56 protein-coding genes and 1 pseudogene (2 of these 57 only partly in view) are annotated in these 55,209 nt (G+C 63.5%); 29 read left to right on the forward strand and 28 right to left on the reverse strand.

Translation table 11 applies throughout. The annotated features are described in order from the left end of the window. The 5 genes from GEV38_RS26650 to dadA all read right to left on the reverse strand — a co-directional run. Positions 1–377, reverse strand: the 5' end (the start) of a protein-coding gene (locus tag GEV38_RS26650; protein WP_054572021.1) for an acetyl-CoA hydrolase/transferase C-terminal domain-containing protein. 1,486 nt of this gene lie to the left of the window's left edge; 377 of the gene's 1,863 nt are visible here — the first part of the coding sequence; its start codon is at positions 375–377; the stop codon falls past the left edge of the window. 275 nt (positions 378–652) lie between these two features. After that, positions 653–1,057 carry a cytochrome c5 family protein gene (locus GEV38_RS26655; protein ID WP_038408395.1) on the reverse strand — a complete coding sequence of 135 codons (405 nt, stop codon included), beginning with the start codon at positions 1,055–1,057 and terminating at the stop codon, positions 653–655. 154 nt (positions 1,058–1,211) lie between these two features. Further along, positions 1,212–1,760: a cupin domain-containing protein gene (locus GEV38_RS26660; RefSeq protein WP_013974777.1), complete on the reverse strand. Its 549-nt coding sequence runs from the start codon at positions 1,758–1,760 to the stop codon at positions 1,212–1,214. A gap of 109 nt (positions 1,761–1,869) precedes the next feature. Next, positions 1,870–2,943: an alanine racemase gene (gene alr, locus GEV38_RS26665; RefSeq protein ID WP_015272322.1), complete on the reverse strand. Its 1,074-nt coding sequence runs from the start codon at positions 2,941–2,943 to the stop codon at positions 1,870–1,872. A 148-nt stretch (positions 2,944–3,091) separates the two neighbouring features. Continuing rightward, positions 3,092–4,396, reverse strand: coding sequence for a D-amino acid dehydrogenase (dadA, locus tag GEV38_RS26670; RefSeq protein ID WP_054572022.1), 1,305 nt, complete (start codon positions 4,394–4,396; stop codon positions 3,092–3,094). Positions 4,397–4,552: 156 nt separating this feature from the next. Here dadA and dadR point away from each other — a divergent pair, with 156 nt between their 5' ends. Next, positions 4,553–5,041, forward strand: a complete 489-nt coding sequence (dadR, locus tag GEV38_RS26675; protein WP_003258963.1) for a transcriptional regulator DadR — start codon at positions 4,553–4,555, stop codon at positions 5,039–5,041. 2 nt (positions 5,042–5,043) lie between these two features. Here the strand turns inward: dadR and GEV38_RS26680 are convergent, their stop codons facing one another. Further along, positions 5,044–5,397 (reverse strand): YkgJ family cysteine cluster protein, encoded by a 354-nt coding sequence (locus GEV38_RS26680; RefSeq protein ID WP_013974780.1) that lies wholly within the window; start codon positions 5,395–5,397, stop codon positions 5,044–5,046. A gap of 199 nt (positions 5,398–5,596) precedes the next feature. Between GEV38_RS26680 and GEV38_RS26685 the strand changes: the two genes are divergently transcribed. Next, positions 5,597–6,889, forward strand: a complete 1,293-nt coding sequence (locus GEV38_RS26685; RefSeq protein ID WP_015272323.1) for an FAD-binding oxidoreductase — start codon at positions 5,597–5,599, stop codon at positions 6,887–6,889. A 155-nt stretch (positions 6,890–7,044) separates the two neighbouring features. On the opposite strand, the gene GEV38_RS26690 is transcribed toward GEV38_RS26685, so the two are convergent. Next, entirely contained in the window at positions 7,045–7,275 is a 231-nt protein-coding gene (locus GEV38_RS26690) for a DUF1127 domain-containing protein (protein WP_015272324.1), read from the reverse strand. A gap of 178 nt (positions 7,276–7,453) precedes the next feature. Here GEV38_RS26690 and GEV38_RS26695 point away from each other — a divergent pair, with 178 nt between their 5' ends. Then, positions 7,454–8,884, forward strand: coding sequence for a PLP-dependent aminotransferase family protein (locus GEV38_RS26695; RefSeq protein ID WP_162491226.1), 1,431 nt, complete (start codon positions 7,454–7,456; stop codon positions 8,882–8,884). 60 nt (positions 8,885–8,944) lie between these two features. Further along, on the forward strand, positions 8,945–10,501 hold the full coding sequence (locus GEV38_RS26700) for a phospholipase D family protein (RefSeq protein ID WP_015272325.1): 1,557 nt from the start codon (positions 8,945–8,947) through the stop codon (positions 10,499–10,501). A 121-nt stretch (positions 10,502–10,622) separates the two neighbouring features. Here the strand turns inward: GEV38_RS26700 and GEV38_RS26705 are convergent, their stop codons facing one another. Beyond that, positions 10,623–11,762, reverse strand: a complete 1,140-nt coding sequence (locus GEV38_RS26705; protein ID WP_015272326.1) for an MFS transporter — start codon at positions 11,760–11,762, stop codon at positions 10,623–10,625. A gap of 130 nt (positions 11,763–11,892) precedes the next feature. Beyond that, entirely contained in the window at positions 11,893–13,386 is a 1,494-nt protein-coding gene (locus GEV38_RS26710) for an aldehyde dehydrogenase (RefSeq protein ID WP_013974786.1), read from the reverse strand. Positions 13,387–13,582: 196 nt separating this feature from the next. On the opposite strand from GEV38_RS26710, the gene GEV38_RS26715 reads away from it, so the two are divergent. Continuing rightward, on the forward strand, positions 13,583–13,942 hold the full coding sequence (locus GEV38_RS26715) for a cupin domain-containing protein (RefSeq protein ID WP_003258971.1): 360 nt from the start codon (positions 13,583–13,585) through the stop codon (positions 13,940–13,942). Between the two features lie 70 nt (positions 13,943–14,012). Here the strand turns inward: GEV38_RS26715 and rpmG are convergent, their stop codons facing one another. Beyond that, entirely contained in the window at positions 14,013–14,168 is a 156-nt protein-coding gene (gene rpmG / locus GEV38_RS26720) for a 50S ribosomal protein L33 (protein ID WP_003253507.1), read from the reverse strand. Positions 14,169–14,178: 10 nt separating this feature from the next. Further along, complete coding sequence (gene rpmB, locus GEV38_RS26725) at positions 14,179–14,415, reverse strand: 50S ribosomal protein L28 (RefSeq protein ID WP_003258972.1); 237 nt, start codon at positions 14,413–14,415, stop codon at positions 14,179–14,181. A gap of 384 nt (positions 14,416–14,799) precedes the next feature. On the opposite strand from rpmB, the gene GEV38_RS26730 reads away from it, so the two are divergent. Beyond that, positions 14,800–16,407 carry an ABC transporter substrate-binding protein gene (locus tag GEV38_RS26730; RefSeq protein WP_015272327.1) on the forward strand — a complete coding sequence of 536 codons (1,608 nt, stop codon included), beginning with the start codon at positions 14,800–14,802 and terminating at the stop codon, positions 16,405–16,407. 123 nt (positions 16,408–16,530) lie between these two features. On the opposite strand, the gene radC is transcribed toward GEV38_RS26730, so the two are convergent. Beyond that, entirely contained in the window at positions 16,531–17,211 is a 681-nt protein-coding gene (gene radC / locus GEV38_RS26735; protein WP_054572025.1) for a DNA repair protein RadC, read from the reverse strand. Between the two features lie 128 nt (positions 17,212–17,339). Between radC and coaBC the strand changes: the two genes are divergently transcribed. From coaBC to argB, 4 genes and pseudogenes are all read left to right on the forward strand, one after another. After that, positions 17,340–18,551, forward strand: coding sequence for a bifunctional phosphopantothenoylcysteine decarboxylase/phosphopantothenate--cysteine ligase CoaBC (coaBC, locus tag GEV38_RS26740; protein WP_003253409.1), 1,212 nt, complete (start codon positions 17,340–17,342; stop codon positions 18,549–18,551). 5 nt (positions 18,552–18,556) lie between these two features. Next, the gene (gene dut, locus GEV38_RS26745; RefSeq protein WP_015272329.1) at positions 18,557–19,012 is read left to right on the forward strand and encodes a dUTP diphosphatase; all 456 of its coding nucleotides are present in this window, start codon (positions 18,557–18,559) and stop codon (positions 19,010–19,012) included. A 144-nt stretch (positions 19,013–19,156) separates the two neighbouring features. Next, positions 19,157–20,524, forward strand: a pseudogene (locus tag GEV38_RS26750) (phosphomannomutase/phosphoglucomutase); the annotation flags it as partial. Between the two features lie 30 nt (positions 20,525–20,554). Beyond that, positions 20,555–21,460: an acetylglutamate kinase gene (gene argB, locus GEV38_RS26755; protein ID WP_003258198.1), complete on the forward strand. Its 906-nt coding sequence runs from the start codon at positions 20,555–20,557 to the stop codon at positions 21,458–21,460. Between the two features lie 180 nt (positions 21,461–21,640). On the opposite strand, the gene pyrE is transcribed toward argB, so the two are convergent. Beyond that, entirely contained in the window at positions 21,641–22,282 is a 642-nt protein-coding gene (gene pyrE, locus GEV38_RS26760; protein WP_003253405.1) for an orotate phosphoribosyltransferase, read from the reverse strand. Between the two features lie 80 nt (positions 22,283–22,362). On the opposite strand from pyrE, the gene GEV38_RS26765 reads away from it, so the two are divergent. Continuing rightward, entirely contained in the window at positions 22,363–23,142 is a 780-nt protein-coding gene (locus GEV38_RS26765; protein ID WP_003253401.1) for an exodeoxyribonuclease III, read from the forward strand. Between the two features lie 115 nt (positions 23,143–23,257). On the opposite strand, the gene GEV38_RS26770 is transcribed toward GEV38_RS26765, so the two are convergent. Together GEV38_RS26770 and rph are read right to left on the reverse strand one after the other, a co-directional pair. Next, positions 23,258–23,626 (reverse strand): DUF4870 domain-containing protein, encoded by a 369-nt coding sequence (locus GEV38_RS26770; RefSeq protein ID WP_003258195.1) that lies wholly within the window; start codon positions 23,624–23,626, stop codon positions 23,258–23,260. A gap of 23 nt (positions 23,627–23,649) precedes the next feature. Continuing rightward, positions 23,650–24,372 (reverse strand): ribonuclease PH, encoded by a 723-nt coding sequence (rph, locus tag GEV38_RS26775; RefSeq protein WP_013974792.1) that lies wholly within the window; start codon positions 24,370–24,372, stop codon positions 23,650–23,652. 228 nt (positions 24,373–24,600) lie between these two features. Between rph and GEV38_RS26780 the strand changes: the two genes are divergently transcribed. Beyond that, entirely contained in the window at positions 24,601–25,464 is an 864-nt protein-coding gene (locus GEV38_RS26780) for a YicC/YloC family endoribonuclease (RefSeq protein WP_015272331.1), read from the forward strand. Between the two features lie 13 nt (positions 25,465–25,477). After that, positions 25,478–26,098, forward strand: coding sequence for a guanylate kinase (gene gmk / locus GEV38_RS26785; protein WP_039612338.1), 621 nt, complete (start codon positions 25,478–25,480; stop codon positions 26,096–26,098). Between the two features lie 124 nt (positions 26,099–26,222). On the opposite strand, the gene GEV38_RS26790 is transcribed toward gmk, so the two are convergent. From GEV38_RS26790 to GEV38_RS26800, 3 genes are all read right to left on the reverse strand, one after another. Next, positions 26,223–27,764 (reverse strand): APC family permease, encoded by a 1,542-nt coding sequence (locus GEV38_RS26790; RefSeq protein ID WP_013974795.1) that lies wholly within the window; start codon positions 27,762–27,764, stop codon positions 26,223–26,225. 113 nt (positions 27,765–27,877) lie between these two features. Beyond that, positions 27,878–28,651: a gamma-glutamyl-gamma-aminobutyrate hydrolase family protein gene (locus GEV38_RS26795; RefSeq protein WP_015272333.1), complete on the reverse strand. Its 774-nt coding sequence runs from the start codon at positions 28,649–28,651 to the stop codon at positions 27,878–27,880. 4 nt (positions 28,652–28,655) lie between these two features. Beyond that, positions 28,656–30,038 (reverse strand): glutamine synthetase family protein, encoded by a 1,383-nt coding sequence (locus GEV38_RS26800; protein ID WP_015272334.1) that lies wholly within the window; start codon positions 30,036–30,038, stop codon positions 28,656–28,658. Between the two features lie 207 nt (positions 30,039–30,245). On the opposite strand from GEV38_RS26800, the gene GEV38_RS26805 reads away from it, so the two are divergent. From GEV38_RS26805 to GEV38_RS26825, 5 genes are all read left to right on the forward strand, one after another. Then, entirely contained in the window at positions 30,246–31,118 is an 873-nt protein-coding gene (locus GEV38_RS26805; protein ID WP_013974798.1) for a LysR family transcriptional regulator, read from the forward strand. A 261-nt stretch (positions 31,119–31,379) separates the two neighbouring features. Continuing rightward, complete coding sequence (gene rpoZ / locus GEV38_RS26810) at positions 31,380–31,643, forward strand: DNA-directed RNA polymerase subunit omega (RefSeq protein ID WP_003253383.1); 264 nt, start codon at positions 31,380–31,382, stop codon at positions 31,641–31,643. 59 nt (positions 31,644–31,702) lie between these two features. Beyond that, positions 31,703–33,811: a bifunctional GTP diphosphokinase/guanosine-3',5'-bis pyrophosphate 3'-pyrophosphohydrolase gene (gene spoT, locus GEV38_RS26815; protein WP_015272335.1), complete on the forward strand. Its 2,109-nt coding sequence runs from the start codon at positions 31,703–31,705 to the stop codon at positions 33,809–33,811. A 23-nt stretch (positions 33,812–33,834) separates the two neighbouring features. Beyond that, positions 33,835–34,215, forward strand: coding sequence for a RidA family protein (locus tag GEV38_RS26820; RefSeq protein ID WP_009684531.1), 381 nt, complete (start codon positions 33,835–33,837; stop codon positions 34,213–34,215). 59 nt (positions 34,216–34,274) lie between these two features. Next, on the forward strand, positions 34,275–35,006 hold the full coding sequence (locus tag GEV38_RS26825) for a hypothetical protein (protein WP_015272336.1): 732 nt from the start codon (positions 34,275–34,277) through the stop codon (positions 35,004–35,006). Between the two features lie 141 nt (positions 35,007–35,147). Here the strand turns inward: GEV38_RS26825 and GEV38_RS26830 are convergent, their stop codons facing one another. Beyond that, positions 35,148–36,017, reverse strand: a complete 870-nt coding sequence (locus GEV38_RS26830) for an NAD-dependent epimerase/dehydratase family protein (RefSeq protein ID WP_015272337.1) — start codon at positions 36,015–36,017, stop codon at positions 35,148–35,150. A 190-nt stretch (positions 36,018–36,207) separates the two neighbouring features. Between GEV38_RS26830 and exbB the strand changes: the two genes are divergently transcribed. From exbB to GEV38_RS26860, 6 genes are all read left to right on the forward strand, one after another. Next, on the forward strand, positions 36,208–37,182 hold the full coding sequence (exbB, locus tag GEV38_RS26835) for a tonB-system energizer ExbB (protein ID WP_015272338.1): 975 nt from the start codon (positions 36,208–36,210) through the stop codon (positions 37,180–37,182). Positions 37,183–37,185: 3 nt separating this feature from the next. Further along, on the forward strand, positions 37,186–37,614 hold the full coding sequence (gene exbD, locus GEV38_RS26840) for a TonB system transport protein ExbD (RefSeq protein ID WP_054572026.1): 429 nt from the start codon (positions 37,186–37,188) through the stop codon (positions 37,612–37,614). After that, positions 37,611–38,342, forward strand: a complete 732-nt coding sequence (locus tag GEV38_RS26845) for an energy transducer TonB (RefSeq protein ID WP_015272339.1) — start codon at positions 37,611–37,613, stop codon at positions 38,340–38,342. Before exbD ends, GEV38_RS26845 begins: the two co-directional genes overlap by 4 nt. Before the next feature lie 94 nt (positions 38,343–38,436). Continuing rightward, entirely contained in the window at positions 38,437–39,363 is a 927-nt protein-coding gene (locus GEV38_RS26850) for a hydrogen peroxide-inducible genes activator (RefSeq protein ID WP_013974805.1), read from the forward strand. 3 nt (positions 39,364–39,366) lie between these two features. Then, positions 39,367–41,445 (forward strand): ATP-dependent DNA helicase RecG, encoded by a 2,079-nt coding sequence (recG, locus tag GEV38_RS26855; protein WP_054572027.1) that lies wholly within the window; start codon positions 39,367–39,369, stop codon positions 41,443–41,445. Positions 41,446–41,523: 78 nt separating this feature from the next. Further along, positions 41,524–42,927: an aminoacyl-tRNA deacylase and HDOD domain-containing protein gene (locus GEV38_RS26860; RefSeq protein ID WP_015272341.1), complete on the forward strand. Its 1,404-nt coding sequence runs from the start codon at positions 41,524–41,526 to the stop codon at positions 42,925–42,927. A 134-nt stretch (positions 42,928–43,061) separates the two neighbouring features. Here GEV38_RS26860 and GEV38_RS26865 read toward each other — a convergent pair whose 3' ends face one another. From GEV38_RS26865 to GEV38_RS26880, 4 genes are all read right to left on the reverse strand, one after another. Continuing rightward, positions 43,062–43,436, reverse strand: coding sequence for a hypothetical protein (locus tag GEV38_RS26865; RefSeq protein ID WP_015272342.1), 375 nt, complete (start codon positions 43,434–43,436; stop codon positions 43,062–43,064). 148 nt (positions 43,437–43,584) lie between these two features. After that, positions 43,585–43,884 carry an HU family DNA-binding protein gene (locus tag GEV38_RS26870; RefSeq protein ID WP_013974808.1) on the reverse strand — a complete coding sequence of 100 codons (300 nt, stop codon included), beginning with the start codon at positions 43,882–43,884 and terminating at the stop codon, positions 43,585–43,587. 186 nt (positions 43,885–44,070) lie between these two features. Further along, positions 44,071–45,219, reverse strand: coding sequence for an NAD(P)/FAD-dependent oxidoreductase (locus GEV38_RS26875; RefSeq protein WP_054572028.1), 1,149 nt, complete (start codon positions 45,217–45,219; stop codon positions 44,071–44,073). A gap of 16 nt (positions 45,220–45,235) precedes the next feature. Next, positions 45,236–45,403, reverse strand: a complete 168-nt coding sequence (locus GEV38_RS26880) for a rubredoxin (protein ID WP_003253349.1) — start codon at positions 45,401–45,403, stop codon at positions 45,236–45,238. A gap of 227 nt (positions 45,404–45,630) precedes the next feature. Here GEV38_RS26880 and GEV38_RS26885 point away from each other — a divergent pair, with 227 nt between their 5' ends. Both GEV38_RS26885 and ubiA read left to right on the forward strand, forming a co-directional pair. Next, positions 45,631–46,188 carry a chorismate lyase gene (locus tag GEV38_RS26885; protein ID WP_015272344.1) on the forward strand — a complete coding sequence of 186 codons (558 nt, stop codon included), beginning with the start codon at positions 45,631–45,633 and terminating at the stop codon, positions 46,186–46,188. After that, complete coding sequence (gene ubiA, locus GEV38_RS26890; protein WP_015272345.1) at positions 46,188–47,078, forward strand: 4-hydroxybenzoate octaprenyltransferase; 891 nt, start codon at positions 46,188–46,190, stop codon at positions 47,076–47,078. The genes GEV38_RS26885 and ubiA overlap by 1 nt, the downstream gene beginning before the upstream one ends. Before the next feature lie 116 nt (positions 47,079–47,194). On the opposite strand, the gene GEV38_RS26895 is transcribed toward ubiA, so the two are convergent. After that, complete coding sequence (locus tag GEV38_RS26895) at positions 47,195–47,566, reverse strand: hypothetical protein (protein ID WP_024087921.1); 372 nt, start codon at positions 47,564–47,566, stop codon at positions 47,195–47,197. A 172-nt stretch (positions 47,567–47,738) separates the two neighbouring features. Here GEV38_RS26895 and phoB point away from each other — a divergent pair, with 172 nt between their 5' ends. From phoB to GEV38_RS26910, 3 genes are all read left to right on the forward strand, one after another. Further along, the gene (gene phoB, locus GEV38_RS26900) at positions 47,739–48,428 is read left to right on the forward strand and encodes a phosphate regulon transcriptional regulator PhoB (RefSeq protein WP_003253341.1); all 690 of its coding nucleotides are present in this window, start codon (positions 47,739–47,741) and stop codon (positions 48,426–48,428) included. A gap of 48 nt (positions 48,429–48,476) precedes the next feature. Continuing rightward, complete coding sequence (phoR, locus tag GEV38_RS26905) at positions 48,477–49,784, forward strand: phosphate regulon sensor histidine kinase PhoR (protein ID WP_015272347.1); 1,308 nt, start codon at positions 48,477–48,479, stop codon at positions 49,782–49,784. A 218-nt stretch (positions 49,785–50,002) separates the two neighbouring features. Continuing rightward, entirely contained in the window at positions 50,003–51,343 is a 1,341-nt protein-coding gene (locus GEV38_RS26910; protein WP_013974815.1) for a hemolysin family protein, read from the forward strand. 33 nt (positions 51,344–51,376) lie between these two features. Here GEV38_RS26910 and GEV38_RS26915 read toward each other — a convergent pair whose 3' ends face one another. From GEV38_RS26915 to pstB, 4 genes are all read right to left on the reverse strand, one after another. After that, a complete protein-coding gene (locus GEV38_RS26915; protein ID WP_013974816.1) occupies positions 51,377–52,273 on the reverse strand; it encodes a M23 family metallopeptidase in 897 nt (298 codons plus the stop codon). A gap of 239 nt (positions 52,274–52,512) precedes the next feature. Next, entirely contained in the window at positions 52,513–53,415 is a 903-nt protein-coding gene (locus GEV38_RS26920) for a response regulator (protein ID WP_054572029.1), read from the reverse strand. Between the two features lie 164 nt (positions 53,416–53,579). Beyond that, positions 53,580–54,350 carry a phosphate signaling complex protein PhoU gene (gene phoU, locus GEV38_RS26925; protein ID WP_013974818.1) on the reverse strand — a complete coding sequence of 257 codons (771 nt, stop codon included), beginning with the start codon at positions 54,348–54,350 and terminating at the stop codon, positions 53,580–53,582. A 63-nt stretch (positions 54,351–54,413) separates the two neighbouring features. Next, positions 54,414–55,209, reverse strand: the 3' portion of a protein-coding gene (gene pstB, locus GEV38_RS26930) for a phosphate ABC transporter ATP-binding protein PstB (RefSeq protein WP_003258171.1). It continues 38 nt past the right edge of the window; 796 of the gene's 834 nt are visible here — the last part of the coding sequence; the start codon falls outside the window, past its right edge; its stop codon occupies positions 54,414–54,416.

The following is a 55,209-nucleotide window of genomic DNA, read 5'->3' on the forward strand; positions in this document are numbered from 1 at the left end:
CTGATGTAGCTTTGCTGGGCCGAATCGCTGTGCAACAGGCTGCCGGGCTGCATGAAGAATTGTTCAACCTGGATGTTCGGCGGCAGGCTGTCATTGCGCAGGTCGGCGAGGTAGGTAAGTTCTTCATAGTCGGCGAAGACGCGCTCGACGAAGGGCTCGAGAAAGCGCCGCTGCAGGCCATCCCCCAGTGGCGGGCGGCCGAGGGACAGGGCCGTGTAGATGGTCAGCTGCCGTTCGGGCAGCTCGCGGATGCGGGCGTAAAGCGCATTGACGAAGGCATTGGGCTTGCCCAGGCCCAGCGGCAGGCCCATGTGGATATGGGCTGGCAGGCGCGACAGGACTTGCTCGACGGCCTGGTCGATGGAGCAGAGGTGCATCGGGGCCTCCTGAGACATCCATGGGTTCAGGGGTTGGACATGGGCTTTGGTGGGTTGGTTGCCTGTGCCGGCCCTTTCGCGGCTAAAGCCGCTCCTACAGAGACCTCACTGCCCTTGAGTCCTGTGCTGCACCTGTGAGTTCCCATAGGGACCCCACAATCCTTGAAGCCTGCACTGTACCTGTGGGAGCGGCTTTAGCCGCGAAAGGGCCGGTAAAGGCGCCACAAAAACAAAGCCCGCCATCAACGGCGGGCTTCATGCAATTCAGCTGTTTCTCACAGCCCGGACATCTTCTTGATCGCCCCTTTCAGGTCGTCATCCGAGCAGTCTGCGCAGGTGCCTTTCGGTGGCATGGCGTTGATGCCGGTAATGGCCTTGGCCAGGATGCCGTCCAGGCCGCCCTGGTGGTCGGCGCGTTCCTTCCACGCCGCGGTATCGCCAATTTTCGGTGCGCCGAGCAGGCCGGAGCCATGGCAGGCATTGCAGTGCTTGGCGATGATCTCGTCCGGCGTCTTGGCACCACCGCCACCTGCGGCGGCGGCCACTTCCATGCCCTTGCACTCCTGGCCCTGGACGCACACCTGGCCAACCGGCTCCAGGCGCTTGGCGATGTCATCATTGGTCGCAGCGGTTGCGCTCATTGCCCAGAGGGCGAATACGGCTGCTGGTACGGCCAGCATCTTCTTGATTTGGTTCACGCGAACACCCTCATGGTGGCTAATCACGCTCGCGGCCACGGATCGGCGAGCGTTGAAAAGTATAGCGGGAACCCAGAGGCCGTGAAACGACCCCACACGGGAAAGGGGTATTGCCGAATCAATGCACTGCGCTGGATCAAAAGTTTGAAGGCGTCGCCGCACTGATCAGCCGCGCCGGCCGGTCGAACGGGTTGCGAAAGCGGTGCGGGCGGGTGCTTTCGAAGTAGTAGCTGTCGCCCTCTTCAAGGATGAAGATCTCGTTGCCGACCACCAGCTCCAGGCGGCCTTCGAGCAGGATGCCGGTTTCTTCACCGTCATGGGTAAGCATTTCGGCGCCCGTGTCGGCACCCGGTGGGTACACCTCGGTGAGAAAGGCGATGGCACGGTTGGGGTGCGACTTGCCGACCAGCTTCATGGTCACCGCACCGTCGGAGATATCGATCAGCTCATGGGCCTTGTAGACGATCTGCGTGGGGCTTTCAGGTTCCAGTTCGACCGAAAAGAACTCGACCATGGACATGGGAATGCCGCTCAGCACCTTGCGCAGCGAGCTGATCGACGGGCTCACGCTGTTCTTCTCGATCATCGAGATGGTGCTGTTGGTCACGCCGGCACGCTTGGCGAGTTCACGCTGGGACAGGCCCTTGAGCTTGCGGATGGCTTGCAGTCGTTCGCCGACGTCCAAAGCTGGAGCCTCCTGAAACGGTGGAAAGGGGGGTGGATGTGAACGATATCATGGCAATGCCGTTCAGTATTTACAACACTCCGCCCTTCAACCTGTCCGCTTCAGCGTGTCATTCGCCGATGTAGTCCCGCGGTACTCGCTTCAGGTTGCAGAAAATCTGGTACGGAATGGTACCCGCGTGCGCAGCCACCTCACTGGCCAGCACATGCTTGCCCCATAGTTCGACCGGGCTGCCGACGGTGGCTTCCGGCACGTCGGTCAGGTCGATGCTGAGCATGTCCATCGACACCCGGCCGATCAGTTGGGTGCGCTTGCCGGCGACCAGCACTGGGGTACCGTTGGGCGCCTGGCGCGGGTAGCCATCGGCATAGCCCATGGCAACCACACCAACGCGGGTTGGCCGTGGGCTGACGAACTTGGCGCCATAGCCCACCGGCTCGCCGGCAGGCAGTTCGCGCACGCTGATCACCCGCGATTGCAGGGTCATCACCGGTTGCAGGCGCTCGGCCTCGGCCTGGGCCACTTCGAACGGTGTGGCACCGTACAGCATCAGGCCCGGGCGCACCCAGTCGCTGGGGGCCTGCGGCCAGCCCAGCACACCGGGGGAGTTGCGCAGGCTGCACTCGGCGGCCAGGCCCTGGCGGGCGGCCTCGAACACGGCGATCTGTTGGGCGGTAGCGTCGGCATCCAGTTCGTCGGCGCGAGCGAAGTGGCTCATCAGCACGATGCGCGCGACCTTGCCGCTGGCCAGCAGGCGCTGGTAGGCCTCGTGGTAGTCCTTGGGGTGCAGGCCGACGCGGTGCATGCCGCTGTCGAGCTTGAGCCAGACGCTGAGCGGCTTGTGCAGCTGGGTCTTTTCGATCGCTTCCAGTTGCCACAGCGAGTGCACAACGCACCATAGGTCGTGCTCGGCGATCAGGGCCAGTTCGCTGGCTTCGAAGAAACCTTCCAGCAGCAGCACCGGGGCCTTGATACCGGCGGCGCGCAGTTCCAGCGCTTCTTCGATGCAGGCCACGGCAAAGCCGTCGGCTTCGGCCTCCAGGGCCAGGGCACAGCGCACGGCGCCGTGGCCGTAGGCGTCGGCCTTGATCACGGCGAGGGCTTTGGCACCGGTCAGTTCACGGGCCAGACGGTAGTTGTGGCGCAGGGCCTGGAGGTCGATCAGGGCGCGGGCGGGACGCATGGCGGCTGCCTTATGGTGGTTCACAGGTTGAAAACGGTGTTGGGTTCTTCGCGGGCTCGCCCGCTCCCACAGGTACTGCACAGTTTTCAATATCTGTGGTTTTCCTGTGGGAGCGGGCGAGCCCGCGAAGAGGCCGGTACAGGCGAACTTACTGCTGGTGAGCCGGCGCAGTCTGCCCGTGCTTGGCCACTTCCGGGCTGTTGCCATAACGGGAAATGTCCAGGCCTTCGGCACTGATCTGCGGCTTCTTGCGCGCAATCAGGTCGGCCAGCAGGCGACCGGAACCGCACGCCATGGTCCAGCCCAAAGTACCGTGACCGGTGTTCAGGAACAGGTTGCGGAACGCCGTGGCACCAACGATCGGCGTGCCGTCCGGGGTCGCCGGGCGCAGGCCGGTCCAGAAGCTGGTCTGGCTCAGATCACCGCCGCGAGGATAAAGGTCGTTGACGATCATCTCCAGCGTTTCGCGCCGACGCGGGTTCAACGACAGGTCAAAACCGGCGATCTCAGCCATGCCGCCGACGCGGATACGGTTGTCGAAACGGGTAATGGCGACCTTGTAGGTCTCGTCGAGAATGGTCGAGGTCGGGGCCATGTCGGCGTTGGTGATCGGCACGGTCAGCGAGTAGCCCTTCAGCGGGTATACCGGGGCCTTGATGCCCAGCGGCTTGAGCATCTGCGGCGAGTAGCTGCCCAGCGCCAGCACGTAGCGGTCGGCGGTTTCCAGCTTGCCGTCGATCCACACGCCATTGATGCGGTCACCCGCGAAGTCCAGGCGCTGGATGTCCTGGCCGAAGCGGAACTCCACGCCCAGCTTCACGGCCATTTCGGCAAGCTTGGTGGTGAACAGCTGGCAGTCGCCAGTCTGGTCGTTTGGCAGGCGCAGGGCGCCGGCCAGGATGTCCTTGACGCCAGCCAGGGCCGGTTCGACGCGAGCAATGCCGTCGCGGTCAAGCAGCTCGTAAGGTACGCCGGACTGCTCCAGAACGGCAATGTCCTTGGCCGCGGCATCCACCTGGGCCTGGGTACGGAACAGCTGGGTGGTGCCCAGGCTGCGGTTTTCGTAGGCGATGCCGGTTTCGGCGCGCAGTTCGTCGAGGCAGTCACGGCTGTACTCGGACAGGCGCACCATGCGCTCCTTGTTCACCGCGTAACGGCTGGCGGTGCAGTTGCGCAGCATCTGTGCCATCCACAGGTACTGGTCGACGTCGCCGGTGAGCTTGATGGCCAGGGGCGCGTGGCGCTCCAGCAGCCATTTGATGGCCTTCAGCGGCACGCCTGGGGCGGCCCAGGGCGAGGCATAGCCGGGCGAGATCTGGCCGGCGTTGGCAAAGCTGGTTTCCATGGCCACCGCCGGCTGGCGATCGACCACCGTTACTTCGAAACCTTGCCGGGCCAGATAGTAGGCACTGGCGGTTCCGATCACACCGCTACCAAGTACCAGAACTCGCATCGTTTTATCCCTCGCACGCGGCGCGCCGCAGACTTTTATTGAAATGGCATGAATGCGCGCAGTATAGGAATTTGAAGGCAGTGCAATTCACTATATAAAAGCCTATTATTGGCGAGAATTCTCGGCAAAATCGCCTTTCACGGAGGGGCATCCCCTATGAGAACCCAGCACCAGAGCAAGCGTGAACTGGACAAGATCGACCGTAACATCCTGCGTATCCTGCAGAATGACGGGCGTATTTCCTTCACCGAACTGGGCGAGAAAGTTGGGCTTTCCACCACCCCTTGCACCGAGCGGGTCCGCCGCCTGGAGCGCGAGGGCATCATCATGGGCTACAACGCCCGCCTGAACCCGCAGCACCTCAAGGGCAGCCTGCTGGTGTTCGTGGAAATCAGCCTGGACTACAAATCGGGCGACACCTTCGAGGAGTTCCGCCGCGCGGTGCTGAAACTGCCCCACGTGCTGGAATGCCACCTGGTTTCAGGCGACTTCGACTACCTGGTGAAGGCGCGTATTTCCGAGATGGCCTCTTACCGCAAGCTGCTCGGCGACATCCTGCTGAAGCTGCCGCACGTGCGCGAATCGAAGAGCTACATCGTGATGGAAGAGGTGAAAGAGAGCCTTTGCCTGCCGATCCCGGACTGAAGTCAGACAAGCACCTGGCGGGTGGTGGCAATGAACTGGTGGACCAGCTGCTCGGCAGCGGGCTCGATCATCTGTTCAGGGCCACGGCCACGCGGGCAGGCCAGGCGCGGGGTGGTGCCGAACAGGCGGCAGATCATCGGGCGCTCTTCATACACCGTGCAGCCGTTGGGGCCCAGGTGCACACAGTCCAGGCGCTCCAGGGCGGCGTCCTGCTCGGCCTGGGACTTGCGCGGCAGGCGGGCCATTTCTTCCGCCGAAGTGGTGACCGGGCCGCAGCAATCGTGGCAGCCGGGCTCGCACTCGAAGGAAGGGATGAGTTCGCGCAGGAAGTGGATCTTGTGGCGGTTGCAGGACATGGCTGGGTACAAGTCTGAGAACTGAGGTTGAATTATAAGGCCAATCGCCGGCAAGCCGGCTCCCACAGGTACACCGTCGGTCTCAAGTGCCACGCGGACCCTGTGGGAGCTGGCTTGCCGGCGATGAGGCCGGTTGCCCCTCCCCGAAGCCCCGGCTTATCCTCCTCCCCCTCAGCCCACCAGCCTCAGGACCTGCCCAATGATCCACAGCGCGCAGCACGCCGCCTCCTACTACGCCGCCAGCAGCGCGCCACACCCCGACCACTCCTTCCTGCAAGGCGAGCACAGCGCCGACGTGTGTATCGTTGGCGGCGGCTACTCGGGCCTGAACACCGCCATCGAACTGGCCGAGCGCGGCTTTTCGGTCATCCTGCTGGAGGCGCGCAAGCTCGGTTGGGGCGCCAGCGGGCGCAATGGTGGGCAACTGATCCGTGGCGTCGGCCACGGCCTGGAGCAATTCCTCCCGGTCATCGGCGAGGAAGGCGTGCGCAGCCTGAAACTGATGGGCCTGGAAGCCGTGCAGATCGTCCGCGAGCGGATCGAAAAGCATGCCATCGCCTGCGACCTGACTTGGGGCTACTGCGACCTGGCCAACAAACCCGCCGAACTGCTGGGCTTTGCGGAGGATGCTGAAGAACTGCGCACCCTCGGCTACGCACATGAACTGCGCCTGGTCGGCAAGGACGATATCCACAGCGTGGTCGGTGCCGACTGTTATGTCGGCGGGCTGGTCGACATGGGTTCCGGGCACCTGCACCCGCTCAACCTGGCCCTGGGTGAGGCTGCCGTGGCCAGCCGCCTGGGTGTGAAGCTGTTCGAGCAGTCCGAGGTCACACGCATCGACTACGGCCCGGAAGTACAGGTACACACCGCCCAAGGCCGGGTACGCGCCAAGACTCTGGTGCTGTGCTGCAACGCCTACCACAACGACCTCAACCGCGAACTGGGCGGCAAGGTGCTGCCAGCCGGCAGCTACATCATCGCCACCGAGCCGCTGGGCGAGGAACGTGCCCGTTCGCTGCTGCCGCAGAACATGGCGGTGTGTGACCAGCGCGTGGCACTGGACTATTACCGCCTGTCCGCCGACCAGCGCCTGTTGTTCGGCGGTGCCTGCCACTATTCAGGCCGCGACCCGAAGGACATCGCCGCCTACATGCGGCCAAAGATGCTCAAGGTTTTCCCGCAACTGGCCGACGTGCGCATCGACTACCAGTGGGGTGGCATGATCGGCATCGGCGCCAACCGCCTGCCACAGGTTGGCCGCCTGGCCAGCCAGCCGAACGTGTATTACGCCCAGGCCTACTCCGGCCATGGGCTCAACGCCACCCACTTGGCTGCGCGCCTGCTCGGCGAAGCCATCAGCGGCCAGGAAAGCGGGCGGTTCGACCTGTTTGCCAAGGTGCCGCACATCACCTTCCCCGGCGGCAAGCACCTGCGCTCGCCGCTGCTGGCGTTGGGGATGCTGTGGCATCGCCTGAAAGAGCTGATCTGAAAGCTGCGCGGTCCCTGTAGGAGCGGCCTTGTGTCGCGAAAGGGGTGCGTAGCGCCCCCAGGTTTTCAGCTTCGCCGCAAATATCGCTGGGGCCGCTCTGCGGCCCTATCGCGACACAAGGCCGCTCCTACATCGACCGCGCAACATCTGTATGGTCAGTCTTTCCAGAAGGGCTTACGCCCTTCGGCCCGGGCCTGCTCCCAGCTCAGCCCGATATCGCGCAACTCGTCATCAGTCAACTGCAGCAGCGCCCTGCGGGTGTGCCAGCGATGCAGCATCAGCCCCCAACGCCCCAACCCTTCCGGCGCGTTGAACACCTTGGCTTGCTGCCCGGCTTCCAGTTCCTTGGCCAACAGTTGCAAGCGCACATCGCTCATGCCACCCATCACCGCATCCTCTCGTTCAGTTGATACTGTGGAGAAAGCATGCGCGTCGACAGCGCCGGCAATACAGATCCAATACAGCCTTATTATTCCCATACAGAATTGGCCGCAGACCGACTGAATGCTGTATTTTCAGCGCAACTGTACCGGTCGCCACGCTATTACAGCGCAGGAGTATGCCGTGACCCTTTACCTGAACCTCGCCGAACTGCTCGGTGCCCGTATCGAACAGGGCCTCTACCGCCCCGGCCAGCGCCTGCCGTCAGTGCGCGCCCTGAGTGTGGAGCACGGGGTCAGCCTGAGCACCGTGCAGCAGGCCTACCGCATGCTGGAAGACAGCGGCATGGTCTCGCCCCGGCCCAAGTCCGGCTACTTCGTCAACGACCACCGCCACCTGCCAGCCCTGCCCGCCGTCAGCCGCCCGGCCCAGCGCCCGGTGGACATCTCGCAATGGGAGCAGGTGCTGGAACTGGTGCGCAGCACCCCACGCCAAGGCGTGATCCAGCTCGGCCGCGGCATGCCCGACATCGACAGCCCCACCCTCAAGCCACTGCTGCGCAGCCTCGCCCAGCTGAGCCGGCGGCAGGACATGCCCGGCCTGTACTACGACAACATCCACGGCAACCTGGCCCTGCGCGAACAGGTGGCCCGGCTGACGCTCGACTCCGGCTGCCGCCTAGGCCCGGCCGACCTGGTGATAACCACCGGCTGCCATGAGGCGCTGTCATGCAGCATTCGCGCGGTGTGCGAGCCGGGCGATATCGTCGCGGTCGACTCGCCCAGCTTCCACGGCGCCATGCAGACCCTCAAGGGCCTGGGCATGAAAGCCCTGGAGATCCCCACCGACCCGGTCACCGGCATCAGCCTGGAGGCGCTGGAGCTGGCCTTGGAGCAGTGGCCGATCAAGCTCATCCAGATCACCCCCAGCTGCAACAACCCGCTCGGCTACATCATGCCCGAGGCCCGCAAGAAGGCCCTGCTGAGCCTGGCACAGCGCTACGACGTGGCGATCCTCGAAGATGATGTATATGGCGACCTGGCCTACACCTACCCGCGCCCACGCACCCTCAAGTCGTTTGACGACGACGGCCGCGTGCTGCTTTGCAGTTCGTTCTCCAAGACCCTCGCCCCCGGTCTGCGGATAGGCTGGGTGGCACCCGGTCGTTACCTGGAGCGGGTGCTGCACATGAAATACATCAGCACCGGAAGCACGGCCAGCCAGCCACAGTTGGCCATTGCCGACTTCATCGCCGGCGGGCACTACCAGCCCCACGTACGGCGCATGCGCAGCCAGTACCAGCGTGGCCGCGACCTGATGAGCGACTGGGTGACCCGCTACTTCCCGGCGGGCACCCGGGTCAGTCGACCGCAAGGTGGCTTCATGCTGTGGGTGGAATTACCCGAACATTTCGATACGCTGCGCCTGAACCGGGCTTTACTGGAGCAGGACGTGCAGGTTGCCGTGGGCAGTATTTTCTCGGCCTCGGGCAAGTTCCGCCACTGCCTGCGCATGAACTTCGCCGCACGGCCCACGCAGCAGATCGAAGCTGCCGTGCGCAGGGTTGGTGAAACCGCCCTTCGTCTACTGGAAGAAGAAAGCGCCGGCGCGTAACTTTGCGCCGCCCGCCACGGTCCAACCATTTAAGCCTTTGCTGCACAGGACGATCCACCCTTGAGACTCCAGCGAGCCCTGCCTCTGCTGCTGGTGCTACTGCTTGGTCTTGCCGGCTGTGCCAGCGTCGGCACGCCCCGCGAAACCAGCCAGGCGTTACCCGCCAACGACTCGGCCTTCGGCCGCTCGGTACTGCGCCAGGCCGCGCCGTACGACGGCCGCTCGGGCTTTCGCCTGCTGCCCAACAGCAACGAGGCGTTCCGCGCCCGTGCCGAACTGATCCGCAACGCCCAGGCGAGCATCGACCTGCAGTACTACATCGTCCACGATGGCCTCAGCACTCGTGCACTGGTTCATGAACTGCTGCGCGCCGCCGACCGTGGCGTGCGTGTGCGCATCCTGCTCGACGACACCACCAGCGATGGCTTGGACGTCATCATGGGCACCCTCGATGCCCACCCGAACATCCAGATACGGGTGTTCAACCCGCTACACCTGGGCCGCAGCACCGGCGTGACGCGCGCGGTGGGCCGCCTGTTCAACCTGTCGCGCCAGCATCGGCGCATGCACAACAAACTGTTCCTGGTGGACAACAGCATGGCCATCGTCGGCGGGCGCAACCTGGGCGATGAGTATTTCGATGCCGAACCCAACCTCAACTTCACCGACATCGACTTGCTGGGTGTCGGCCCGGTGGCCGAACAGCTCGGCCACAGTTTCGACCAATACTGGAACAGCGCCCTGAGCCGGCCGATTACCGACTTTCTCTGGCGCGACCCGGACGCCAGCGACCTGCGCGCCAGCCGCCACCGCCTGGAAATTTCACTCGCCGAAGCCAGGACCCAGCGCAAAGCCCTGTATGACCGCTTGATGGCCTACCAGTCGCAGCCGCGCCTGGATGTGTGGCGCAACGAACTGATCTGGGCCCATGCCCAGGCGCTGTGGGATGCGCCGAGCAAGGTGCTGGCCGATGACGAACCGGACCCGCAACTACTGCTGACCCAGCAACTGGCTCCTGACTTGAGCAAGGTGCAACGCGAGCTGATCCTGGTATCGGCGTACTTCGTGCCAGGCGAGTCCGGCCTGCTGTACCTTACCCACAGCGCCGACGCGGGTATCTCGGTCAAGCTGCTGACCAACTCGCTGGAGGCTACCGACGTGCCGGCAGTGCATGGCGGCTATGCACCATACCGGCGGGCACTGCTGGAGCATGGCGTACAACTGTATGAGCTGCGCCGCCAACCCGGTGACCCCAGCGCCCGGCACAGCTTGAGCTTCCATGGCAGTTCGGACTCGAGCCTGCACAGCAAGGCGATCGTGTTCGACCGGCGCAAGACCTTCATCGGCTCGTTCAACTTCGACCCACGTTCGGTGTTGTGGAATACCGAGGTCGGGGTGCTGGTGGACAGCCCGGAGCTGGCCGAGTACACCCGCGCGCTGGCGGTACAGGGCATGGCCCCGGCCTTGAGCTACCAGCCGACGCTGGTGGGTAACCAGATGGTGTGGGTGACCGAGGAAAATGGCAGGCGACGCATGCTCACGTCCGAGCCGGGCGGGATTTGGCGGCGGTTCAATGCCTGGATCAGCAAGGCGGTTGGCCTGGAGAAGATGTTGTAGCGGCGATTTTGGGGCTGCTTTGCAGCCCATCGCGACGCAAGGCCGCTCCTACATGGGATCGCGTATCTCCTGTAGGAGCGGCCTTGCGTCGCGATGGGCCGCAAAGCGGCCCCAAAATCCATCAGGCAGAAGCCGGCTCAAACGCCCCGCGCCGCCGGGTCAACACCACCAACCCCGCAGCCCCCGCAGCCATCAGCAACGGCAACGCATGCCCGCTGATCCACTGGCTGCCGGCCCCGGCCAGCAGCGGCCCGAGCAGGCAGCCAATACCCCACAGCTGCGCCACATGGGCGTTGGCCCGCACCAGCGCATCATCCCGGTAGCGCTCACCAATCAGCACCAGCGACAAGGTGAACAAGCCCCCTGCACTGGCCCCGAACAGCACCCACAGCGGCCAGATCGCCGGTGAATGCAGCAGCAACGGAATCGCCAGGCTGGACACCAGCAGGGTCACCGCACAACCGGTGAACAGGGCGCGCCGCGACATATGATCGGCCAGCGCACCGATGGGCAGCTGCAGCACCGCGTCGCCCACCACCACGGTACTGACCATGAAAAGGGCGATTTCGGTGCTGAAGCCCTGTTGCAGGCAATACACCGGCAACAAGGTCAGGATCATCGCCTCGAACGAGGCAAACAGGGCAATGGCCCAGGCGATCACCGGCAAGCGCCGGCAGAAGGCGAACAGGTCGCCGAAGGTGACGCTGCAGGCCTCTGTGCTGGGTGCCCCGCCACGGCCCAGGAGAATCAGCGGCGCCACCAGCAGCAGGCCGGTAGCGGCCCAGAAGCCGAAGTCGTCATCCGAGCCAAGAAAGCCCAGCACCAGCGGCCCGGCCAGCTGGCTTAGGGCATAGCTGCTGCCGTACAGCGCCACCAGGCGGCCACGCCATTGCTCGACTACCAGCTGATTGATCCAGCTTTCACCCAGTATGAACACCACGGTCAGCGACATACCGATCAGCAACCGCAGCAGCAGCCACAGCGGGTAACTGGGCAGCAGTGCGACCAGGCCAATCGACAGCGCCCCGCCCCACAGGCACAGGCGCATGGCTGAGGGCACACCGACCCAGCCGGCCAGGCGGCTGGCCAGGCTGGCACCTACCAGCACGCCCAGCGCCGGCATCGCGGCCATCACACCGATGGCGAAGCTGCCGTAGCCCCAGGCCTCCAGGCGCAGGGATACCAGCGGCATGCTCACGCCGAGTGCCAGCCCGACGCTTAGCACCGATGCCAGTACGGCGAAGTAGGTACCCCAACGCATCCTTGACCTCTTGAGTTCTTGGGGCTGCTTTGCAGCCCATTCGCGGCACAAGGCCGCTCCTACAGGGAAACGCATACCCCTGTAGGAGCGGCCTTGTGCCGCGAATGGGCCGCGAAGCGGCCCCACGGGATTACAACTTGATCCAGGTCGCCTTCAGCTCGGTGTACTTCTCCAGCGCATGCAGCGACTTGTCACGGCCGTTGCCCGACTGCTTGAAGCCACCGAACGGCGCGGTCATGTCGCCGCCGTCGTACTGGTTGACCCAGACGCTGCCAGCGCGCACGGCGCGGGCGGTCTTGTGGGCCTTGGAGATGTCCGAAGTCCAGATGCCAGCGGCCAGGCCATACGGCGTGTCGTTGGCAATGGCGACGGCTTCTTCGGCGGTATCGAAGGCGATCACCGACAGCACCGGGCCGAAGATTTCTTCCTGGGCGATCTTCATGGCGTTGGTCACGCCGTCGAAGATGGTCGGCTCGACATAAGTGCCACCGGTTTCTTCCAGGGTGCGCTTGCCGCCAGCCAGCAGCTTGGCGCCGTCCTTGTGGCCAGCCTCGATGTACGACAGCACGGTGTTCATCTGCTGGGTGTCGACCAGGGCACCGACGGTGGTCTGTGGGTCCAGCGGGTTGCCTGGCTTCCAGCCTTTCAGGGCCTCGACCACCATCGGCAGGAACTTGTCCTTGATCGAACGCTCGACCAGCAGGCGCGAGCCGGCGGTGCACACTTCGCCCTGGTTGAAGGCGATGGCGCTGGCGGCAGCTTCGGCGGCAGCTTGCAGGTCCGGAGCGTCAGCGAAGACGATGTTCGGGCTCTTGCCGCCGGCTTCCAGCCAGATGCGCTTCATGTTCGATTCGCCCGCGTAAACCATCAGCTGCTTGGCGATCTTGGTCGAACCGGTGAATACCAGGGTGTCGACGTCCATGTGCAGGGCCAGGGCCTTACCCACGGTGTGGCCGTAGCCTGGCAGCACGTTCAGCACGCCAGCCGGGATACCGGCTTCGATGGCCAGCTGGGCGATGCGAATGGCCGTCAGCGGCGACTTTTCGGACGGCTTGAGCACTACCGAGTTACCGGTGGCCAAGGCCGGGCCGAGCTTCCAGCAGGCCATCAGCAGCGGGAAGTTCCACGGTACGATGGCACCGACCACACCCACCGCTTCGCGGGTGACCAGGCCGAGCTGGTCATGCGGGGTCGGGGCGACTTCGTCGTAGACCTTGTCGATGGCTTCGGCAGTCCAGTGGATGGCATTGGCCGCGCCAGGTACGTCGATGCTGGAGGAGTCGCCGATCGGCTTGCCCATGTCCAGGGTTTCCAGCAGCGCCAGCTCTTCGACGTTCTTGCGCAGCAGGTCGGCGAAGCGGATCAGCTTGGCCTTGCGCTTGGCCGGGGCCAGCTGCGACCACACGCCGGAGTTGAAGGTGGCACGGGCGTTTTCCACAGCGCGGTTGGCATCGGCCAGATCGCAGCTGGCAACCTTGGCCAGGAAGCGTCCGTCGACCGGGCTCAGGCACTCGAAGGTTTCACCAGATGCGGCATCGGTGTATTCGCCGTTGATGAAGGCACGGCCTTCGATCTTCAGTTGCTGGGCACGTTGTTCCCAGTCCGCACGAGTCAGGGTGGTCATACGAAACTCCTCCTCTTGTTTAGGTGCAACGCCGCACTGAGGACTCACAGGCGTTGTCAGAATTCTGCCCCAGCGTCGAGGGCATTTTGGCTACCGACACCCTAAACCAGCCGGTGTAAACTATCAATATATTTGACACGAAAGGCTCAAAAGCCTACTCATGTGCATTTTATTAAACAACAACAGGAGCCGAACCATGAGTATCGACAGCATAATCGACTTCGCGCAGGTCATTACCGAGGCCGAACGCTACCGCCCGGCGGCGGAAAAAATCCTCAAGGGCGAGCCAGACCAGGCGGTCTACAATCATTATTCCAGCCCGTGCGGGCAGTTTGCCGCGGGCGTGTGGGAAGGCGAGGTCGGGCAGTGGACGGTGAACTACACGGAGCATGAGTACTGCGAGATCGTCCAGGGCGTTTCGGTGCTGCGTGACCAGGACGGCGGAGCCAAGACCCTTCGCGCCGGTGACCGGTTTGTCATCCCGGCCGGCTTCAAGGGCACCTGGGAGGTGCTGGAGCCTTGCCGCAAGATCTATGTGATGTTCGAGCAGAAATGATCTGAGGCCCGAACAGGCATAAAAAAACCCGCATCCTTTCGGAGGCGGGTTTTTTCAGGTCGCCGATCAATTACTTGATCTTGGCTTCCTTGTACACCACGTGCTTGCGAACAACCGGATCGTATTTCTTGATCTCGATTTTGTCCGGAGTGGTGCGCTTGTTCTTGTCGGTGGTGTAGAAGTGGCCAGTGCCAGCACTCGAAACCAGACGGATCAATTCACGCATGACGTTCTCCTTAGAACTTTTCGCCGCGAGCGCGCAGCTCGGCCAGCACTACGTCGATACCACGCTTGTCAATAACGCGCATGCCTTTGGCAGATACGCGCAGACGCACGAAACGCTTCTCGGATTCAACCCAGAAACGGTGGTGCTGCAGGTTCGGCAGGAAACGACGACGGGTTTTGTTGTTTGCGTGGGAAATGTTGTTCCCGGTTACTGGACCCTTACCAGTAACTTGACAGACTCTCGACATGACTCAGCCCTCTAAAACCACATGCCCAACCCGGCATGGGTTGGCCGCTTAATCTCTCAGTCTTTGGCGCCTGGGCGCCGTGATTCTGGAGGTCTTATCGGCCGCATTCGCTGATGCGACAGGCCGAGCCCCTAGAAAAGAGCGCTGCTTTATACCAGAAAGACTCCGTCGCAACAACATATCGTGATATTAGACGTGAACATTCGTGGAGCCCCGCTACCGGGACCGAGCGCGTCGCCCAGCATAACGGCGGGCCTCAGTAAGCGTCGACCACTCGTCGACAGTTTTGTAAAAAAGGGTGTGGTCATTTCCCGACGAGCACACTAGGGTAGGCCTTTTCCAGACTGCACTGGCAGATGGGCCACTGACAGCCAAGGAGCCACTATGCGTGCCGCCGCCCTTTCCTTATTGTTCAACTCCTTGTTCGCCGCAGGCGCCCTGATCGCCGCCAGCGTTGCCCAGGCCGCCCCGCTGAGCGTCTGCAGCGAGGCCAGCCCCGAAGGCTTCGACGTGGTGCAGTACAACTCACTGACCACCACCAACGCCACAGCCGATGTGCTGATGAACCGCCTGGTGGAGTTCGACGCGGCGCAAGGCAAGGTGGTGCCGAGCCTGGCGGCCAGCTGGACGGTATCGGCCGACGGCCTGATCTACGACTTCACCCTGCGCGATGATGTGAACTTCCACACCACCGCCTACTTCAAGCCAAGCCGCCCACTGAACGCCGACGATGTGCTGTTCAGCTTCCAGCGCATGCTCTACCCCGCCCATGCCTGGCACAAGACCGCGCCGGGCGGCTACCCGCATGCCCAGTCGCTGCAACTAGGCAGCCTGATCAAGGCGATCGAGGCACCCGCGCCAAACACCGTGCGCTTCACCCTCAACCACCCGGACGCCACGTTCCTGGCCACGTTGAGCATGGGCTTCGCATCGATCTACTCCGCCGAGTACGCGGACAAACTGCTCAAGGCCGGCACGCCGGAGAAGCTCAACAGCCAGCCGATCGGCACCGGGCCGTTCATCTTCCAGCGCTTCCAGAAGGACGCCGTAGTACGCTATCGCGCCAACCCTGACTACTTCGCCGGCAAGCCGGCGGTCGACCCGCTGATCTTCGCCATCACCACCGATGCCAACGTGCGCCTGCAGAAGCTCAAGCGCGGCGAGTGCCAGGTCGCGTTGTCGCCCAAGCCGCTGGACATTGCCGAAGCCGGCAAGGACGGCAACCTCAAGGTGGCCACCACCCCGGCGTTCATGACCGCCTTCGTCGCCATCAACAGCCAGCACCCTCCGCTGGACAAGACGGAAGTGCGCCAGGCCATCAACCTGGCCTTCGACAAACAGGCCTACCTCAAGGCCGTATTCGAAGACTCCGCGGTGGCCGCCAACGGACCCTACCCGCCCAATACCTGGAGCTACGCCAAGGACCTGCCCGGCTACCCGCTGGACCTGAAGAAAGCCAAGGCCCTGCTGACCAAGGCCGGCCTGGCCGAGGGCTTCAGCACCACGATCTGGACCCGCCCGTCGGGCAGCCTGCTCAACCCCAACCCCAGCCTCGGTGCGCAGATGCTGCAGGCCGACCTGGCCAAGATTGGCATCAAGGCCGAGATCCGCGTGATCGAGTGGGGCGAGCTGATCCGCCGCGCCAAGGCGGGCGAGCATGACCTGCTGTTCATGGGTTGGGCGGGTGACAACGGCGACCCGGACAACTTCCTCAGCCCGCAGTTTTCCTGCGCGGCGGTGCAGTCGGGGACCAACTTCGCACGCTTCTGCGACAGCCGCCTGGACCAGCTGATCAGCGCCGGACGCACCACCAACGACCAGAGTGTGCGCAGCCGGCTTTATCAGCAGGCACAGACGCTGATCCAGCAGCAGGCGCTGTGGGTGCCGCTGGCGCACCCGACAGCGGCGACGCTGCTGCGCCAGGGGGTCGAGGGGTACCAGGTGAGCCCGTTCGGGCGGTTGGATTTCAGCAAGGTATCAGTGAACAAATAAGCCTGCACCGGCCTCTTCGCGGGCTTGCCCGCTCCCACAGGGACCTCGCCAACTTTCAACATGGCACTATTCCTGTAGGAGCGGGTTTACCCGCGAAAAGGCCGGGACAGACAGCACAAGTGCCTAAGCCACAATCCACCCATGCTCGACCATCGACAGCGGCTCCCCGTCACCGATGATGATGTGATCCAGCACCCGCACATCGATCAACGCCAGCCCCCGCTTCAACGACAGGGTCAAATGCACATCATCCTGGCTCGGCTCGTTGTTGCCTGAAGGATGGTTGTGGCACAGGATCAACGCCGCCGCGTTGTGCAGCAGTGCCCGCCGCACTACCTCCCGCGGGTAAACACTCGCCCGGTCTATCGTGCCCCTGAACAGGATCTCGAACGCCAACGGCCGGTGCTTGGTATCCAGAAACAGGCAACCGAATACTTCACTGATCTCATGGCGCAGCATGGCCTTGAGATAACGCCGCACCGCCGCTGGGCTTTCGAGAGCCGCTGCGCGCTCGATGTCCTCATCCAGATAACGCCGGCCAATTTCCAAAAGCACCTGCAACTGTGCGTATTTCACAGCGCCAATGCCCGGCTCGCGAAGCACTGCTGCGCGATCGGCCTCGAGAAACTGCCTGAGCCCACCAAAACGCCCCAGCAGCCCCCGCGCAAGGTCCAGCACATTCCGCCCGGCAACCCCCGACCCTAACAGCACGGCGAGCAGTTCGGCATCCGACAGCGCTGCCGCCCCGCGCTGCAGCAACTTCTCCCTCGGCCGCTCTTCAGCCGGCCACTCCCTGATATTCATCCCGCTCCTCTGCCCTTGCTGCGGCCCATTTCGGCCCTGTGTTAATCTATTTCGCCTCGTACATGCGACGTTCCGCCGCAGGCATTTTCAAACGTCGTCGCCCGCTCTCACTGGAAAAAGGCAAGCCTATGCAGCGGCTGTATCGCAAGCGCATCGTTCTCGGCGTGGGTGGCGGCATTGCCGCCTACAAAAGCGCCGAACTGATTCGCCGACTCCTGGAGCACGGCGCGCAGGTGCGCGTCGTCATGACCCGTGGTGGTGCAGAGTTCATCACCCCGCTAACCCTGCAAGCGCTGTCAGGCCACCCGGTGCACATGGACCTGCTCGACCCTGCCGCCGAAGCGGCCATGGGCCACATCGAACTGGCCAAGTGGGCTGACCTGGTGCTGATCGCCCCGGCCACCGCCGACCTCATGGCGCGCATGGCCCAAGGCATGGCCGACGACCTGCTGACCACCTTGGTACTGGCTACCGATGCCACTGTCGCCGTGGCCCCGGCCATGAACCAGGCCATGTGGCGCGACCCGGCCACCCAGGCCAACCTCGAACTGCTCAAGAGCCGGGGCATCCAGGTGTTCGGCCCAGCGTCCGGCAGCCAGGCCTGTGGCGACGTCGGCCTGGGCCGCATGCTCGAAGCCACCGACCTGGCCTGGTGTGCCGCGGAAAGCTTCAAGCGCCAGGCCCTGACCGGCAAGCACGTGCTGATCACTGCCGGCCCGACCCAGGAAAACATCGACCCGGTGCGCTACATCACCAATCATAGCTCCGGCAAGATGGGCTTCGCCTTGGCCGAAGCGGCCGCCGAAGCCGGGGCTCGGGTGACCCTCGTCACTGGCCCGGTGCACCTGCCGACCCCCGACCGGGTCAGCCGTATCGACGTGGTCAGCGCGCGGGACATGCTCGCGGCCTGTGAAGCGGCCATGCCGTGCGACCTGTTCATCGCTTCTGCGGCGGTAGCGGACTACCGCCCGGAAGTCGTTGCCACGCAAAAATTGAAGAAAGATCCTACGACCGGCGACGGCATGCTGCTGCAGATGGTGCGCAATCCCGATATCCTTGCCACCATCGCTGGCCGCGCCGACCGCCCGTTCAGCGTCGGTTTCGCCGCCGAGACCGAACACTTGCTCGATTACGCCACGCGCAAGCTCAAGGACAAGAACCTCGACCTGATCGTCGCCAATGATGTGGCCAACCCCAGCATCGGCTTCAACAGCGAGGAAAACGCCTTGACCGTGATCGACCGCCAGCAGCACCAGACCCTCTTCGCGCAGACCAGCAAGGGCAAGATTGCCCGGCAACTGGTCGCCTTCATCGCCGAACGGCTCAATCAGGTTCAATAAGTTACATGCACGCTCTTCAAGCCAAGATCCTCGACCCACGCCTGGGCACCGAATTCCCCCTGCCGCAGTACGCCACCCCCGGCTCCGCCGGCCTGGACCTGCGCGCCCTGCTCAAGGAAGACACCGTCCTCGAGCCAGGCCAGACCCTGCTGATCCCCACCGGCCTGTCGATCTACATCGGCGACCCGGGCCTGGCGGCGGTGATCCTGCCGCGCTCGGGCCTGGGCCATAAGCACGGCATCGTGCTGGGCAACCTGGTCGGGCTGATCGACTCGGACTACCAGGGCGAGTTGATGGTGTCGTGCTGGAACCGCGGCAACACCCCGTTCACCATCGCCGTTGGCGAGCGCATTGCCCAGCTGGTGCTGGTACCGGTGGTACAGGCCCATTTCGACATCGTCGAAGCGTTCGATGAAAGCCAGCGCGGTGCTGGCGGCTTCGGCCATTCCGGCAGCCACTGAGCCGAGAAATGACCGTTCAGGCCAAGGATGGCGAACTCTCTGGCGAAACCACCGTCCAAGCGTTCAGTTTGCGCCTGCCCAGAAAGCCTTTGACTAATGGAGCTTCCAGAGATGAACGACATGGCCCACCTGGTACCCGCCGCACTGCCAGACAGCATTTTCCGCGCGTATGACATTCGCGGCGTGGTCGGCAAGACCCTTCACGCCGAAACCGCCTACTGGATCGGCCGCGCCATCGGCGCGCAGAGCCTGGCCCAGGGCGAACCGCAGGTTTCGGTCGGCCGCGATGGCCGCCTGTCCGGCCCGATGCTGGTCGAACAGCTGATCAAGGGCCTGGTCGATGCCGGCTGCCAGGTCAGTGACGTCGGCCTGGTACCCACCCCGGCGCTGTACTACGCAGCCAACGTGCTGGCCGGCAAGTCCGGTGTGATGCTGACCGGCAGCCACAACCCGTCGGACTACAACGGCTTCAAGATCGTCATCGCTGGCGACACCCTGGCCAACGAACAGATCCAGGCCCTGCTGACGCGCCTGAAAACCAACGACCTGACCCGCGCCGAAGGCCGCGTGGAAAAGGTCGAGATCCTTGACCGCTACTTCCAGCAGATCGTCGAAGACGTGAAGCTGGCCAGGAAGCTCAAGGTGGTCGTGGACTGCGGCAACGGTGCCGCCGGCGTGGTCGCGCCGCAACTGATCGAAGCCCTGGGCTGCGAAGTGATCCCGCTGTTCTGCGAAGTCGACGGCAACTTCCCCAACCACCACCCGGACCCGGGCAAGCCGGAGAACCTCGAAGACCTGATCGCCAAGGTCAAGGAAACCGGTGCCGACATCGGCCTGGCCTTCGACGGTGACGGCGACCGCGTCGGCGTGGTGACCAACACCGGCAGCATCGTCTACCCCGATCGCCTGCTGATGCTGTTTGCCCAGGACGTACTGTCGCGCAACCCGGGTGCCGAGATCATTTTCGACGTGAAGTGCACCCGTCGCCTGACCCCGCTGATCGAGCAGCACGGCGGCCGCGCACTGATGTGGAAGACCGGCCACTCGCTGATCAAGAAGAAAATGAAGCAGACCGGCTCGCTGCTGGCCGGCGAGATGAGCGGTCACATCTTCATCAAGGAACGCTGGTACGGTTTCGACGACGGCATCTACAGCGCCGCGCGCCTGCTGGAGATCCTCAGCAAGGCCGGGAAGAGTGCCGAAAACCTGTTCGCCGCGTTCCCGAACGATATTTCCACGCCGGAAATCAATATTGATGTGACCGACGAGGGTAAATTCAGCATCATTGATGCACTGCAACGCGACGCCGACTGGGGCGAAGCCAACCTGACCACCATCGACGGTGTGCGGGTGGACTACGCCCACGGCTGGGGCCTGGTTCGCGCCTCCAACACCACCCCGGTGCTGGTGCTGCGCTTCGAGGCTGACAGCGACGCCGAATTGCAACGTATCAAGGATGTTTTCCGTACCCAGTTGCTGCGGGTTGAGCCTGAGCTGCAACTGCCGTTCTGACCGACTATCTGTTCCTTACAGGAGCCCTGCATGACCCTCGATCGCGATGCCGCTTCCCATGTAGCCGAGGTTTTGTCCGAAGCACTGCCTTACATCCGCCGCTTTGTCGGCAAGACCCTGGTGATCAAGTACGGCGGCAACGCGATGGAGAGCGAGGAGCTCAAGACCGGCTTCGCCCGTGACATCGTGCTGATGAAGGCTGTGGGCATCAACCCGGTGGTGGTCCACGGTGGTGGCCCGCAGATCGGCGACCTGCTCAAGCGCCTGTCGATCGAAAGCCACTTCATCGACGGCATGCGCGTCACCGACTCGGCGACCATGGACGTGGTGGAGATGGTGCTGGGTGGCCAGGTCAACAAGGACATCGTCAACCTGATCAACCGCCACGGCGGCAGCGCCATCGGCCTGACCGGCAAGGACGCGGAGCTGATCCGCGCCCGCAAGCTGACCGTCAGCCGCCAGACGCCCGAGATGACCACCCCGGAAATCATCGACATCGGCCACGTGGGCGAAGTGGTGAGTGTGAACACCGACCTGCTGAACATGCTGGTGAAGGGCGACTTCATCCCGGTGATCGCGCCGATCGGCGTGGGTGCCAACGGTGAGTCGTACAACATCAACGCCGACCTGGTGGCGGGCAAGGTAGCCGAGGCGCTGAAGGCCGAGAAGCTGATGCTGCTGACCAACATCGCCGGCCTGATGGACAAGCAGGGCGAGGTACTGACCGGCCTGACCACCGAGCAGGTCAATGAACTGATCGCCGACGGCACCATCTACGGCGGCATGCTGCCGAAGATCAAGTGCGCGCTGGATGCCGTGCAGGGCGGTGTGAATAGCTCCCACATCATCGACGGCCGCGTGCCGAATGCGGTGCTGCTGGAGATCTTCACCGACAGCGGCGTGGGTACCCTGATTACCAACCGCAAGCAGCGCTGATTGGTTGGTTAGCCTGCACTGGCCCTATCGCCGGCAAGCCAGCTCCCACAGAGATCCCACAAGATATGAAACCTGTGGGGTATTTGTGGGAGCGGGCATGCCCGCGAAGAGGCCGGAACAGGCGACACAAAAAAAGGCGACCTTCACAAGAAGGTCGCCTTTTTCATTTCCAGGCCCGAATCAGATACCGTACTGCGCCCGGTAAGCCTCGACCGCCGGCAGATGCTGCTTCAGCTGCGGGTCATCGGCCAGGAACTCCAGCACCTGGGTCAGCGAAACGATGCTGACCACCGGAATACCGAAGTCGCGTTCCACTTCCTGGATCGCCGACAGCTCGCCATTGCCACGCTCTTCGCGGTTCAGCGCGATCAGCACGCCAGCGGCCTTGGCCTGCTGGGCATTGATGATCTGCATGACCTCACGAATGGCGGTACCGGCGGTGATCACGTCGTCGATGATCAGTACGTCACCGGCCAGCGGTGCACCGACCAGGCTGCCACCTTCACCGTGGTCCTTGGCTTCCTTGCGGTTGAAGCACCATGGCACATCGAGCTGATGCTGATCGGCAAGGGCCACGGCAGTTGTCGCTGCAAGCGGGATACCCTTGTAGGCCGGGCCGAACAGCACATCGAACGGGATCTTGCTGTCGACGATGGCTGCGGCATAGCAACGGCCCAGTTCGGCCAGGGCGGAACCGGTGTTGAACAGGCCGGCATTGAAGAAATACGGGCTGGTACGCCCCGATTTCAGGGTGAATTCACCGAAACGCAGTACCCCGCGATCGATGGCAAAACGGATGAAGTCGCGCTGATACGGCTGCATGGATAGTCCCGGACACCACGGATTTAGCTAAATGGGTTGAGCTCGGGTATCATACACGCACGAGATTTTTGGGGCCATTTATGCGGATCATCAGTGTGAACGTAAATGGCATTCAGGCTGCGGCCGAGCGTGGTTTGCTCAGCTGGCTGCAAGCCCAGAATGCCGACGTCATCTGCCTTCAGGATACCCGCGCCTCGGCCTTTGAACTCGATGACCCAGCTTTCCAGCTCGATGGCTATTTCCTTTATGCCTGCGACGCGGAGGTGCCTGCCCAAGGTGGTGTGGCCCTGTATTCGCGCATGCAGCCCAAGGCAGTCATCACCGGCCTGGGCTTCGAGACAGCCGACCGCTACGGGCGTTACCTGCAAGCAGATTTCGACAAAGTCAGTATTGCCAGCCTGCTGCTGCCTTCGGGTATGAACGGCGACGAAGACTTGAACCAGAAGTTCAAGTTGATGGACGACTTCGCCAAGTACCTGGACAAACAGCGTCGCAAGCGTCGCGAATACATCTACTGCGGCTCGTTCTACGTGGCGCAGCAGAAGCTCGATATCAAGAACTGGCGTGACAGCCAGCAGTCGCCGGGTTTCCTGGCGCCGGAGCGTGCCTGGATGGATGCGATCACCGGCGAGATGGGTTACGTCGACGCCCTGCGCGAAGTCAGCCGTGAAGGCGACCAGTACAGCTGGTGGCCGGACAACGAGCAGGCCGAGATGCTCAACCTGGGCTACCGGTTCGACTACCAGATCCTCACCCCGGGCCTGCGCCGCTTCGTGCGCAATGCCCGCCTGCCGCGTCAGCCGCGCTTCTCCCAGCATGCGCCGCTGATCGTCGACTATGACTGGACGTTGACCATCTGAAGGCATGGGGCCGCTTTGCGGCCCTATCGCGACACAAGGCCGCTCCTACAGGGGAATGCACATCCCTTGTAGGAGCGGCCTTGTGTCGCGATAGGGCTGCAAAGCAGCCCCAGCTTTATTTGATCGGCCGCCAGATCATCGGGTAGCGATACGGCTTGCCCTCATTCGCCCGCACAGCCGCAATGATGATCAGGATCATCACCGCGACCATCAGCATGGCGAACAGCACCAGCCCGATGAACACGAACATCAGCAGGAAGCAGATGAACCCGGCAATGGTCACGCTGATCTGAAAATTCAGCGCCTCTTTGCCCTGGGCGTCGATGAAAGGGTCTTGCTCGCGCTTGAGGTGCCAAAGCACCAGCGGGCCCAGCAAGTGCCCGAGCGGCACCACCAGGCCCAGCAGCGCGGAGAGGTGGCAGAACATCGCCCACTGCCGGATTTCGGCATTGGGCGGGGTGATCGACAGGTTCGATTCGCTCATGCCCCGCACCTCCCTGGCTGGGTTCAGTCGGCCAGTGCCGCCTGCTGCAGTTCGAAGATCTCGCTCATGCCCTTCTGCGCCAGGGCGAGCATGGCGTTGAAGTCTTCAGGCTGGAACGGCGCACCTTCAGCAGTACCCTGCACTTCGATGAAACCACCGGCGCTGGTCATGACCACGTTCAGGTCGGTTTCGGCGGCGGAGTCTTCCAGGTAGTCCAGGTCGAGCACCGCTTCGCCCTGATACATGCCCACCGACACTGCGGCGATCATGTGCTTGAGCGGGTTGCCGGCTTTCAGGCCACCGCGCTTCTTGATCACCGCCAGGGCATCGCACAGAGCGACCATTGCACCGGTGATGGACGCGGTACGGGTGCCACCATCGGCCTGGATCACGTCGCAGTCGACGTACAGGGTGATATCACCGAGCTTGCTCATGTCCAGCGCGGCGCGCAGCGAACGGCCGATCAGACGCTGGATTTCCAGGGTGCGGCCACCCTGCTTGCCACGGCTGGCTTCACGCTGGTTACGCTCGCCGGTGGAGCGCGGCAGCATGCCGTACTCGGCAGTCAGCCAGCCTTGGCCCTGGCCTTTGAGAAAGCGCGGCACACCGTTTTCCACGCTGACCGTGCAGATGACCTTGGTGTCACCGAACTCGACCAGTACCGACCCTTCGGCGTGCTTGGTGTAGTTGCGGGTAATGCGGATCGAGCGGAGCTGATCGGCGGCGCGACCACTTGGACGTTTCATCTGGGATACCTGTACTGGGACTTTGAATCTGCCGAGCATTATAGAGCCCATGGCCCGGGGAAGACATGCCTATTGTCGCGCCCGGCACAGCCCGTCGCCTTTTCCTACCGGCCAGGCCACCCGTCGGTAACATGGGTGGATTGGGCGCCAAGGCCCCACTGCGCTACAATCCTGCGCCTTGCAGCCGAGAGGCTCCCACCGTTCATTCATATACGCGAGGTACTCCCCATGGTGCACAGCATGACCGCTTTTGCTCGTGTCGAGCGCGCCGGCAGCCAAGGCACCCTGGTCTGGGAGCTGCGTTCGGTCAACCACCGTTACCTGGAGCCGCACCTGCGCCTGCCCGAGGCCCTGCGCGACCTCGAAGGCGCCGTGCGTGAAGGGCTGCGCCAAGGCCTGTCGCGGGGCAAGGTAGAATGCACCTTGCGCCTCAACGAAGACAGCAACGGCAAACCGCTGAAGGTGGACCGCGAGCGCGCCGCGCAGCTGGTTGCCGCCGCCGAGGAAGTGGCCGGCCTGATCAAGCAGCCGGCACCACTGAACCCGCTGGAGGTGCTGTCCTGGCCAGGCGTGTTGGTGGCCGACGCCAACGATCCGCAGGCACTGAATACCGAAGCCATGGCGTTGTTCGATGAGGCGCTGGCCGAGCTCAAGGCCGGGCGTCAGCGTGAAGGCCTGGAACTGGCCCGGCTGATCAACGAACGCCTGGACAACATGGCCAGCGAAGTCACCACCCTGCGCGCCCTGGTGCCGCAGATGCTGGCAGCACAGCGGCAGAAGATCCTCGACCGCTTCGGCGATATGCAGGCCGAACTCGACCCGCAACGTCTGGAGCAGGAGATGGTGCTACTGGCCCAGAAGAGCGACGTGGCCGAGGAGCTCGACCGCCTCAGCACCCACGTCACCGAAGTGCGCCGCGTGCTCAAGGGTGGCGGTGCTGCCGGGCGGCGCCTCGACTTCCTGATGCAGGAACTCAACCGCGAGGCCAACACCCTCGGCTCCAAAGCCTTCGACCCACGCAGCACGCAAGCGGCGGTCAACCTGAAGGTATTGATCGAACAGATGCGTGAACAAGTACAGAACATCGAGTAAGGCCACCCCGACCATGAAGCACAGCAGCGGCACTCTCTACATCGTTTCGGCCCCTTCGGGCGCCGGCAAGACCAGCCTGGTCACTGCCCTGACCCAGGACGACTCGCAAATCCGCGTCTCGGTCTCGCACACCACCCGCGCCATGCGCCCGGGTGAGCAGCACGGGGTGAACTACCACTTCGTCGTCCACGAGGAATTCAAGGCTCTGATCGAACAAGGCGACTTCCTGGAGCATGCCGAGGTGTTCGGCAACTTCTACGGCACCTCGCGCAGCGCCATGCAGCAGACCCTGAACCAGGGTTACGACCTGATCCTGGAAATCGACTGGCAAGGCGCCCAGCAGGTACGCAAGCTGATGCCGCAGGCTTTGTCGGTGTTCATCCTGCCACCAAGCCAGCAGGCGCTGCGCGAGCGCCTGGACGGCCGCGGGCAGGACAGCGAAGAAATCATCGCCGGGCGCATGAAGGAAGCGGTCAGCGAGATGGTGCACTACGACGAGTATGACTACGTGATCATCAACGATGACTTCGACGAGGCGCTGGAGGACTTGAAGGCAGTGTTCCGCTCGAACCGCCTGCTGCTGAAAAAGCAGCAACAGCGCAACAGCGGGCTTCTGAAAGAACTGCTCTCCTGAAAGACCGCATGGGGCTGCTTTGCAGCCCATTCGCAGCACAAGGCTGCTCCTACAATGGCGCAATGTACGCCATCGATGTAGGAGCAGCCTTGTGCTGCGAATGGGGCGCGAAGCGCCCCCAGCCTTATTCCTGCAATGGCAAGGTAGCCTGCTGACGCAGGGTAGCCCCCAGGAAGTACGCCGGCGCGCGCAGCCGCGACAGCATCATCAGCACGATCCCCAGCACCGAGATGATCGCGGCGATCACGAACACCAGCCCCAGCCCGCCCACATGCGAGCCGCTGCCGAAGTCCGGCGAGGCGCTGTCGATGGCGGTACGCACGAAGATAACCGACAAGATCACCCCACCCACCAGCGGGCACAAGCCGCGCATCAGGAAGTGGCGCAGGCTGTCGAACAGGCTGTGGCGGAAGTACCAGACACAGGCGAAGGCCGTCAGCGAATAGTAGAAGCAGATCATCATGCCCAGTGCAGTGATGGTATCTGCCAACACGTTCTCGCTCAGGGTGCGCATGGTCACGTAGAACAGACCCGCGGCCACGCCGGCGCAGATGGTGGCGTAACGCGGGGTCTGCGAACGAGGGCAGACGCTGGCGAACTTCTGCGGCACCGCACCGTAGTAACCCATGGCCAACAGTGTGCGCGCCGGCGACACGAAGGTCGACTGCAGCGACGCCGCGGTGCTGGCCAGCACCGCGATGGACATCAGGATCGCCAGCGGCCCCATGACCGGGCCGGCCAGGTGAGCGAAGACGTTTTCCTGGATGCGCGGGTTGTTAAGGCCCAGGCCTTGTTCGCTGATACCGGCAAACTGCAGGGTGGCAATCGCGGTGAACAGGTACAGGCCGAGGATCAGCAGCACGGTCCAGGTGGCCGCCTTGCCCGGCACCTCGTCACTGCCGACCGACTCCTCGCTGACAGTCAGGCACACGTCCCAGCCCCAGAAGATGAAGATCGACAGCGACAGCCCGGCGGCAAAGGCCGAGAAAGATTCGACGCCGAACGGGTTGAACCAGGCGAAATCGAATTCCAGCGGTGGCGGCGCCGTGGTTTCGCCGAAAGCGGCAAAGGCAAAGCCGATCAGCACCAGCAACTGCAGGGCTACCAGGCCATATTGCACCGTCATGGTGGTGGTCATGCCACGGCAGCAGATCCACACCGCCAGGGCGATGAACACGCAACAGGTGGTTATGTTGATGAGCAGGTTGTCGGCCAATGCCGCCAGTTCATGCTTGCCGGTAATCTGACCAAGGAACAGATAGAAGAAGTCGACCGCCACCCCTGCCAGGTTCGACAACACGATGGTGGTGGCGACCACCAGGCCCCAGCCACCGATCCAGCCGATCATCGGACCGAAGGCACGCGCCGACCAGGTAAACGAAGTACCGCTGTCCGGCTCCGCCGAGTTCAGTTCGCGATAGCCCAAGGCTACCAACAGCATCGGCAGGAAGCCGACGATGAATACCGCTGGCAGGTGCGCGCCCACTTCACGCACGGTCGGGCCAAGGGCGCCGGTCAGGGTGTAGACCGGGGCGATGGTGGAAATGCCCAGCACCACGCTGGCCAGCAAGCCCAGCCGGCCGGTGGCCAGCCCCTTGCTGCGCTGGGTGTTGCCCGCGTCGGCCGCCACATCGGGTGGGCGGCCGGCTTCTGTGTAATTGCTCATGAGTATTTGCCGTAAATTTTGGAATTGTTTTCACAGGCCTTGCGTACAAGGCCCGCTTTCACTCATTGAAAGCTTGCTGCCGGGAACAAGTCATCCGAGACCTTCGGGTGACGTCAGAGTGCCTCCTGCCGTGCGCCCTCCCGTGTTGCATAGGCAAAACAGGCCTCGCGAAACGCCTGGAACAGGCGCAACGAGACCGGGTTTTCGGTAAATCGCCACTCCGGGTGCCATTGCACGCCGAGCACAAAGCCCGGCGCGGCAGGCATGGACACCGCTTCGATCAGGCCATCCGGGGCCCGTGCCTCGACGCGCAGGCCCGGGGCCAGGCGGTCGATGCCCTGGCTGTGCAGCGAGTTGACCTCGAACTGCGCCGCCAGGCCCAGGCGCTCGAACAACCCGCCAGGCTCGATACCGACAAGGTGACGAGGGCCGTATTGCACCTCCAGAGGTGCGTCCTCTGGTTCACGGTGGTCCAGGTAGCCGGGCAGTTCCTGCACGCGCTGGTGCAGGCTGCCGCCCAGGGCCACGTTCAATTCCTGGTAGCCACGGCAAATACAGAACACCGGCACACCGGCGGCAATGGCCGCCTGCAACAGCGGCAGGGTCAGGCGATCGCGTGCCAGATCGTGCCGGGTACCTGCCGCGCTGGGGGCGCCATTGTAATGATGCGGTTCGATATTTGAAGGTGAGCCGGTAAAAACAATGCCATGCAGACGGGCCAGCAGCGCCTGCGTGTCGCTGCCCCCGTCACGGGCCGGCAAGATCAATGGCAAGCCGGCAAAGCCGGCCGCCTCGACATACTTGTCGCCTACCGTATGCGACGAGTTCTTCCCCACCTGCTGGCGGCAGGCGCTGACACCGATCAAGGGGACCGCATTTGCGCTCATGGGTTTACACCGTGTGCAGGTACCAGTTGTACTCGAGATCGGAAATCGACACTTCGAACTCGGCCAGTTCGCTTTCCTTGCAGGCCACGAAGATATCGATGTAATCCGGGCTGATGTATTGGTTGAGGACTTCGCTGTCGTCCAGTGCGCGCAGGGCATCGCGCAGGTTGTTTGGCAGGCTCTGCTCCAACTGTTCGTAGGAATTGCCTTCGATCGGCGCCTGCGGCTCGACCTGGTTGGTCAGGCCGTGGTGAACACCGGCGAGGATCGCCGCGAGCATCAGGTAGGGGTTGGCGTCGGCACCGGCCACGCGGTGCTCGAGGCGCACGTTATCGCTGCTGTCGGTGGGCACGCGCACGGCCACGGTGCGGTTGTCCAGGCCCCAGCTTGGCGCATTGGGCACGTAGAACTGCGCGCCGAAGCGGCGGTAGGAGTTGATGTTCGGGCAGAGGAAGGCCATCGACGCCGGCATGGTCTCCAGCACACCACCGATGGCATGGCGCAGCGCGTCGCTTTGCAGCGGGTCGTCACTGGCGAAGATGTTCTTGCCGGTTTTCTTGTCCAGCAACGAAATGTGCACGTGCAGGCCATTGCCTGCCTGGCCCGGGTAGGGCTTGGCCATGAAGGTGGTATCCATCTCATGGTCGTAGGCAACGTTCTTGATCAGGCGCTTGAGCAGGATCGCGTAGTCGCAGGCCTTCAGTGGGTCGGCCACATGGTGCAGGTTGACCTCGAACTGTGCCGGGGCGCTTTCCTTGACGATGGCGTCGGCGGGCAGGCCTTGCTCCTTGGCCGCTTCGAGCATGTCCTGCAGGCAGTCGGCATATTCATCGAGGTCGTCGATCAGGTACACCTGGGTCGACTGCGGGCGTTTGCCGGAAATCGGCGAGCGCGGCGGCTGCGGGCGACCGTTGAGGTTGTCCTGGTCGATCAGGTAGAACTCCAGCTCGAACGCGGCGCAGATATCCAGGCCCAGGTCATCGAACTTGCTCACCACCTGGCGCAGTACTTCGCGCGGGTCGGCGAAGAACGGCTGGCCATCCAGTTCGTGCATGGTCATCAGCAGCTGGGCGGTGGGGCGCTTCTGCCACGGCTCGTCCGACAGCGTGCCGGGGATCGGGAAGCAGATGCGGTCGGCATCGCCGATGTCCAGGCCAAGGCCGGTGCTCTCGACGGTGGACCCGTTGATGTCCAGGGCGAACAGCGATGCTGGCAGGTTGATGCCCTTCTCGTACACCTTGTGCAGGCTGGCCCGCTCGATGCGCTTGCCACGTACCACGCCGTTCATGTCGGAGATCAACAGGTCGACGTACTGCGTGTCCGGATGGGCCTGGAGGAAGTCATTCATCTCGCTGGAAGAACTGGCGCACGGGGTTACCGACGTCATGGCTGTACATCCTTTGATTTGCTGCGGCGATGTGGGGGATACGGCTGGCGCCTCACGGGCGACGATGGTTGCAGCTGTTGTTCTTTTCACTTTCCCATCGTGGGGATTGGTTACCCGACCGGGCGCATTGATTCCCGGGGGCCGTTTCACTATAAAATGGCCAAAACGCAACAGACATTGGCAATTCGGCAAGCAGAGCGTGCACCAATGCAATATCAGATTACCCATGCCGACCTCTCCCTGGTCCTGGCCCTGGAACGTGGCCGCTCGCTGGCCAAGGCTGCCGAGTTGCTCAAGGTCGATGTTTCGACGGTGTTCCGCTCGATCCGCCGGCTGGAGTCGGCGCTGGGCACCGCCTTGTTCGTCAAGAGCCGCAAAGGCTACCTGCCGACCGACACCGCCCAGGCCCTGGCCGAGCAGGCCGAGCGCGCCGAGCAGGCGCTGGAGGCGGCGCGCATCGCCATGACCAGTGGCGAGCAGGTGGTCAGCGGCACCGTGCGCCTGACCTGTACCGAGGCGGTGATGCACAGCCTGCTGCTACCGGCGCTGGCCGAGTTCATGCCCAACTACCCGGCCTTGTCGCTGGAGATGGGCACCTCCAACACCTTCGCCAACCTCAGCCGGCGCGATGCCGACATTGCCCTGCGCCTGACCAACACGCCGCCGGAGCACCTGGTGGGCCGCAACCTGGGGTCCACCTCCTACGTGGTCTGCGGCCAGCCGCAGTGGCGCGAGCGCCTGGCCGAGTCACCTGCCAGCGTGCCGTGGATCGCCCCCGACGACTCGATGCAGGACCACCCCACGGTGGTCTGGCGCAACCAGCAGCACCCGGGGTTGAGCCCGCGCTACCAGTGCAGCGGCATGTCGACCATCGCTCAACTGGTCACGGCCGGGCTCGGCGTGGCAGCGCTGCCGGACTACATGGTGCATGCTCTGCCCGGGGTGGATGCGCTGAGCGGGCCGCTGCCGGGTTGCGACACCCAGCTGTGGCTGCTGACCCGGCCGGACTGCCGGGCGTTGCGCTCGGTGCAGACCCTGTTCGAGGAGCTGACCCCGCGGTTGCGTGACGCGATGCTCTGAGGTTATCGTCAGGTTCAAGCGATAGGGTGTCTGTTCCGGCCCTTTCGCGGCTGAAGCCGCTCCCACAGGGTGCGGTGATGAACCTGAGGACAATGCGGTCCCTGTGGGAGCGGCTTCAGCCGCGAAGAAGGCAACACAGGGCTTGAAGGTAACCACCCGACAAAACAGCGCTTCCCTATTGGCTGGTGATTTTTTAAACTATCGAGTCCGCCTGCCCATTATCGGGCTGCACGCCCACCGCAATTGCTACTGAGGAAGACCATGGCCCGCGTAACTGTTGAAGACTGCCTGGAACACGTGGATAACCGCTTTGAGCTGGTCATGCTCTCGACCAAGCGCGCTCGCCAGCTGGCGACCGGCGGCAAAGAGCCACGCGTTGCGTGGGAAAACGACAAGCCGACCGTTGTTGCCCTGCGTGAAATCGCCGAAGGCATCGTCACCAACGAGTTCATCGCCGCTGAAGAGATCGTCACCGAGGATCCGGTGTTCGCCGCGTTCGAGGACGAGAACAACGAGGCTGTCTGATTGATGCCAGGTCGACGTCGCACGGCGCAAGGCCCCCTTCCTCGGCAGGAGGTGAACCCATGCCGGGTATAGAAGCCTTGGCCGAACGGCTGTCGACCTACCTTGGCCCCGAACAGGTCAACCTGGTCCGGCGCGCCTATTTCTACGCCGAACAGGCCCACGATGGGCAGCGCCGCCGCAGTGGCGAGCCCTACGTAACCCACCCGCTGGCCGTGGCCAGCATCCTTGCCGACATGCACATGGACCATCAGAGCCTGATGGCGGCCATGCTGCACGACGTGATCGAAGATACCGGCATCGCCAAGGAAGCCCTCAGCCAGCAGTTTGGCGAGACCGTGGCCGAACTGGTCGATGGGGTCAGCAAGCTGACCCAGATGAACTTCGAGACCAAGGCCGAGGCGCAAGCCGAAAACTTCCAGAAGATGGCCATGGCCATGGCCCGCGATATCCGCGTGATCCTGGTCAAGCTGGCCGACCGCCTGCACAACATGCGCACCCTGGAAGTGCTGTCCGGCGAAAAACGCCGGCGCATCGCCAAGGAAACCCTCGAGATCTACGCCCCCATTGCCAACCGCCTGGGCATGCACACCGTGCGCGTTGAGTTCGAGGACCTCGGCTTCAAGGCCATGCACCCGATGCGTTCGTCGCTGATCCACCGTGCGGTGAAAAGCGCACGCGGCAACCGCAAGGAGATCGTCGCCAAGATCGAGCATTCGCTGGCCAACTGCCTGGCCGCCGACGGCATCGAGGGCGAGATCAGCGGCCGGCAGAAACACCTCTATGGCATCTACAAGAAGATGCGCGGCAAGCGCCGCGCCTTCAACGAGATCATGGACGTGTACGCCTTCCGCATCGTCGTGGACAAGGTCGATACCTGCTACCGCGTACTCGGTGCGGTGCACAACCTCTACAAGCCGCTGCCCGGTCGCTTCAAGGATTACATCGCGATCCCCAAGGCCAACGGCTACCAGTCGTTGCACACCACGCTGTTCGGCATGCACGGCGTGCCCATCGAAATCCAGATCCGCACCCGCGAGATGGAAGAGATGGCCAACAACGGCATCGCCGCACACTGGCTGTACAAGTCCAACGACGACGAGCAACCCAAGGGCAGCCACGCCCGCGCCCGCCAGTGGGTCAAGGGCATCCTCGAGCTGCAGCAACGTGCCGGCAACTCGCTGGAATTCATCGAAAGCGTGAAGATCGACCTGTTCCCGGACGAGGTCTACGTGTTCACGCCCAAAGGCCGCATCATGGAGCTGCCCAAAGGCTCCACGGCGGTCGACTTCGCCTACGCGGTGCACACCGACGTCGGCAACAGCTGCATCGCCTGCCGCATCAACCGCCGCCTGGCGCCGCTGTCCGAACCGCTGCAAAGCGGCTCGACAGTGGAAATCGTCAGCGCCCCGGGCGCGCGGCCGAACCCGGCCTGGCTCAACTTCGTGGTTACCGGCAAGGCGCGCACGCACATCCGCCACGCGCTCAAGCAGCAGCGTCGCTCCGAGTCCATCAGCCTGGGCGAACGCCTGCTGAACAAGGTGCTCACCGGCTTCGACAGCAGCCTGGAAATGATCCCCCAGGAGCGTATCCAGGCCATTCTCGCCGAGTACCGCCTGGAGCTGATCGAAGACCTGCTCGAAGACATCGGCCTGGGCAACCGCATGGCCTACGTGGTCGCGCGCCGCCTGCTGTCGGCCGAAGGCGAGCAGCTGCCGGCACCGGAAGGCCCGCTGGCGATTCGTGGTACCGAAGGGCTGGTGCTGAGCTACGCCAAGTGCTGCACGCCGATCCCGGGCGACCCGATCGTCGGCCACCTGTCAGCCGGCAAGGGCATGGTCGTGCACCTGGAAAACTGCCGCAACATCAGTGAAATCCGCCACAACCCGGAAAAGTGCGTACAACTCTCCTGGGCCAAGGACATCACCGGTGAGTTCAATGTCGAGTTGCGTGTCGAACTGGAACACCAGCGCGGCCTGATTGCCCTTCTGGCCAGCAGTGTCAACGCCGCCGACGGCAACATCGAGAAGATCAGCATGGACGAACGCGACGGCCGTATCAGCGTGGTCCAACTGGTGGTCAGCGTGCACGACCGCGTGCACCTGGCGCGTGTGATCAAGAAGCTGCGTACCCTGACCGGTGTGGTCCGCATCACCCGCATGCGTACGTAGTCCGCCAACCGCAAGGAGTCATCATGAGCAAGACCGTCATCAACAGCGACAAGGCCCCTGCCGCCATCGGCACCTACTCGCAGGCGATCAAGGCCGGCAACACCGTGTACATGTCGGGCCAGATCCCGCTGGACCCGAAGACCATGGAACTGGTCGAAGGCTTCGAAGCCCAGACCGTACAGGTGTTCGAGAACCTCAAGGCCGTGGCTGAAGCCGCTGGCGGTTCGTTCAAGGACATCGTCAAGCTGAACATCTTCCTCACCGACCTGAGCCACTTCGCCAAGGTCAACGAGGTGATGGGCCGCTACTTCGAGCAGCCTTACCCGGCACGCGCCGCCATCGGCGTTGCCGCGCTGCCGAAAGGCGCCCAGGTCGAAATGGACGCCATTCTGGTCATCGAATGATGCCCTCGGTGACGGGCACCCCGCCCGTCACCTTCCCTCCTTTGCAAGGTTATCCCCTCATGCGCCAAGCACTGCCCCTCGCGCTGGCAGCCCTGCTTATGGGCGGCTGCGCCAGCCACAAACCCGAAGATTTCAACGGCACCTGGATCAATCAGGACGCCATCAATGCGGCCGTCAAGGGCGGCAGCCTGCGTCAGGCGCTCAATGAGCACGGGCCGGTATTCGAGTGGAAGCTCGACGTAGCCAGCCAACAGGCCAGCTACAGCAATGGTTTCGAAGCGGCCGACGGCCAGCTGAGCGCCACCGACAAGCAATGGCAGGCCAGCTTCCAAGGTGGCCAGACCGAACAGCTGTCGCTCGATGGCGACGAACTGCAGGCGGTCGATCAACGCGGCGGCAAGCAGACCTTCGTTCGCGCCAAAGCACCAGCGGCGACCAATGCGCCACTGGGCAGCACCTTCGAGAAAGCCCTGTACCAGGCCTATCTGGGCGGCAACTGGAAGATCGTCGAAGGCCAGGGCAAAGGTGCCAGCGTGCGCTTCGGCGACACCGGCAACGTCACCGGCCTGCCAGGGCCAGACCGTTTCGCCCTGTGCCTGGCGGGTGACTGCGCGACCATGGGTGGCAGCAATGACAGCCTGTGGCTGGAGCGCAACCAGCGTGGCGCGCCGTTCATCCTCAAGCGCGATGGCGACAAGCTGGAGATCTTCCAGGCGGTGAACCGCGCGCAGCCGGATGAAATGCCAGTGTTGGCGGCCGGCAAGCGCCAGTGGGTGCTGGAACTGGACTGAAAACCTGCGCGGTCCCTGTAGGAGCGGCCTTGTGTCGCGATGGGGCGCGCAGCGGCCCCAGGATTTCAGCGTCGCCGCATAGAATGCCGGGGCTGCTTCGCAGCCCTATCGCGGCACAAGGCCGCTCCTACAGGGGGCGCATCAGGCCTGAGGCTGGTTTTTACCCTCAAGGATGGCCGCATAACCTTCCCTGTAACTCGGATACACCGGCGCCCAGCCCAATGCCCGCGCCCGGGCATTACTGCAGCGCTTGCTGCCGGTACGGCGCACCCGCTGCTCATCCGACCACTCGGTTACCCCCATGTACGCCCGCAGCCAGGCCACCACATCGGCCAGCGGCGCCGGGTCGTCGTCGACGCCGATGTAGCAGTCGTCGAGCACCTTGCCGTCGGCATCGGCCTGCAACAGGAACGCCAACAGGCTGGCAGCATCCTCAGCATGGATGCGGTTGCCATACAGCGGTGGCTCCTCGGCCACGCGGTAGCCCTGGCGCACCTGACTGAGCAGCCACTCGCGGCCGGGGCCATAGATGCCGGTCAGGCGCACCACACTGGCCGGGATGCCGCTGGCCAGTGCCAGCCGCTCAGCCTCCAGCATCAACCGCCCGGAATAACCTTCAGGCTCGGTGGCCGCGCCTTCTTCGATCCACTCGCCGTCCTTCTGTGCATACACGCTGCTGCTGGACACGAACAGCAGCCGTCGTGGGCGTTGGCCGCGCTCGGCCAGCCAGCCCAGCACATGGCGCAAACCGTCGACATAGGCTGCCTGGTAACCCGCCTCGTCATGCTGGCTCGCCGCCACGCAATACACCAGGTAGTCCGGCGCGCGCTGCGGCCAGGCGTCTGGAAGCGATGGCACGGACAAGTCCGCTGCCACAGGCACGACCCCCGCAGGCAACTGCCCGACCGAGCGACGCAGGCCGCTCACCTGCCAACCGCGCGCAAGCATCTGCCGGGCAAGGCGCCCGCCTACATCACCACATCCCACCACCATCACGGAAAGGTCTGACATCTCTAAACTCCCTAGACCAATTGATCAGCCCGACCACGCTACACGATGGATGGCTAGACCATAGGCGAAAAAAGCAACAAGATTACTTTTGTTAACAAGAATTACTTGCAATAATGGCCGCCAAATTGTTCTCGGCCTACCTCGAGGCCTTGGAGAACGTTAACTTCATTCTTCATCAGGTCCGGCCAGCATGACACGTACTCAACCTTCCGCTTCGCCAACCCCGTTGCGCGCCTGGCGCGCCATCGCCGCGCTGACACTCAGCCTGGTGCTGGCCCCAGTGGCCATGGCCGATGAGCCAACCGCCAATGCTGCCGCGCCTGCTGCCGCTACCGCACCGGCTGCTCCGGCAGTTGCTCCAGCCGCAGCACCGGCCAGCGGTGCAGTTGCCGCCACCCCGGCTGATGCCCCGGTCGCTGCAGACCCGAGCGTCGAGGCTCTGGTTGAAGACACCTCGCTGGGCATGGCCCACGACCTGTCCCCTTGGGGCATGTACAAGAACGCCGACGTGGTGGTGAAGGCGGTGATGATCGGCCTTGCCATCGCCTCCATCATCACCTGGACCATCTGGATTGCCAAAGGCTTCGAGCTGATGGGCGCCAAGCGTCGCCTGCGTGGTGAAATCGCCCTGCTGAAGAAATCCGCCAGCCTCAAGGAAGCCAGCGACGTTTCCAACAAGGAAGGCACCCTGGCCCACACCCTGGTCCACGACGCGCTCGAAGAGATGCGCCTGTCGGCCAACGCCCGCGAAAAAGAGGGCATCAAGGAGCGCGTCAGCTTCCGCCTGGAGCGCCTGGTACACGCCAGTGGTCGCACCATGAGCAGCGGCACCGGCGTACTCGCCACCATCGGCTCCACTGCGCCATTCGTCGGCCTGTTCGGTACCGTATGGGGCATCATGAACAGCTTCATCGGCATCGCCAAGACCCAGACCACCAACCTGGCCGTGGTTGCCCCAGGTATCGCCGAAGCCCTGTTGGCCACCGCCCTGGGTCTGGTCGCCGCAATTCCGGCCGTGGTCATCTACAACGTCTTCGCCCGTTCCATCGCCGGCTACAAGGCCCAGGTGTCCGACGCCTCCGCCCAGGTGCTGCTGCTGGTCAGCCGTGATCTGGACCACCAGGGCAGCGAGCGTGTTGCCCCGCACATGGTGAAAGTGGGGTAAGCCATGGGCCTGCATCTCAACGAAGGTGGCGACGACCTCGCCGAAAACCACGAAATCAACGTTACGCCGTTCATCGACGTGATGCTGGTGCTGCTGATCATCTTCATGGTCGCAGCCCCCTTGGCCACGGTCGACATCAAGGTCGACCTGCCGGCCTCGACCGCCAAGCCGGCGCCGAGGCCCGAGAAACCGGTGTTCGTCAGCGTCAAGGCCGACCAGAAGCTGTACGTCGGTGATGACCAGGTCCCTGCCCCCGACCAGCTTGGCCCGATGCTCGACGCCAAGACCAAGGGCGACAAGGAAACCACCATCTTCTTCCAGGCTGACAAAGGCGTGGATTACGGTGACCTGATGGAAGTGATGAACAACATGCGCGCGGCCGGCTACCTGAAAGTCGGTCTGGTAGGTCTAGAGACGGCAGCCCAGAAATGACAAGAACGCGCTCGAACATGGCGCGCTACGGTGGCAGCCTGGCGATCGTGCTGGGCGTGCACGTGGTCGCCGTGCTGCTGACGCTCAACTGGTCGGTGCCCCAGGCCATCGAACTGCCACCGGCAGCCATGATGGTCGAGCTGGCGCCGTTGCCGGAGCCTGCGCCACCACCGCCCCCGAAAGCAGCGCCGCAGCCACCGGCACCGGTCGAGGAACCGCCGCTGCCGAAGCTGGCCGAGGCACCCAAGCCCAAGATCGCCATTCCCAAGCCGCCCAAGCCAAAGGCCAAGCCACAGCCGCCCAAGCCCGAGAAAAAGCCTGAGCCGCCGAAGGAAGCACCGCCGACCGAACAAACGGTAGACGCACCGCCCAGCAACACGCCACCGCAGAAGTCCGCGGCACCGGCACCGAGCATTGCGTCCAACAGCAAAGCCCTGCCGACCTGGCAGAGCGACCTGCTGCGTCACCTGGCCAAGTACAAGCGTTACCCGGAAGACGCGCGCCGTCGCGGGCTGCAGGGCATAAACCGCTTACGTTTCGTGGTCGACGCCGAAGGCAAGGTGGTGTCGTACTCCATGGCCGGAGGTTCGGGTAGTGCCGCCCTGGACCGGGCGACCCTGGAAATGATCCGTCGGGCCGGCACGGTACCCAAGCCGCCACCCGAGTTGTTGAACAATGGCACGATCGAAGTCGTGGCCCCGTTCGTCTACTCGCTGGACCGCCGCTGAGACTTTTGTTTCTGTCACAAATCGGCAAGTCTGATAACGTGCGTCTATCGATTGCAGCCGCTATGCTGGGCTCGCAACTTCATGGACGCACGTTATGACCCTCACAGAATTACGCTACATTGTCACACTCGCCCAGGAACAGCATTTCGGCCATGCCGCCGAACGCTGTCACGTGAGCCAGCCGACCCTGTCGGTCGGTGTGAAGAAGCTCGAGGATGAGCTTGGCGTGCTGATCTTCGAGCGCAGCAAGAGCGCGGTCCGCCTGACCCCGGTCGGCGAAAGCATCGTCGCCCAGGCGCAAAAGGTACTGGAGCAGGCCCAGGGCATTCGCGAGCTGGCCCAGGCCGGCAAGAACCAGCTGACTGCGCCACTCAAGGTCGGTGCCATCTACACCGTCGGCCCGTATCTGTTCCCGCACCTGATTCCGCAGCTGCACCGCGTGGCACCGCAGATGCCCCTCTACATCGAAGAGAACTTCACCCACGTACTGCGCGAAAAGCTGCGCAACGGCGAACTGGACGCGGTGATCATCGCCCTGCCGTTCAACGAAGCCGACGTGCTGACCCTGCCACTGTACGATGAGCCGTTCTGCGCCCTGATGCCGGCTGACCACCCGTGGACAGCGAAAAAGACCATCGACACCGCCATGCTCAACGACAAGAGCCTGTTGCTGCTCGGTGAAGGCCACTGCTTCCGTGACCAGGTACTGGAGGCCTGTCCAACGCTGAACAAGGGCGGTGAAGGCTCCAAGCACACCACGGTGGAGTCCAGCTCGCTGGAAACCATCCGTCACATGGTGGCCTCGGGCCTTGGCGTGTCGATCCTGCCGCTGTCGGCGGTGCACAGCCACCACTACGCCCCCGGTGTCATCGAGGTTCGCCCACTGACCGCACCGGCACCATTCCGCACCGTAGCCATCGCCTGGCGCGCCAGCTTCCCGCGGCCGAAGGCCATCGAGATCCTCGCCGACTCGATCCGCCTGTGCTCGGTCGCCAAAGCCCCTGCGGAACAACCGGCCTGAGTCATGAGTGAGCTGTCGAAGGTCCCGGTGACGGTACTCAAGGGGGTTGGCGAGGCCATGGCGGAGAAGCTCGCCAAGGTCGGCCTGGAGAACCTGCAGGACGTGCTGTTCCACCTGCCCCTGCGCTACCAGGACCGCACCCGCGTGGTGCCGATCGGTCAACTGCGCCCTGGCCAGGACGCGGTGATCGAGGGCGTGGTCAGCGGCGCCGACGTGACCATGGGCAAGCGCCGCAGCCTGGTGGTGCGCCTGGGTGACGGCAGCGGTGTGCTGAGCCTGCGCTTCTACCACTTCAGCAACGCGCAGAAGGAAGGCCTCAAGCGTGGCACCCACCTGCGCTGCTACGGCGAAGCACGCCCCGGCGCTTCGGGCCTGGAAATCTACCACCCGGAATACCGGGCGCTGAACGGCGACGAACCGCCGCCACCGGTCGAGCAGACCCTGACGCCGATCTATCCGTCCACCGAAGGCCTTACCCAGCAACGCCTGCGGCTGCTGTGTCAGCAGAGCCTGGGCCTGCTGGGCCCGCGCAGTCTGCCGGACTGGCTGCCCGACGAACTGGCCCGGGACTACCAACTGGCGCCGCTGGACGATGCCATCCGCTACCTGCACAACCCGCCGGCCGATGCCGACCTCGACGAGCTTGCCGAAGGCCAGCACTGGGCCCAGCACCGCCTGGCCTTCGAAGAGCTGCTGACCCACCAGTTGTCGCAGCAACGCCTGCGTGAAAGCCTGCGCAGCCTGCGCGCGCCAGTGCTGCCCAAAGCCCAGCGCCTGCAGGCACAGTACCTGGCCAACTTGGGTTTCCAGCCGACCGGCGCACAGCAGCGGGTGGCCAACGAAATTGCTTACGACCTCAGCCAGCAAGAGCCGATGATGCGCCTGGTGCAGGGCGATGTGGGTGCCGGCAAGACCGTGGTCGCCGCCCTGGCCGCGCTGCAGGCCTTGGAAGCCGGCTACCAGGTGGCCCTGATGGCACCCACCGAGATCCTCGCCGAACAGCACTACATCACCTTCAAGCGCTGGCTCGAACCGATGGGCATCGAAGTCGCGTGGCTGGCCGGCAAGCTAAAGGGCAAAGCCCGGGCAGCCGCCCTGGAGCAGATCGCCAATGGCGCGCCAATGGTGGTCGGCACCCATGCGCTGTTCCAGGAAGAGGTGAAGTTCAAGCACCTGGCCCTGGCGATCATCGATGAACAGCACCGTTTTGGCGTGCAGCAACGCCTGGCCCTGCGCAAGAAGGGCGTGGCCGGGGAATTGTGCCCGCACCAGCTGATCATGACCGCCACACCCATTCCGCGCACCTTGGCCATGAGCGCCTACGCCGACCTGGACACCTCGGTGCTCGACGAACTGCCACCCGGACGCACCCCGGTGAACACCGTGCTGGTGGCCGATAGCCGCCGCTTCGAAGTGGTCGAGCGGGTGCGCGCCGCCTGCGCCGAAGGGCGCCAGGCCTACTGGGTGTGCACACTGATCGAAGAATCCGAAGAGCTTACCTGCCAGGCCGCCGAAAGCACCTACGAGGAGCTGGGCAGCGCCTTGGGCGAGCTGCGGGTGGGGCTGATCCACGGGCGCATGAAGCCGGCGGAAAAAGCTGAGATCATGGCTGAGTTCAAGGCCGGCAACCTGCAGTTGCTGGTCGCCACCACGGTCATCGAGGTGGGCGTGGATGTGCCCAACGCCAGCCTGATGATCATCGAGAACCCAGAGCGCCTGGGCCTGGCACAGTTGCACCAGTTGCGTGGCCGGGTTGGCCGGGGCAGCGCCGTCAGCCATTGCGTGCTGCTGTACCACCCGCCACTGTCGCAGATCGGCCGCGAGCGGCTAGGGATCATGCGGGAAACCAACGACGGCTTCATCATCGCCGAAAAGGACCTGGAGCTGCGTGGCCCGGGCGAGATGCTCGGCACCCGCCAGACAGGCCTGTTGCAGTTCAAGGTCGCCGACCTGATGCGTGACGCCGACCTGCTGCCGGCCGTGCGCGACGCCGCCCAGGCCCTGATCGCACGCTGGCCGGAGCACGTCAGCCCGCTGCTCGATCGCTGGCTGCGTCATGGCCAGCAATATGGCCAAGTGTGACGCTGGTCCCATAATGGATCCAGATTTGCCCAGAGGCTGGTTATACTTCGCGTTTAAAGGAATCAGTGGATACGGACCATGACTGAAGTTGCCCTGGACACCGCAACCCCACACGCTCCCTCGGTCATCCGGCTGCTGCTCGACAAACTCGGCGTGGCCTACCGCGAGGTGGTCGAACATCCGCACCTGCCGGCAGCGTCGCGGGTACAGGCCGTGCTGCTCGACGACGAGGTCGGCGCCCTGATGGTGCTATTCCCGCAGAGCCAGCTGCTGGACCTCAACCGCCTGGCCGAACTGACCGGTCGCAAGCTCACTGCGGTGTCGGTGCCTCGCCTGAAGCAGATGCTGGACAAGCACCAGCTCAAGGCCCTGCCGGGCATCCCGGCGCTGACCAGCTCGCCGTGCCAGTACGAAAAGAGCCTGCTCGACGCCGAAACCGTATTTATCCAGTCTGGCGAAGCCGGCCTGCTGCTGGAAATCGAACGCGCACACTTCAAGCGGATGCTGGCCAAGGCCAGCGCCAGCAGCTTTGGTCAGGAAGTCGAGGCAATCAACCCCAACCTCGACCGCCCCGATGATGACACCCGGGAAATCACCAACGCCGTCCAGGCCTTCACTGCCCGGCGCATCCAGAAGCGCCTGGAAGAAACCATCGAAATCCCGCCGCTGGCCGACACCGCGCAAAAGATCATCAAGCTACGTGTAGACCCCAACGCCAGCATCGACGATATCACCGGCGTGGTCGAAACCGACCCGGCGCTGGCGGCACAGGTGGTAAGTTGGGCGGCATCGCCCTACTACGCCTCCCCTGGCAAGATCCGCTCGGTGGAAGACGCCATCGTGCGTGTGCTGGGCTTCGACCTGGTGATCAACCTGGCCCTGGGCCTGGCGCTGGGCAAGACACTGAGCCTGCCGAAAGACCACCCCCAGCAGGCCACGCCGTACTGGCAGCAGTCGATCTACACCGCCGCGATCATCGAAGGCCTGACCCGCGCCATGCCACGGGCCGAGCGCCCCGAGGCCGGCCTGACCTACCTGGCCGGGCTGCTGCACAACTTTGGCTATTTGCTGTTGGCGCACGTGTTCCCGCCGCACTTCTCACTGATCTGCCGCCACCTGGAGGTCAACCCGCACCTGTGCCACACCTATGTGGAACAACACCTGCTGGGCATCAGCCGCGAGCAGATCGGTGCCTGGTTGATGAAGCTGTGGGACATGCCGGAAGAACTGTCCGCCGCACTGCGCTTCCAGCACGACCCGGCATATGAAGGCGAGTTTTCGGCGTTCCCCAACCTGGTGTGCCTGGCTACCCGCCTGCTGCGCTCGCGGGGGATTGGCTCTGGGCCACAGCAGGAGATTCCTGACGAGCTGCTGGAACGGCTGGGGATTACCCGGGACAAGGCCGAGGATGTGGTGAACAAGGTGCTCGAGGCAGAGAGCCTGCTGCGTGAGCTGGCTTCGCAGTTCCACGCACCGCACTGATATCAAAAGGGGCCGCTTTGCGGCCCAATCGCCGGCAAGCCAGCTCCCACAGGGATAGCACTGCCCTCAGGCCTGTGTCGAACCTGTGGGAGCCGGCTTGCCGGCGATTGGGCTGCAGAGCAGCCCCTTCAATTTCAGGCCTTCTTCTTCGGCTTCAGGTACTTCATCAACCCCTGGAACCACATCACCAGCGCCGGGTTGCCCTTGATCTGGATGTGCTTGTCCTGAATCCCCTGCATGAACGCCAACTGCTTGTTACCTGCCTGCATGGTGGTGAAGCCATAGGCGGCGTCCTTGAAGGCAATGGCGAACGCTGGCTGCGGGTGCGCACCGCCTTTGCTGCTGACGCGTTCGTTGTTGACTATGAAGTGCCGGGCGACCTTGCCGTCCAGGGTCTGCATCTGGAACACCAGGTCCTTGCCCTTGAGCTGCTGCTGGAACGCCGGGTTGTTGCGGCTGGCCCTGGCCATCAACAGCCCCATGGCCCAGAGAAGAAAGCGGAACTTCATCAACGCGCCTCGAATTAAAAGTGACTAAGGCGCGCAGTCTATCCTTTTCCAGAACTATTTATGCAAGTTCGAAACATTTTGCCTGCAGAAAGCACAACGGGCGCCCTGGGGCGCCCGCTTGGCTGACACTGGAGTTGTCAGGGAGCGATCACTTGCCTTTCTTGGCCGGCTTGACGGGGGCGTTGACGCTGTCGCGCAGGTTCTTGCCTGGCTTGAAAGCCACGGTATTGCTGGCCTTGATCTTGACCGGTTCACCGGTTTGCGGGTTCTTGCCGGTACGCGCACCGCGATGACGTTTTTCGAAGGTGCCGAAACCGACCAGGGTCACGGTGTCCTTGTCCAGGGCACCCGTGATGCTGTCGAGAATCGCGTTCAAAACCTGATTGGCCTTTTCCTTGGTCAGATCGGCCTTTTCGGCGATGACGGCGGCGAGTTCTGGTTTGCGCATAGTGAAGCCTCTTTGACGGAATTCTTGTTGTTATGCCGTGCTGCCCTGGGAGCAGCGCTCAAGGCACCGCAGGCTCTAATCTGCGGCAGACGGAAGTGAGGATGGCACGTGCACAGGGGCCGCGCCAGTATCTGGGCGGCCATTGTGCAAGCAACAACAGGATAAATCCGACAGAACGCCAGCTATTTACGCCATCACGGCCGGCAGCTGGCGATTCAGGGCCAGCTTTTCCATCACGGCCGCCCCGGTGAGGGCGTAGCCCAGCAGCTTGCCCTCTGCATCAAGGCAGAGCACCTTGAGGTCACTGCCCTGCCCCTCTACCTGCCAGGTGCCTTCGTGGCCCTGGGGCGGCGGCGAGACCACCAGCGGGCAGGCCGGGGTTTTCACGGTGATCGGCATCGGCCCGTAGGCGACCGTTGTCGGCTTGCCGGCCAGGGTTTGCGCCAGGGCCCGGGCACAGCTCATCAGCGGCATCACATAAAGCAGGTTGATGCCATCGACTTCGGCACAGTCGCCAAGGGCAAAGATATTGGCGTGGGACGTGCGCAACTGGCGGTCCACGCAAACGCCGCGGTTGGTCTGCAGGCCAGCAGCGGCAGCCAGGTCGGTGCGCGGGCGCAGGCCGATGGCCGAAACCACCAGGTCGCAGGCGATCACGCTGCCGTCGGACAAGTGCGCCTCCAGGCCCTGCGCCACCTGCTGCAGGCGGGTCAGTACCGGGCCGAGGTGAAAGCGCACGCCCAGGCCTTCCAGCCCGGCCTGCAGGGCAGTGGCAGCAGCCGGGTGCAGCAGGGTCGGCATGACTTGCTCGCACGGCGCCACCACGTCGACCTGGAAGCCGCCCAGGCTCATGTCGTTGGCGAATTCGCAGCCGATCAGGCCGGCACCGAGGATCAGCACACGCTGTTTGCCGACGGCGGCGGCACGGAAGCGCGCGTAGCCTTCCAGATCGTTGATCGGGAACACCCGATCGCCGCCATCACCTTCGATCGGCACCTGCACCGTCTGCGCACCCCAGGCCAGCACCAGATCGCGGTATTCCACCGCCTCTTCACCTATCCACAAGCGCTTGTGGCCCGGGTCGATGCCGCTGATGCGGGTATGGGTGCGAATCTCGGCATTCAGTTGCTCGGCCATGGCGCCCGGCTCGGCCATGCACAGGCCGTCGGCGTCCTTCTGCTTGGCAAAGCCGGTGGACAGCATGGGCTTGGAGTAGGAACGACCGTCATCGGCGGTGATCAGCAGCAGCGGCGTCTGCGCATCGAGCTTGCGAAATTCACGGGCCAGGTTGTAGCCCGCAAGGCCGGTACCGATGATTACCACAGGGGACGTCATGTCGTGCTTTCCTCGATTAGCCGATGGAGATCATTTCAAAGTCGCTCTTGCCCACGCCGCAGTCGGGGCACAGCCAGTCTTCAGGCACGTCTTCCCAGCGTGTGCCGGGGGCGATGCCGTCGTCGGGCCAGCCTTCGGCTTCGTCGTAGATCAGGCCACAGACAATACATTGCCACTTCTTCATCAGGTCTTTCTCCTCGGTTCAAGCTGGAGCTTTGTGTTGCTGCCGATGGCCTCTTTGCGGGTGAACCCGCTCCTACAGCGACCGCGTAGCCTGTGGGACCGGGTTTACCCGCGACGAAGCCTGCGCGCAATTCGTGGGGCTTTGTAGCGGCCCTGTCAGCAGTATGCAAGCAGTCCGGGCAATCATGCTAAGCTCGCCGCCTCTCTGGTTGTAACAAGCAGACCGACGTGTCGTACGAATCCCCGCAAGCAGCCGCTGTCGCGTGGCTGCCGTATTCACGGCTGGCGACCGACATCGACCAGCCCACCCTTGACTGGCTGTTCGACGAGGGCTCGCTGACCCGTCGCCTGACCCGCCTGTCCAACGACCACTTCTCCGTTACCCCGCTGTTCGAGGGCTGGCAACCGCTGCGCGATGACGAATGCCAGGCACTGGGCATCGCAGCCGGTGCCGAAGGCTGGGTGCGCGAGGTATACCTGCGCGGCCATGGCCAACCCTGGGTGTTCGCCCGCAGCGTCGCCAGCCGCAGCGCCCTGGAGCGCGGCGGGCTGGACCTTGAAACCTTGGGCAGCCGTTCGCTGGGCGAGTTGCTGTTCTGCGACCAGGCATTCATCCGCCACCCCATCGAGGTGTGCAGTTATCCACAGGCCTGGCTGCCGAGCGAGGCCGCCCATACTGCGCTGTGGGGCCGCCGGTCGCGCTTCGAACGTGGCGGCCTGGACCTGCTGGTGGCAGAGGTGTTTCTGCCGGCATTGTGGCAAGCGGCCAAGGAGGAAAACCGCTGATGTACCTGCAACTGCTGAAGTCTCTCAACCGCCTGCACCCACGGGCCTGGGACTTTGTCCAGCTCAGCCGCATGGACCGGCCAATTGGTATCTACCTGCTGCTGTGGCCGACCTTGTCGGCGGTGTGGATTGCTGGCAACGGTTCACCAACCCTGGCCAACGTGCTGATCTTTGGCCTCGGTGTGGTGTTGATGCGCGCCGCAGGTTGCTGCATCAACGACTTTGCCGACCGCAAGGTGGACGGCCACGTCAAACGCACCGCCGACCGCCCCCTGGCCAGCGGCCGGGTCCGCCCGCGCGAAGCATTGGCGCTGTTCGCCATCCTGGTCGGAGTGAGCTTCCTGCTGGTGCTGTGCACCAACAGCCGCACGGTGTGGCTGTCGTTCGGTGCGGTAGCTCTGGCGTTCTGCTACCCGTTCATGAAGCGCTACACCTATTACCCGCAGGTGGTGCTGGGGGCGGCGTATTCCTGGGGCATTCCCATGGCCTTCACCGCAGCGGGTGGCGAGCTGCCGGCCAGCGCCTGGCTGCTGTATATCGCCAACCTGCTGTGGACGGTGGGCTACGACACCTACTACGCCATGGTCGACCGTGATGACGACCTGAAGATTGGCGTGAAGTCGACCGCCATCCTGTTCGGCGATGCCGACCGCACCATCATCCTGACCTTGCAGCTGCTATCGCTGGGCTGCCTGTTGCTGGCCGGCAGCCGCTTCGAGCTGGGTGGCTGGTTCCACCTGGGGCTGCTGGGCGCGGCGGCGTGCTTTGCCTGGGAGTACTGGTCGACGCGCAAGCTGGACCGGGAGTCGTGCTTCAAGGCGTTTCTGCACAATCACTGGGCGGGGATGCTGGTGTTTATCGGGGTGGTGCTGGATTACGCACTGCGCTGAATATTCTGGGGCTGCCTTGCAGCCCATCGCGACACAAGGCCGCTCCTACAGGGTATCGCGCATTCCTGTAGGAGCGGCCTTGTGTCGCGATGGGCCGCAAAGCGGCCCCGGCAATCTCAAGGCTTGGCAACGTGCCAGACGTCCTTCATGCCGTCACCGGTCATGTCGCCGGCCTTTTTGTCCTTGATGAAGGTGTACAGCGGCTTGCCGTCATAGGCCCACTGCTTGCTGCCATCATCGCGCATCACTACTGTCCACTTGTCCTTGGCCGGTTCGTCATTGGCCTTGACCATCAGCGGCGGCCAGTTCTTGGCGCATTCGCCATTGCACATCGACTTGCCGCCCGCATCCTTGTCGAAGGTGTACAGGGTCATGCCGGCATGATCGACCAACATGCCGCCCTTCTCCATCGCATGGTCGGCCAAGGCCACCCCCGGGAGCGCCAGCGCAGTGAAAAGGGCCATCCAGCTCAGCGTTTGTCGTGTCATTGGATTCACCATTGTTTCGGGGGGATTGGGTTCAAGTTGCCGCAACCACGGCCCTTTCAAGCCTAGTTCAGTCACGGAATGTCGCCAGAACGGCCAACACCCTGTCACACAGCTGCAATAATTCCGTTATCTAATGCGGGCCAAGACACCGTATCCAGGAGAGGTTTTGAGCATGGTTGGCAGGAACATTCTGATCGTCGACGACGAAGCACCAATTCGCGAGATGATCGCCGTTGCCCTGGAAATGGCCGGCTATGACTGCCTGGAAGCGGAAAATTCCCAACAGGCCCACGCGATCATCGTCGACCGCAAACCGGACCTGATACTGCTCGACTGGATGCTGCCGGGCACCTCCGGCATCGAGTTGGCCCGCCGCCTCAAGCGCGACGAGCTGACCGGCGACATCCCGATCATCATGCTCACCGCCAAGGGTGAAGAGGACAACAAGATCCAAGGCCTGGAAGTGGGTGCCGACGACTACATCACCAAGCCGTTCTCACCACGCGAGCTGGTCGCCCGCCTGAAAGCCGTGCTGCGCCGCACCGGCCCGAGCGACAGCGAGGCACCGATCGAAGTCGGTGGCCTGCTGCTCGACCCGATCAGCCACCGCGTGACCATCGACGGCAAGCCAGCCGAGATGGGCCCTACCGAATACCGCCTGCTGCAGTTCTTCATGACCCACCAGGAGCGCGCCTACACCCGTGGCCAACTGCTGGACCAGGTATGGGGCGGTAACGTCTATGTCGAGGAACGCACCGTCGACGTACACATCCGCCGCCTGCGCAAGGCGCTGGGTGAAGCCTACGAAAATCTGGTACAAACCGTCCGGGGCACCGGCTACCGCTTCTCGACCAAGAGCTGATCGAGCTGAAAGGCGCCAAGCTGCACGTCGTTGTACAAGGACCGTCAATTGAACCAGAACTGGCACGCGACCCTGATTCGCCACCTGCTACTGCTGATTACCGTCTGCCTGATCGGTGGGCTGCTCAGTGGCTACTATGGCTGGAGCCTGGCCATCGGCCTGGCGCTCTACCTGGGCTGGACCCTCAAGCAACTGCTGCGCCTGCATGACTGGCTGCGCAACCACCAACCCGACGAAGCACCGCCCGATGGCTACGGGCTGTGGGGCGAGGTGTTCGACAGCATCTACCACTTGCAACGCCGCGACCAGCGTGTACGCGGCCGCCTGCAGGCGGTGATCGACAGGGTGCAGGAGTCTACTGCCGCACTGCGAGACGCAGTGATCATGCTCGACAGCGATGGCAACCTGGAATGGTGGAACCGCGCCGCCGAGACCCTGCTGGGCTTCAAGACCCCACAGGACGGCGGCCAGCAGGTGACCAACCTGGTGCGCCACCCGCGCTTCAAGGAGTACTTCGAGGCAGGAAACTACCTCGAGCCGCTGGAAATCCCTTCGCCGATCAACGACCGCATGCGCGTGCAGTTGCACATCACCCGCTACGGCAACAACGAGCACCTGATGCTGGTGCGCGACGTTACCCGCATCCACCAGCTGGAGCAGATGCGCAAGGACTTCGTCGCCAACGTGTCCCACGAGCTGCGCACGCCGCTGACGGTCATCACCGGCTACCTGGAAACCCTGCTGGACAACGTCGAGGACGTGAACCCGCGCTGGAGCCGAGCCCTGCAACAGATGAGCCAGCAAGGCTCACGCATGCAGACACTGCTCAACGACCTGTTGCTGCTGGCCAAGCTTGAGGCCACCGACTATCCGTCGGACAACCACCCGGTGGCGGTCGATGCCTTGCTCTGCGCGATCAAGAACGACGCCCAGGCTCTGTCCGGGCCCCGCAAACAGCGCATCACCCTTGAAGCCGCGCCCGGTGTGCAGTTGAAGGGCAGCGAGTCAGAGCTGCGCAGTGCCTTTTCCAACCTGGTGTTCAACGCGGTCAAGTACACCCAGGACGAAGGCAGCATCCGGATTCGCTGGTGGGCCGATGCCCAGGGCGCACACCTGTCGGTGCAGGACTCGGGGGTGGGCATCGATGCCAAGCACCTGCCACGTCTGACCGAGCGCTTCTACCGGGTCGACTCCAGCCGTGCGTCGAATACCGGGGGCACCGGGCTGGGGCTGGCGATCGTCAAGCATGTGCTGATGCGCCACCGCGGCAAGCTGGAGATCAGCAGCGTGCCGGGGCATGGCAGTACGTTTACCTGTCACTTCGCGCCGGCACAATTGGCCAACGGCAAGGCTTGAGGGCCTCGGGGGCTGCTTTGCAGCCCATCGCGACACAAGGCCGCTCCTACACGGGATCGCGGAGCGGCCTTGTGTCGCGATGGGGCGCAAAGCGCCCCCAAAGAATCCATCGCCCTTTGCTTTTACGGTCCCAGCCGCTACATTGGACCCCCTGTGCCAGCAAGAGCTGGCACTTTTTTTCTCTCTATCTCGAAGACGGACCCCGTAAAAACTCCATCATGGACCCTTCCCCTGGTATCAGCCTCACCTCGTTATTCGCCGATTTCGGCATGATCATCTTTGCCTTGCTCCTGGTGCTGCTCAACGGCTTCTTCGTTGCCGCCGAGTTCGCCATGGTCAAGCTGCGCGCTACCCGCGTCGAGTCCATCGCCGAGTTGCATGGCTGGCGTGGCAGCATCCTGCGCAAAGTACACAACCAGCTCGACGCCTACCTGTCGGCCTGCCAGCTGGGGATCACCCTCGCCTCGCTGGGCCTGGGCTGGGTCGGTGAACCGGCGTTCGCCCACCTGCTCGAGCCGCTGCTGGCATACCTTGGCGTGGACACGCCCGAGCTGATCAAAGCGATCTCGTTCTTCGTCGCCTTCTTCGTCATTTCGTACCTGCACATCGTGGTCGGTGAGCTGGCGCCCAAGTCCTGGGCCATCCGCAAGCCAGAACTGCTGTCGCTGTGGACCGCCGTGCCGCTGTACCTGTTCTACTGGGTGATGTACCCGGCCATCTACCTGCTCAATGCCAGCGCCAACACCATCCTGCGCATTGCTGGCCAGGGCGAGCCCGGCCCGCATCACGAGCACCACTACAGCCGTGAAGAACTCAAGCTGATCCTGCACTCCAGCCGTGGCCAGGACCCGAGCGACCAGGGCATGCGCGTGCTGGCCTCGGCCGTGGAAATGGGCGAGCTGGAGGTGGTCGACTGGGCCAACTCGCGCGAGGACATGGTCAGCATCGACGCCCATGCGCCGTTGAAGCAGATCCTGGCGCTGGTGCGCCGCCACAAGTTCAGCCGCTACCCGGTGTACGACGCCGAGCGTGAGGAGTTCACCGGCCTGCTGCATATCAAGGACCTGCTGCTGGAACTGGCCGAACTCGAGCACCTGCCCGAAACCATCGACCTCGACGACCTGGCCAGGCCGCTGGAGCGCGTGTCGCGGCACATGCCCCTGGCGCAATTGCTGGAGCAGTTCCGCAAGGGCGGCGCGCACTTCGTGCTGGTGGAGGAAGCCGATGGCAAGGTGATTGGCTACCTGACCATGGAAGATGTGCTGGAAGTGCTGGTAGGTGACATCCAGGACGAGCACCGCAAGACCGAGCGCGGCATCCTCGCCTACCAGCCGGGCAAGCTGCTGGTGCGTGGCGACACGCCGCTGTTCAAGGTCGAGCGCCTGCTGGGCGTCGACCTTGACCATATCGAGGCGGAAACCCTCGCGGGGCTGGTCTACGAGACACTCAAGCGCGTGCCTGAAGAAGAGGAAGTGCTGGAGGTCGAAGGGCTGCGCATCATCATCAAGAAGATGAAAGGGCCGAAGATCGTGCTGGCCAAGGTGCTCAAGCTGGATTGAGGGCCAGGGGGCTGCAAAGCAGCCCCAAAAATCTCAGGGGTTACCCGCGGTAAAGTCAGGCAACCCACCAATCGGCCTGTCGAACCGATAAGGTATCGACTCCAGCGCCAACCCCACATTGCGCTGTACTACGAAATGCAGGTGCGGCCCGGTGCTGTTGCCGGTATTGCCCGACTTGGCCAACATCTGCCCCTGCCGCACCCGTTGCCCCTCTGCCACCACCACCGAACCGCGCATCAGGTGCAGGTACACACCCATGGTACCGTCCGGGTGCAGGATCCTGACGAAATTGCCCGAGGGGTTGGGGCCGCGCCCGCTCTGGCTGTTCTCCGTCTTCACCACCACCCCTTCCCGCGCCGCGATGATGGTGGTGCCTTCGGGCATGGCGATGTCCATGGCGTAACGCCCCTTGGGCCCAAAATGACTGACCCGGCCATTGGGGCCCTGGGTCACGCGGAACGGCCCGCCAATCCAGGGGAATGCATAGCGGAAGCCCTGGGGCCGCTTGCCCGGGTCGCCCATGGCCTGTAGCAGGGTCGAGCGGTAGTTCAGCAGCATCCCGGGGCGCCCCCTGAGCACGCTGAGCATTTGCGTGGTGCGCGGCGGCAGTACCCGGCGCACGGTACGCGGGGCATTGCCACCTTGTGCGTTCACCAGGTTGTCCAGGCGCAACTCCACCTCCACTGGCACGTGTAGCTGGTTGCGGGCCGAAAAGCTCACGCCGCCGTTGAAGGTTATCGCGTTCAGCAGAACCTGGCCTTCGGGCACCTCGACCATAGGTACGCGCCGCACAAAGGTTTTGGCACCGGGGCCGGGCCGGTCGGAATAGGAGGTCACACGGCCATCATCGGTGATCTCGTAAATAGTCATGCCCAGGCTCGACGCCGAGGCCATGAGCAATGCACAGAACAGCAGCAGGCGGGCGGGCATGATAGTGGCTTTTTGACAGTTATGATTTGTCGAAGCCTAGCAGGGGGTTTTGCGGCGGGTATGACAGTTGGTCGGATGGCCCTGGGGTGCGCAGTTTTTTGTAGGAGCAGCCTTGTGCTGCGAATGGGCTGCAAAGCAGCCCCGGCAATGCTTGCGGCGGCATTCATGCCTGGGGGCTGCTCCGCAGCCCATTCGCAGCACAAGGCTGCTCCCACAAAAAATGCGGTGTGAGACTGGGATCAGGCACCAGGGGTAAAGTGCTTCTGCGCCGTCCCGCGGGCAATCAGCCGCGACAGGTAGTCGAGCTTCTGGGCATCCTGATCGACGAACTTGAAGGTCAGTTGCAACCAATCGCTGTCGGGCTTGGGCTCAAGTGCCGCGACGGCATGCAGGTAGCCGTTCAGGCGCGCGATTTCGGCGTTCTCGCCCTGCTCCAGGTCCAGCACCGCGCCTTCCAGCACCTGTGGCAGCGCTTCGCCACGGCGCACCACCAGCAGCGCCTCTTTCAGGCTCAGCGCCTTGATCACGCACGGCTGCATGCCGCCGGCCAGGCGCAACTGGCCCTGGCCACGGCCGGTCGGCGCAGGAGCGGCGGGCCGGGGGGCATTGGCCACTGGCCTGGCGGGTGCGGTTGCGGGTACCGGAGCTGGCGCCGCGACCTTCACCGCTTCAGGCTTGCCGGCTGTCAGCGCATTCAGCGAGTCATTGGCGAATGCCGAGTTGACCCGTGCCGGGCCGCTGGACATCAGGCTGTCGAGCTTGCCGATCTTGGTCAGGGCCTTTTTCACCTTGGTCAGCAACTGCTCGTTGGTGAACGGCTTGCCGACAAAATCGGAAACGCCCGCCTGAATCGCCTGGATGACGTTTTCCTTGTCGCCACGGCTGGTCACCATGATGAATTGCAGGTTCTTCAACTCAGGCTGCTGGCGGCACCAGGTGAGCAGTTCCAGGCCGGACATTTCCGGCATTTCCCAGTCGCACAGAACCAGGTCGAACGCTTCCTTGCCCAGCATGGCCATTGCCTTGCGACCGTTGACGGCGTCGTCGATGGACATGCCCGGGAAGGCATTGCGCAGGCATTTGCGGACCAGATCACGGATAAACGGGGCGTCATCCACGACCAGCACATTCACTTTACTCATCGATACTCCTTCTGAATCCCGACTAGCCTACCGCCGAATAATGGCCACTTGCTACAACCTGGTCACGCCGGGACTTCTTCACATCGTTCGCGGGTGCCTGCCGGCTCCTCGACCGCAAACGAAAACGCCCGGCCAAGGCCGGGCGTCGATGCTCGGGAGCAACCTTACTTATCGTCAGGTTCAGCCGGAACATTAGCGTTTTCGCCGTCGGAAACAGCAGTGCCTTGCACTTCTGCCGTCATGCGCTTGAGGCCCATGTGACGCACGTCGGTGCCGCGCACCAGATAGATCACCAGCTCGGAGATATTGCGCGCATGGTCGCCGATACGCTCCAGCGAACGCAGGACCCAGATCACGCTCAGTACTCGCGAGATCGAGCGCGGGTCTTCCATCATGTAGGTCACCAGCTCACGCAGGGCGGTCTTGTATTCGCGGTCGATGGTCTTGTCGTACTGGGCCACCGACAGTGCCAGGTCGGCGTCGAAGCGGGCAAAGGCGTCCAGCGCGTCACGGACCATGTTGCGTACCTGGTCGCCGATGTGGCGCACCTCGACATAGCCGCGCGGTGACTCGCCTTCCTCGCACAGCTGGATGGCGCGGCGGGCGATCTTGGTCGACTCGTCACCGATGCGCTCCAGGTCAATCACCGACTTGGAGATGCTGATGATCAGACGCAGGTCGGAGGCCGCCGGCTGACGACGGGCGAGGATGCGCAGGCACTCCTCGTCGATGTTGCGCTCCATCTGGTTGATCTGCTCGTCGACTTCGCGCACTTGCTGGGCCAGGCCCGAGTCGGCTTCGATCAGCGCAGTGACTGCGTCGTTGACCTGTTTTTCGACCAGGCCGCCCATGGCCAGCAGGTGGCTACGCACCTCTTCGAGCTCGGCGTTGAACTGCTGGGAAATGTGATGCGTAAGGCTTTCTTTGTTGATCATCGTTCGCTCCGCGAAGAAGCTGCAAGCTTCAAGTAGTTCGTGTCGTGCCCTGGCTGGCCAGGCTTAGCCGTAGCGACCGGTGATGTAATCTTCGGTCTGTTTCTTCGCCGGGTTGGTGAACAGGGTGTCGGTATCCCCGAATTCGACCAGTTTGCCCATGTACATGAACGCGGTGTAGTCCGAAACACGGGCCGCCTGCTGCATGTTGTGGGTCACGATGACGATGGTGTACTTGGATTTCAATTCGTAGATCAGTTCCTCGACTTTCAGGGTCGAGATCGGGTCCAGTGCCGAGCACGGTTCGTCGAGCAGCAGCACTTCCGGCTCCACGGCGATGGTGCGGGCGATGACCAGACGCTGCTGCTGGCCACCGGACAGGCCCAGTGCCGAATCGTGCAGGCGGTCCTTGACCTCGTCCCACAGTGCCGCGCCCTTCAGCGCCCATTCGACCGCTTCGTCCAGCACGCGCTTCTTGTTGATGCCCTGGATCCGCAGGCCGTAGACCACGTTTTCGTAGATGGTCTTTGGGAACGGGTTGGGCTTCTGGAACACCATGCCCACACGACGGCGCAGCTCGGCCACGTCTTCGCCCTTGCGGTAGATGTTATTGCCATACAGGTTGATGGCGCCTTCCACGCGGCAACCATCAACCAGATCGTTCATGCGGTTGAAGGTGCGCAGCAGGGTCGACTTGCCGCAGCCGGACGGGCCGATAAAGGCGGTCACGCGCTGCTTGGGAATGTTCATCTGCACATCGAACAGCGCTTGTTTGTCACCGTAGAACAGGCTCAGGCCCGGCACTTCGATGGCTACGGTTTCTTCGGCCAGGCGCAGGCTCTGCTTGTCGCGGCCCAGGGCA

It is taken from the genome of Pseudomonas sp. 13159349 (genome assembly GCF_013305685.1).
Taxonomy (GTDB): Bacteria; Pseudomonadota; Gammaproteobacteria; order Pseudomonadales; family Pseudomonadaceae; genus Aquipseudomonas; species Aquipseudomonas asiatica.

Bases quoted from the DNA above. Each gene is read 5' to 3' on its own strand.
- GEV38_RS26880 (WP_003253349.1), bottom strand. From the start codon at position 45,403: ATGAAGAAGTGGCAATGTATTGTCTGTGGCCTGATCTACGACGAAGCC.
- GEV38_RS26920 (WP_054572029.1), bottom strand. From the start codon at position 53,415: ATGAGTAAAGTGAATGTGCTGGTCGTGGATGACGCCCCGTTTATCCGT.
- GEV38_RS26860 (WP_015272341.1), top strand. From the start codon at position 41,524: ATGACTGAAGTTGCCCTGGACACCGCAACCCCACACGCTCCCTCGGTC.
- GEV38_RS26655 (WP_038408395.1), bottom strand. From the start codon at position 1,057: ATGCTGGCCGTACCAGCAGCCGTATTCGCCCTCTGGGCAATGAGCGCA.
- GEV38_RS26765 (WP_003253401.1), top strand. From the start codon at position 22,363: ATGCGGATCATCAGTGTGAACGTAAATGGCATTCAGGCTGCGGCCGAG.
- phoU (WP_013974818.1), bottom strand. From the start codon at position 54,350: ATGATCAACAAAGAAAGCCTTACGCATCACATTTCCCAGCAGTTCAAC.
- GEV38_RS26915 (WP_013974816.1), bottom strand. From the start codon at position 52,273: ATGCCCGCCCGCCTGCTGCTGTTCTGTGCATTGCTCATGGCCTCGGCG.
- GEV38_RS26770 (WP_003258195.1), bottom strand. From the start codon at position 23,626: ATGAGCGAATCGAACCTGTCGATCACCCCGCCCAATGCCGAAATCCGG.
- radC (WP_054572025.1), bottom strand. From the start codon at position 17,211: ATGAATATCAGGGAGTGGCCGGCTGAAGAGCGGCCGAGGGAGAAGTTG.
- dut (WP_015272329.1), top strand. From the start codon at position 18,557: ATGCACGCTCTTCAAGCCAAGATCCTCGACCCACGCCTGGGCACCGAA.
- GEV38_RS26705 (WP_015272326.1), bottom strand. From the start codon at position 11,762: ATGCGTTGGGGTACCTACTTCGCCGTACTGGCATCGGTGCTAAGCGTC.
- GEV38_RS26800 (WP_015272334.1), bottom strand. From the start codon at position 30,038: ATGACGTCGGTAACCCCGTGCGCCAGTTCTTCCAGCGAGATGAATGAC.
- GEV38_RS26780 (WP_015272331.1), top strand. From the start codon at position 24,601: ATGGTGCACAGCATGACCGCTTTTGCTCGTGTCGAGCGCGCCGGCAGC.
- GEV38_RS26805 (WP_013974798.1), top strand. From the start codon at position 30,246: ATGCAATATCAGATTACCCATGCCGACCTCTCCCTGGTCCTGGCCCTG.
- GEV38_RS26865 (WP_015272342.1), bottom strand. From the start codon at position 43,436: ATGAAGTTCCGCTTTCTTCTCTGGGCCATGGGGCTGTTGATGGCCAGG.
- argB (WP_003258198.1), top strand. From the start codon at position 20,555: ATGACCCTCGATCGCGATGCCGCTTCCCATGTAGCCGAGGTTTTGTCC.
- phoB (WP_003253341.1), top strand. From the start codon at position 47,739: ATGGTTGGCAGGAACATTCTGATCGTCGACGACGAAGCACCAATTCGC.
- GEV38_RS26825 (WP_015272336.1), top strand. From the start codon at position 34,275: ATGCGCCAAGCACTGCCCCTCGCGCTGGCAGCCCTGCTTATGGGCGGC.
- GEV38_RS26730 (WP_015272327.1), top strand. From the start codon at position 14,800: ATGCGTGCCGCCGCCCTTTCCTTATTGTTCAACTCCTTGTTCGCCGCA.
- GEV38_RS26820 (WP_009684531.1), top strand. From the start codon at position 33,835: ATGAGCAAGACCGTCATCAACAGCGACAAGGCCCCTGCCGCCATCGGC.
- GEV38_RS26875 (WP_054572028.1), bottom strand. From the start codon at position 45,219: ATGACGTCCCCTGTGGTAATCATCGGTACCGGCCTTGCGGGCTACAAC.
- GEV38_RS26710 (WP_013974786.1), bottom strand. From the start codon at position 13,386: ATGACCACCCTGACTCGTGCGGACTGGGAACAACGTGCCCAGCAACTG.
- dadR (WP_003258963.1), top strand. From the start codon at position 4,553: ATGAGAACCCAGCACCAGAGCAAGCGTGAACTGGACAAGATCGACCGT.
- rpmG (WP_003253507.1), bottom strand. From the start codon at position 14,168: ATGCGTGAATTGATCCGTCTGGTTTCGAGTGCTGGCACTGGCCACTTC.
- GEV38_RS26680 (WP_013974780.1), bottom strand. From the start codon at position 5,397: ATGTCCTGCAACCGCCACAAGATCCACTTCCTGCGCGAACTCATCCCT.
- rpoZ (WP_003253383.1), top strand. From the start codon at position 31,380: ATGGCCCGCGTAACTGTTGAAGACTGCCTGGAACACGTGGATAACCGC.
- GEV38_RS26795 (WP_015272333.1), bottom strand. From the start codon at position 28,651: ATGAGCGCAAATGCGGTCCCCTTGATCGGTGTCAGCGCCTGCCGCCAG.
- GEV38_RS26850 (WP_013974805.1), top strand. From the start codon at position 38,437: ATGACCCTCACAGAATTACGCTACATTGTCACACTCGCCCAGGAACAG.
- GEV38_RS26715 (WP_003258971.1), top strand. From the start codon at position 13,583: ATGAGTATCGACAGCATAATCGACTTCGCGCAGGTCATTACCGAGGCC.
- exbB (WP_015272338.1), top strand. From the start codon at position 36,208: ATGACACGTACTCAACCTTCCGCTTCGCCAACCCCGTTGCGCGCCTGG.
- GEV38_RS26895 (WP_024087921.1), bottom strand. From the start codon at position 47,566: ATGACACGACAAACGCTGAGCTGGATGGCCCTTTTCACTGCGCTGGCG.
- rph (WP_013974792.1), bottom strand. From the start codon at position 24,372: ATGAAACGTCCAAGTGGTCGCGCCGCCGATCAGCTCCGCTCGATCCGC.
- pyrE (WP_003253405.1), bottom strand. From the start codon at position 22,282: ATGCAGCCGTATCAGCGCGACTTCATCCGTTTTGCCATCGATCGCGGG.
- exbD (WP_054572026.1), top strand. From the start codon at position 37,186: ATGGGCCTGCATCTCAACGAAGGTGGCGACGACCTCGCCGAAAACCAC.
- GEV38_RS26845 (WP_015272339.1), top strand. From the start codon at position 37,611: ATGACAAGAACGCGCTCGAACATGGCGCGCTACGGTGGCAGCCTGGCG.
- recG (WP_054572027.1), top strand. From the start codon at position 39,367: ATGAGTGAGCTGTCGAAGGTCCCGGTGACGGTACTCAAGGGGGTTGGC.
- GEV38_RS26790 (WP_013974795.1), bottom strand. From the start codon at position 27,764: ATGAGCAATTACACAGAAGCCGGCCGCCCACCCGATGTGGCGGCCGAC.
- gmk (WP_039612338.1), top strand. From the start codon at position 25,478: ATGAAGCACAGCAGCGGCACTCTCTACATCGTTTCGGCCCCTTCGGGC.
- GEV38_RS26685 (WP_015272323.1), top strand. From the start codon at position 5,597: ATGATCCACAGCGCGCAGCACGCCGCCTCCTACTACGCCGCCAGCAGC.
- GEV38_RS26830 (WP_015272337.1), bottom strand. From the start codon at position 36,017: ATGTCAGACCTTTCCGTGATGGTGGTGGGATGTGGTGATGTAGGCGGG.
- GEV38_RS26870 (WP_013974808.1), bottom strand. From the start codon at position 43,884: ATGCGCAAACCAGAACTCGCCGCCGTCATCGCCGAAAAGGCCGATCTG.
- rpmB (WP_003258972.1), bottom strand. From the start codon at position 14,415: ATGTCGAGAGTCTGTCAAGTTACTGGTAAGGGTCCAGTAACCGGGAAC.
- ubiA (WP_015272345.1), top strand. From the start codon at position 46,188: ATGTACCTGCAACTGCTGAAGTCTCTCAACCGCCTGCACCCACGGGCC.
- alr (WP_015272322.1), bottom strand. From the start codon at position 2,943: ATGCGTCCCGCCCGCGCCCTGATCGACCTCCAGGCCCTGCGCCACAAC.
- dadA (WP_054572022.1), bottom strand. From the start codon at position 4,396: ATGCGAGTTCTGGTACTTGGTAGCGGTGTGATCGGAACCGCCAGTGCC.
- coaBC (WP_003253409.1), top strand. From the start codon at position 17,340: ATGCAGCGGCTGTATCGCAAGCGCATCGTTCTCGGCGTGGGTGGCGGC.
- GEV38_RS26910 (WP_013974815.1), top strand. From the start codon at position 50,003: ATGGACCCTTCCCCTGGTATCAGCCTCACCTCGTTATTCGCCGATTTC.
- GEV38_RS26690 (WP_015272324.1), bottom strand. From the start codon at position 7,275: ATGGGTGGCATGAGCGATGTGCGCTTGCAACTGTTGGCCAAGGAACTG.
- spoT (WP_015272335.1), top strand. From the start codon at position 31,703: ATGCCGGGTATAGAAGCCTTGGCCGAACGGCTGTCGACCTACCTTGGC.